Source organism: Herpetosiphon sp. (assembly GCF_003512625.1).
GTDB classification, from domain to species: Bacteria; Chloroflexota; Chloroflexia; order Chloroflexales; family Herpetosiphonaceae; genus Herpetosiphon; species Herpetosiphon aurantiacus.
This window is the reverse complement of record NZ_DOPT01000034.1, coordinates 1-57,259: the sequence shown is the minus strand read 5'-3', so window position 1 is coordinate 57,259 and position 57,259 is coordinate 1. Positions and strand designations below refer to the sequence as shown.

Genomic DNA, 57,259 nt, shown 5'->3' with positions numbered 1-57,259 from the left:
TCGAATTGAGCTTGGCGAGATCGAAACCATTCTACTGGCTCACCCCAGCGTGGCCCAAGCCTTGGTTGTGGTGCAAACAACCGCGACCGATGCTCAATTGATTGCCTATCTGATTGGCGCAACCCCTGAGGTTGCAATTGAGCCGTTGCGCCAGCACTTGGCCTTGCAACTCCCACGCTATATGCTGCCAAGCGCAATTGTAGTATTGAATGAATGGCCATTAACCCCCAATGGCAAAATTGATCGTCAGGCCTTGCCCAAGCCATGGAGCGAGCAGCCCAACCAGCAAATTGCCCGTGATCCGCTGGAATTGCAGCTGCAACAACTTTGGACAAGCGTGCTTGGCCATCAATTGGGTATTCACGATCACTTTTTGGAGCATGGCGGCCACTCGCTGATCGCTATTCGATTTATGGCCTTGCTCAACCCAACGCTTGAGCAGCCGCTGCCCTTAACCAGCTTATATCAAGCCCCAACGATCGCCGAAATGGCTCAATTGCTGCGGCATCAAAGCCGCCAATGGTCGCCATTAGTGCCCTTACGCCATGGCGCAGCCGAACAAACGCCGCTCTTTTTGCTCCCAGGGGCTGGTGGTAATGTGCTGTATTTACAACAGCTAGCCCAAGCAATTCCAACTGAGCGGGCGATTTATGCAGTGCAAGCCTATGGCCTAGAGCCAAACCAAACCCCATTGGAGACGGTCGAAGCCATGGCTCAACAAGCTTGGCAAGCAATTCGCCACGCCTATCCGCAAGGCCCATATACCTTGATTGGTCACTCGTTTGGCAGCGATGTGGCTTGGGCGATTGCTAGCCTGGCACTTGCCGAGGGCCAGCAAATTTGCCAATTCTTCAGCCTTGATAGCGCTGCACCCCAAACTCGCCAGCAACCACGCCAGCTTGAGCCATGGTCGGAATGGATGCGGCGTGGCAAGCAGGTATTGGAGCAGGCATTTGCAGTTAATTTGGTGCTGACTGAGGCCGATTTAGCCGAATTAAGCCCACTTGAGCAATCTGGCCTGCTAACTGACCAACTGATTACGCTTGGTATTTTGCCAGCCCAAACCGAACCCAGCCTGATCGAACGCTTTTTGAAGGTCTTTCAGGCCAATCATCAAGCAAGTTTTCAGCCAGCTCAAGGCTTAGCAGTGCCTGTCGTGCTGATCAAGGCTCGCGACGAAGCTCCCGAGCCAAGCCTTGATCAACAGCCAGATTGGGGCTGGAGCAACTTAACCAGCCTAGCGCTGGAGATTGTGAGTTTGCCAGGCGATCACCACACGATGTTGCACGAGCCATATGTTCAAGCCTTAGGTCGTTTGATTGGGGTTGGCTTGGAGGTCGCCGTATGATTTCGCTGCGGCGCTGGCAACAACACCCAATGCTGCGCTTTGTGTTGCTTTGGTTTGGCCAAACTGGCTCGATGATTGGCTCAAGCCTGACTGGCTTTGCCTTAGGCATTTGGGTCTATCAGCAGCATGGCGTAGTAAGTGATTACGCTTGGGTGCTGCTGACCAACACCTTGCCCGCCACCTTAATCGCGCCATGGGCCGGAGCCTTGAGCGATCGTTTTAATCGGCGCACGGTGATGCTGATAAGCGATAGCATCGCCGGCCTTAGCACGATTGGGCTGATCATCTTATTTAGCACTGGGCAACTGGTGATTTGGCAAATTTATCTTGCCAATAGCATCAATGCGCTTGCCCGTGCCTGTCAATGGCCAGCCTATGTTGCCAGCGTCCCACAATTAGTCGATTCGACTCAACATAATCGAGCGAATGGCTTGATGCAACTCAGCCATGCCTTGGCCCAATTGCTGGCTCCGCTGATTGGTAGTAGTTTGTTGGCATGGGTTGGCATGCCCTTTATCTTTACCCTCGATCTTCTGACCTTTGGGCTGGCGTTGGTGATTACGGCGAGCACCCGTTTTGCGCCCCAACCACAGGTGACCGAGCATGCCAACGTGCCGTTATTGCAAACGGCCTTGCTGGCATGGCGCGAGTTTTTGCGCTACCCCAGCCTCGTCGCTCTAACCAGCCTCATTATTTTGAGCAATTTTAGCGCTGGCAGCATCGAGGTCTTGATCACGCCGTTGGTGCTGGAACTACATTCAGTGCCGACGCTGGGCATGCTGCTGACGTTTGGTGGTTTAGGTATGGTGGCGGGGAGTTTGTTGGCAAGTATGCTGCGCCCGCCGCGTCGTTTAGCCCGCGCGGTTTTACTGGCTGAACTGATTGGTGCATTAGCCATGCTGTTGGCTGGTTGGCAACCAAGCATTATTGGCTTGGCAATCGCGGCAATCATCTACTTTGGCATGTTGCCATGGGGCAGTGCCAACCACACGAGCTTAATTCAACAACAGCTGCCAAATGCGCTGCATGGGCGGATTTTTGCCTTGATTAGTGCCCTCGCGTCGTTAGCACTCACGCTTGGCTTCGTTAGTGCGGGCTTGTTGGCCGATCGCTTTTTCACCCCAGCCATGCAACCCCATGGCTGGCTCAACCCGCTATTCGCTTGGCTGGTGGGGACGCAGCCGAGCAGTGGCATTCAACTGCAATTTATAAGTTTGGGATTACTAACCTTGCTGTGGACTATCGGGGTTGCTGGATGGCATGCTCGTCAAACACCGCCATCTGAGCAACTATAGGAGATGTTGGGATGTTAACCCACGGATTCACCAAATTAGCCCGTTCACACGACGGGATTGTTCAACTGATTGGTAATACGCCCTTAATTCCGTTACGTCGGATTTTTGCTGAGCATCCGATTCAGCTTTTTGCCAAGCTAGAAATGTTCAATCCAGGTGGCAGCGTCAAAGATCGGGTGGCCCGCTCGATTATTACCAAAGCACTGGCTGAGGGCCGAATCGATCAAGCCACCACAATCATCGAATCAAGTTCGGGTAATTTAGGCATTGGCCTCGCTCAGGTCTGTCGTTATTTTGGCTTACGCTTTATTTGTATTGTTGATTCACGCACGACCAACCAAAATATTCAAATTCTACGGGCTTATGGGGCTGAGGTTGAAATTATTACCCAGCCCGACCCTGATTTGTTGACGGCTCGGATCAAGCGCGTGCATGCGCTCCAAGCCAGTATTCCTAATAGCTTTTGGTGTAATCAATACGCAAATTTGCATAATCCAATGGCCCATTACGCCACCATGAGCGAGATTCTGGCAAGTTTGCCGAATGTTCCCGACTATCTGTTTTGTGCGACCAGTAGCTGTGGCACGCTGCGCGGTTGTGCTGAATATATTCGCGAACAAGGTTTAGCGACCAAGGTGATCGCGGTTGATGCCTTGGGCAGTGTGATTTTTGGCGGCCAACCCGGCCAGCGCTTGATTCCAGGCCATGGCGCATCACGAATTCCCGAATTGTTCCAACCCGATTTAGCGGCTGGTGTAGTCTATGTTTCCGATGCCGATTGTGTAGCTGGCTGCCATAGCTTGCTCGACCAAGAGGCGATTTTTGCTGGCGGCTCGTCGGGTGGCGTGATTCGCGCTATCGCCCAGATGTTGCCAAGTATGCCCGCTAATGCAACGTGTGTGGCGATTTTGTGTGATCGTGGCGAGCGCTATCTTGATACCGTTTTCAACCACGCTTGGATCGATCAACATCTCCCAAGTGTCCTGATTAATCAATCGCAACCACTGATCGAACGCGAAAATGTTGTCGGCTAAACTGCCGCTGTGAGGAATACGAGGAATACAATGCAACAATCATTAACCCTACTCAAAGGCCATGAAGTTGGGCGCATTCTCGATGGAGCCGAATTAACCTTGATCGATTTGGTGCGAGTGGCTTACGAGGCGCATCAGGCTGGATTAAGCTCCCTGCCGCATTCCAGCTTTTTGCGCTTCCCAAATGATCCATTAAATCGGATTATTGCCTTGCCAGCCTACTTAGGTGGTGCGCAGCCGAGTGCTGGAATTAAGTGGATCGCCTCGTTTCCTGGCAACCTGAGCCATGGTATCCAACGCGCCAACGCCACAATTACCCTCAACGATCCGCAAACCGGCTTGCCCATTGCCTTTATGGAAGGTGCGCAAATTAGTGCCAAACGCACGGCGGCCAGTGCAGCCTTAGCGGCCAAATATTTGCATTCCAACCCACAGGAGACGCGGGTTGGCTTGGTTGGCTGTGGCGTGATCAACCATGAAACCCTGCGCTTTTTGCTGGCAGTCTTTCCGAGCATTCGTGAGGTGCTGGTGTTTGATACCCAACCAGCCCATGCCGAGCATTTTCAGGCAGCATGTAGCGATCAGTTTGGGATGAATGTGCAAGTTGTGGCTTCAATCGAGGCCTTGCTTCAGCGCACCAGCTTGATCGCTTTGGCAACGACGGCAATTACGCCCCATATTGATGATTTGAGCATGTGCGCTGCTGGCACAACCATTTTGCATACATCGCTGCGCGATCTCAACCCTCGCTTAATTGAGTTTTGCGATAACGTCGTTGATGATCGTGAGCATGTCTTGCGAGCGAATACCTCGCTTGATTTGGCTCAACAAGCCTTGGGGCATCACCATTTTGTGCGTTGCAATCTCGCCGAAATTACCAGCGGCCAAGTTCCTGCTCGCCCCAACCCTGAGCAAACCACGATCTTTAGCCCATTTGGCTTGGGCGTGCTCGATTTAGCCTTGGCCCAGTGGGTTTTGGGCCAAGCCCGCGAATATACGATTGGCCTAACCCTCAACGATTTCTGCTAAGCAACCCACCTCGTAAGATCGCCAAGCCACTCATTGATTAAGTGGCTTGGCGAATGTTGATTCATGCTTCAAGCACAACCCCTAGTGCCAGCAATGTATTGGCATCCACCAACGCGCTACGCTAGCGAGTCCGCAACCATCGCAATTAGCTGAACAATTTAGTATAGGCTGCGCCGAATTGTTGGCCATAAGGCCCGAACCAGCTATCGATTTGAGGCGATCACAGGGCAATATTGGCCAACCATGCAACGAAATAGCCATACCATCGTATGGGCAACATCTACTCACGCTGAGAAGTCGATCGACGGCTCAGTGGACTGGATGATGTACCCCTTCGGTCAGTGTTGTGTTGAGGTATCCCCTACAGTGATTGGAGGAAGTATGGATCGGTCAGGATTCGCACCGCGTTGGTTTCGACGGATCGTTTGGATGGTTTTGCTCGTGCAAGTAGTCGTGATCGCTGCAACCATCAGCAGTTCACCAACTTCTGTCATGGCAACAGCCCCTTTGTCCTCGGCAGACTGGGCCGCAATCCGTACCCTATTGCCATTGGAGCAACAAGCCTACTTTAAACCGTCGCAGGTCTCAGAAACAGATTATTTTGGCCTGAGTGTGGCCATGTCGGGCGACACCGTGGTCGTCGGTGCGCCATATGAGAATAGCAGCACGGCAGGAGTCCAGAATAGTGCCACCCCAACCGTCGATGAATTAGCACCTGAATCGGGGGCTGCCTATGTCTTTGTACGCAATGGGCCAACTTGGAGTCAACAGGCCTATCTCAAAGCCTCACAAGTTTCGATAGCAGACCTTTTTGGCTCGAGTGTGGCAGTGTCGGGCGATACGATTGTGGTAAATGCGCTCTATGAAGATAGCAGCACAACAGGAGTTCAAAATAGTGCCACTCCGACCGTTGATGAAGCTGCGGATAGTGCTGGTGCAGCCTATGTCTTTGTGCGCAACGGGACAACTTGGAGTCAACAGGCTTATCTCAAGGCCTCGCAAGTCTCAGAAACAGACTTTTTTGGCGGGACTGTGGCAGTATCGGGTGACACCATTGTAGTGGGTGCACACTTTGAGGATAGCAGCACGGCGGGAGTTCAAAATAGTGCTACTCCAACCGTTAATGAAGCAGCAGACAATGCTGGTGCAGCCTATGTCTTTGTGCGCAATGGGGCAACCTGGAGTCAACAGGCCTATCTCAAAGCTTCACAGGTCACTGGATTATCCCCCTTTGAAGAAGGCCGCTTTGGCTGGAGCGTGGCGGTGTCGGGCGATACGATTGTGGTTGGTGCGACCTATGAGGATAGTACTACGGCAGGAGTCCAGAATAGTGCCACCCCAACCGTCGATGAATTAGCACCTGAATCGGGGGCTGCCTATGTTTTTGTGCGCAACGGGACAACCTGGACGCAACAGGCTTATCTCAAGGCCTCAAATGTCTCAATGTATAATTACTTTGGCAGGAGCGTGGCGGTGTCGGGCGATACGATTGTGGTTGGTGCGCCCTATGAGCGTAGCAACATAGCAGGAGTGCAAAACAGTGCCACACCGACCGTGGATGAAAGCGCATTTACATTTATGGCGGGAGCGGCGTATGTGTTTGTGCGCAATGGAACTCAGTGGAGCCAACAGGCTTACCTAAAGGCTTCCCAAGTGTCGAGTTCTGACGGCTTTGGCTGGAGCGTGGCGGTATCGGGCGACACTGTGGTTGTCGGGATACCCAATGAGGATAGTGATACGGCAGGTGTTCAGCAGAGCGACACCCCCGTGGTGAATGAAGATGCGAGCGATTCTGGGGCAGTAGTGGTGATGGTACGCAACGGGACAACATGGAGCCAGCAGGCCTATCTCAAAGCCTCAAATGTCTCGTCATTTGATGTGTTTGGGAACGCCGTTGCGGTTGCTGGTGATACCGTGATCGTGGGTGCACCTTTCGAGAATGGTAGTATCGCGGGCATTCAGTATGGTTCCAGCCTCGTAGTGGATGACGATGTGATCGATGCTGGAGCCATCTATAGTTTCAGGCTCCCTGTCGTTGATCCATATTTGATGTATCTGCCGTTTGTGGCAACCAGTGATCGTGCCGCAGCGCAGACCGCCGCGCAATAGGCATCAGTAACTTGGTGCATCCTATCCCAAACTTGGTCGAAGATAGCGTGCTGCCGCAGATAATGCTAACGGAATTCTACGGCAGCACGATCAATCTGTGGTCACAGATGCTGAAGCTAGGCCCACAAAGGTGTGGCAGTTTATGGCACTAAACCAACGTGTTGATAAATTGCTGCATAAGCTTGCCAATGTTGCTCGGCTTGACTCGGATTGGCCAACTGCTGATAGACTTGGGCCAGCACGTGGTGGGCCTTGGCAATCCCAGTCTGATGTTCAAGCATGGTCGCTAGGCGCAACCCTTCATAGCCATGATAACTGGCCTGATGATAGTGTGCCTGCACCAAAGCCAGTTTAGCCTGTTCGAGGTGGATTTTGGCTAAATAGGCGGTTGATTGCTGTTCTTCAGCGATCTCCTCGGCTTCTTCGAAGCAGGTTTGGGCATGGCTAAAATCGTGGCGTTGCATCGCACATTTACCTTCGAGCAAGGCTATACGTGAACTTGTGATTGTATAATTGCTGGCCTCAACAATCGTTTTAATCTGGGCTAATATTTGCTCAGCCTCATGCGGATTGGCTTGTAGTAAGGCTAACTCGGCCAAATCACTTAACACCATCACTTGTCCATGAGTTGATTCAAGCGTTTGCCAAATTGCCAAGCTTTGTTGCAGGTAGGTTAACCCATGAGTATAGAGGCCTTGGTCGAGGGCTAAACTGCCCAACCCCCAGAGCGAATAGGCTTCGCCTGGCTGTAAACCAAGGGTGCGCCAACTTGCTAAACTGGCTTGTAAATCGGCCTCGGCCTGAAGAAATTCGCCTTTGTTCTTTTTAACTAAACCTAAATTATACAAAATTCGTGCATGTTTAAACGATGTGTGGCCGCCAATAAGCTCCAATACGCGCTCAAAAAAGTGTTGGGCTTGGTTAATATTGCCCTGATGGTAGTATAAAAAGCCTAAGGCGTTATAGGCATCGGCCAGAATCGCTGGGCTAAGCGTGACTGTTTGTTGTTCAATCAGGCCCAAAATGTGTTGTAACCAACTAATCCCCTCGCGTTGATAGCCATAGAGATGTAGAAAATCGATTAACGTCGCAATTAGCTTAATCGCATTTTCCAGATCATATGGTGGTTCAAGGCACCATGTGATAACGGTGTGAAAATTATAATACTCAGCGGCAATCTCTTGAAAAAGGCTATTGGTACGCGAGTTGAGCATCTTTTGATAAATGGTTTCGGCAATATTCAGGTAGTAGCTGGCAAAACTTTGGCGTAATTGCTGAATGGTTGTTGGCTCAGCAAGCTGCTCAAGCACATATTCACGCAAAACCCGCAACATCCCAAAGCGTGGCTCATCAGTTTGCTGCTGCTGAATCCAAATTAGGCTTTTATCGAACAAGTTGGTTAGGCCATCGAAAATCGACCACGGCCACGGGCTATAGCAATCAGCAAGCGCTTCTAGGCTCAGGAGGGTACAACTTTCGGGAGCTAATGCCAGCGCTACCAGCAGAAATTGCTCGGCACTATCGAGCAAATCGATACTCCATTGGATGGCATTGCGCAAGGTTTGTTGGCGATGAGGCAAATCGCGCGAGCCTTGGGTCAGTACATTCAATTGATTATTCAGCCGATGCACCAGCATTTGAGGGCTGAGCATGGCGCTACGCGCAGCAATTAACTCAATACTTAGCGGCAAGCCTTCAAGCTGCATACAAATCGTGCTAATTGCTCGGGCATTCGATGCATTCAACTCGGCCTGAGGATTGATCGCCCGACTGCGCTCTAAAAATAGCGCAATCGCTGGAATTTGGGCCAGTTGCGCGAGATCAAGCTGCATACCGCGTACTGGAACCGTCAGCGGGCGCAATGGAAAGCGCTGTTCCCAGCGCAAATGCAACACTTCGCGGCTGGTCGCAAGAATCGAGAGGGTTGGACAATAACTTAACAGTTGGTTTACAAACTGGCGCAACTCAATAATATGCTCACAATTATCGAGAATGAGGAGCAAATGGCGATTTTTGAGCCAGTTGAAAATTGTTTCTTCGATCGATTGATTGGGGTTTTCGTGAATGCCGAGTACCCGCGTAATTAACGATGGGACAAGGCTAGCATTGACGATTGGATCGAGGCTAATCCAAAAAACGCCATCGCTAAAATGTGTGAGTAACTGTTGGCCAATGGCTTGGGCCAGGCGGGTTTTGCCAACGCCAGGTGAGCCGACAATCGTAACTAAACGGGCTTTTTGGGCTTGAAATTGGACACAAATTGATTCAATCGCCGAATCGCGGCCAATGATTGAACTAAATGGGGGCAGTAAGTTCGAAGGAGCTGGCTCAGGTGGCGAGCCACCATCAGATGGGCTAGGCGATTGCCCAGCCCATGCTGCATCAACAAAGGCCCGATTGGCTTCTACTTGACAAAATTTAGCGATCCGAGCCGCAATCTGGCGCGAAGGTCGCCGTTCATTCGACTCGATTTTGCGAATAGTAATGGTTGAACAGCTTACCAACTCGGCTAAATATTCTTGGGTAAAATTAAGCTCTTTACGCCGCTGTTTAAGCCAGTAACCGAAGCTTTCACTCATATAGCGTGCCTAGTCGTGATGGGTTATCTGCTAGCTATTTGGTATCGAGCTGGATCTCACAACATTCTCCACCTACCATGGTGACGCAGCCTGGTGAACGTTTGCCTGCATAGGCGGTTCCACCAATACAGAGTTCGAGATCGTCGTCACTTAGTTCGGCGGTTCCAACTGGGTTATGCTCTAACAGATGCGCGAGGAGGGCTGATTGCTCGTCATGGTTTGATAGCACTGTCATGGGTTACTCCAAATTAACAGAATGTTGCTAGCTATCCATACAAGTGGTGCAATGTAGGCTGAAATGTGGAATATCACCAACTGTACGGCACAGGCTTGGTTTTGTCAAAATCTTGACATCGCTTGGACAAAGGTTGATTCAATCGGTTGTGGAGGCTAATATTTTGCTTGCCCCCCAGGTTGAACGTAAGGAAACCAGATAGTCGCTGAAGTGGCGATCAAGGAAATTGCGCATCATGGCGCTATCATGGCGAATCGCGGCCATGCCCCATTGTTCGGCTTGGGCGGCTTGGTGGCGCAGGGCAGTTGTCAGCAAGGCTAAGGCAATGCCCGTTTGGCGCAGATCAGGGTGAACATAGAATTGGGTATAGACGCGGGTTTGGGGATCGATCAAATGCGTCATCACCCAGCCCAAGATCTGCTGATCTTGGCAAAAGACCAGGCTATGGCTGGGATCGAATGGTTGCTCTAGCTCAAATGGCGATAAGCCTGGGGGAAACCAACGCGCCGTTTGTTGGGTTGTGAGCCACGTTAACGCGACCGGATCAGCATCCTGCCAGGCGACAATGCTGCTGTTTTTGGGCAAACGATACTGGCGTTGGACCCAAGCAGCCTGTGCCATGCGCAAGACATCAAGTTTGAAGATGAGCATCCGTGCTTCGGGTGTGGGCCATTGCTCTTGGTTGAGCAAACCGAGCATCGGCGAGGGCTGATCAGTTTGGCTATAAACGAGGTGTAGTTGATCGCAAGCTTGTTGCCGAAGGTTGGTTTCCAAGGCATTCAATAACTGTCGCCCAATGCCTTGGCGACGATAAGCAGGCGCAACAAATAACGAAAGCACTTCGGCTGAGCGCTGCTGTTGGCTGGCGACGGCAAGGCCGATCGCTTGCTGTTGCTGATCGTAAGCACCAATCGCCACAACCTGCGGCTCAGCTTCGGCCAACAAGGCTCGATAGCGCGGATAGGTCAGCGGCAAAAAGGCGGCTAAATCGTTTTGAGGAATTGGGCAAATATTAACCACGACTGATCACCTCCAGCAATGGTTCGTTGGTTGGGAAGATGGCAGGGCTTTCGAGAAATGTGACTAATGGCACGACATTTGGGGCGGCTTGTTGGAGCAAGCCATAGCCAATGCCGGCAATGCCGGTCATCAGGCCTGGTGGTTGTGCTCCATATTGCACCCCACAGCGGTAGCCATCTCGTTGAATGCTGGCAAATAGTTCGCTGGCAATCGTTTGGGCTTGGTCGGCTAACTGCTGGTCGGCGTAGTGCTTGGCTGCTGCTTGAATCAAGGCCAAGTTGCCAAAATCGCCATGGCATAATGAGTGATTCATGCCAAAACCTTGGGTGAGGGTGGTGGCCAAGGCCTGTTGTAGGTCGTGATTGATCGTTGGATCATCGAGGCAGCGCAGCATTGCCAAGCGCGAAATCCCAATCCCGCTCGCTCCATGACACCATGCCGCCATACAAATCACCAGATCATCGGATTGCTGGTTGCCCTTGGTTTTGGCGGTGCGAATATCGCGCCAATTCTGCTGATCGGCCACAAATAGGCTATTGTCGTAGGCCAAGGCTTGCAAGCCAGATTCACGGTAGCGCTGATCATTGGTTAATTGGGCAAGCTCGATCAAGGCCCAGGCGATGCCCGCAGTACCGTGCGCTAAACCACCCAACGCTGGTTGCTCAGCATCGGTGATGGTTTGCCACGAGCGCCCAAGCTCCTCGGCTTGGCTATTGGCAAGCAAGTGCTCACCACAGGCCACTAAACTTGTATATAACTCAGCACTAGGTTGCTGGGCATAAAGCCGCAAGCCTACCAAGAGGCTACCTGCCGCCCCTGCCATGAGATCAAAGGTGCTATCGTTGGCCAGCAGTGAGGGTATTTGGGCTAGCCATGTTTTAGCTTTCTCCAATAAGGCCGGTTGTTGCCACAAGCTCGATAAATGCCAGTAGAGATAACTCAGGCCGCCCCAACCTACAAATGCCCCAACATCCGTTAATGTGGCTTGATGTTGTTCGAGTAGCAGTTCGAGGGTTTGCAGTGCTCGCTCAGCCGCTTGGGTGTAGCGTTCAACCCCGCTAATTGCCCCGAGATAGGCCAAGAAATAGATGATGCCGGGCAACCCGTCGTAGAAATCCAACCCGACCATTTGCAATTCTAGCTGTTGGGTCAGGCCGATCCACGTAATTGAATGGTCATTTTGCAAGGCGGTTGCCAGCAATTCATCGCCAACACCGCAGGCGGCCAACAGCCAATCGGCATGGCTCGGTTGGATGCTGGTTGGCAACAGATAACGCTCATCTGAACGATAGCTGTTGTGGAGTGAGGCGCTCATGGTGGCAAACGAGAAACTAATCAGGCGTACTTGGTTGGCCAAATCGTTGGAGCTGAGTTGGTGTAGGCGCTCAAGCACCATTGTTTTGCCTGAACGTGGCAAGTAGTCGGCAATGCGTTGACCATCGCTGCTCCACAGGTCGCATGAATCAACGACGGTGGTAAACAACGGAATATCGCCCTGCCATAAATCGCGATGTTCATACGGAATCAATTCGACCAAACGCTGATTGTATTTTACCTCAAACCATAAACGATCAAACAACCAATCGCGATCAAGCGCATCGCGCAATACATCGGGGTGAAAGCTCTCTTGATAAATTTTGGTGTAATAGGCTGTGTGCCGTGCAATCACGCGGATCTTGCAACGGTAGAGGTTGGCTAGGGGGCTGCTATCAGCCAGTAATTCGCTGCGATGGGCTAGCAAAAAATCATACATGGCCTCAAAGCCGCTGACCACACAATTGAGGTAGCTGCCAATTTGCTCGGCGCTAACGGTGGCGATCGGGCTATGTTGGCTGCCAGAAAGGCTGACGGTTTGCTTGGTCATACGTATGCTATCAGTGCCAGCTTCGACCCACAGCGGCATGGTATCCATACTCGTTTGACCATCGCGTGTGCCCAAGCCGCTAATATCGATGCCGGTTTTGCCCGCCCGGGCTTGAAAACGCTCCGGCAACAAACTAACCCTCAAGACCGAGTTGGTGAGTACTTGGTTGGCCATAAATTCGTTTTCAAGCTGATTATCGCTATGCACTTGGGGGCCACACAACGATTCCAAATCGATAAACATTGGATCTTCGCCAGCGGCAATAATATTTTCGTGGTGAAAATCCGAGGCATTGAGCACATACAACAAGGCCAAATAAATGCCTTGGCGTTGATAAAAACGTTCAATTGCTGCCGAGTCGCTGAGCATCGCATGATCAACCCATTCCGACCAGCCATAGTCATGGCGATCGAGAATTTTGAGTAGACGCAAAGGGAGCATCGACGAATGTTGGTTGATCCAGTGTAGGAGTTCTTGAAATGCTTGGTCAATCGCCAATGAGCGTGGTTTATAGACGAGCTTGGCATTGCTGAAGCTCAAAATGACCACACTTTGGCCGCCAGCATGCACATCGCCAGCGCCCGTTTGGATGCCAATTAATCCATCTGTTTGTTGGAGCACCGGAAAAAGCTGCTGTAAGGCTGGCCAATCGTGGTTCAAGCGTTCAAAGATTGTCATGCTATTGGTTTGCCAGCGCTGAATGGTTAAGCACAATTGCTGAATTAAGACTGGATAGGCTTGTAACAACTGCTGTGCCCGTTGACGATCTTGCAATTGTTGCACAAAATCTTGATAGCGCTCTTCGGGGGTTGTGCCATTTAATTGGGCTTGAACTCGCGCAATATGTAACTCAAGCACAGTTACTCGGCTAATCATCCACAGACAGCGTTGGGCTAACGCCTCAAACCAGAGCGTGACCCATTGCGCTGGTTGTAAAAAGGCTTGGCGAGGTTGGACTGCGCTGAGTTGTTGCTGTAGGTGTTGCACCGCGTAGGCCAATAATGGCTCAACCAGATAGAGCAAGCCATGCATGGGGTGTTGTAACAATTTGGCCGAATAAGGCAGCCGCTCCGATAACGGGGTGCGATAGGCCATTTCGAAGAGCGCAACCCAGTCGGGTGCTGCTTGGTCGGCTTCAAATTGTTGGGCAGGCGTTTGTAAAAACTGTTGTAATTGCTCAGGGGTAAGCTGATTCTGGGCGAGGCGTTGGGAAAACCAATCGCTATCTTGGAAGGGCGTTTGCGCCCGCCAGCGGTCAAAACGTCGCTGATTGGCAGCATTCAACGGTTGATCACAGCATTGCTGCACATGCATGCTGCGCATTGCCAAGGGGAGCGTCGCACCCCAACCAAGCTGCTTGTGTGTTGTCATTAAAGATTCTCCCCCGGCTTTGGGCGATACCATCCGGCAACAACGGCTCATTGCAGCATAATTGCGAACATGAGCCGTTGTTCGGTATAATGCTAGTGATCCGGCCAATGCGAAGCAGATTCAAGCCGCTGCAGGGTTGTTGGATTGGGAAGCCCGCGCAAGTGCTGGTTGGAGCAATGGATGTCGGAGTTCATCGCTCCAGCCATTCCCGTGGCTGAACCACTGAGAGATTTCCCAAAACGCTGCATGGTTGGTTGCTCCTAGTTTTCCCGTGGTGGGCAGGTGCATTCACATTCTTTTGTCGAGCGTGAGATGGTGCACGAGTAGCTTTTGGCCGTAGCACCAGCACTGACCACTTCGAGTTCTTCATCGCTTAGTTCAACACTGCCAATAATTAATTCATAATTAATGGTATGCATCATTAAGCACTCACCGCACTACTAGCTTGACAGGTGCATTGACAAGCGCCATCGCCACGTGAAACGGTGCACGAGTAGCTCTTCTTTTCCTTGCTGCCAGCGCTGACAATTTCCAATTCTTCGTCGTTCAGTTCCACGCTGCCGATAATTGTGTTCAGATCAAACTGTTGCATGCGAAGTCCTTCCTTCCATCACAAAAGCGTATCTAACTAGCGCTGGTGCAGCTACAGGTACAAGCACCATCGCCGCGAGAAACGGTGCATGAGTAGCTCTTCTTTTCCTTGCTGCCAGCGCTGACAATTTCCAATTCTTCGTCACTCAGCTCAATGTCACCAACAACGGCATTCAAATCGATGTTTAGATTGTCCATGAAATGCTCCTGATTTGCTTACAAAATCAACCAATTAGTGTGGGGTTGCTGGTGGAGTTGGAGATGAACCACAGGTGCAGGTACAAGCGCCATCGCCGCGTGACACGGTACATGAGTAGCTTTTCTTTTCTGCGCCAGCACTGACAATTTCCAATTCTTCGTCGCTCAGTTCGAGGCTGCCAACAACGGTGTTCAAATCGATATTCAACATGGGATCGGCTCCTTATAAAATATGCTTAATTGGTGCAGGATTAGGCGTTTTGGCTGGGGGCAGCGCTCGCGCTACAGGTACAGGTACAAGCGCCGTCGCCACGTGAAACGGTGCATGAGTAGCTCTTCTTTTCCTTGCCAGCGCTGACAACTTCCAATTCTTCGTCGCTCAGTTCGAGGCTGCCAACAACGGTGTTCAAATCGATATTCAACATGGGATCGCTCCTTATAAAATATGCTTGATTGGTGCAGGATTAGGCGTTTTGGCTGGGGGTAGCACTGGAGCTACAGGTGCAGTTGCAGCCACCATCGCCGCGTGAAACGGTGCATGAGTAGCTCTTCTTTTCCTTGCCAGCGCTGACAACTTCCAATTCTTCGTCGCTCAGTTCGAGGCTGCCGATAATCGTGTTCTGTTCGATCATGGGTGGTTCCTTTGTACTAGGATGAATCTATCTGGCACTGGCAGAATTGCCAGGAATGCCCAAATTTAGGCTTGTTGCTGAATAAGTTGGGCATAATAGCCCGCTTGCGCTAGCAATTCTTCGTGGCGGCCTTGCTCAATAATTTGGCCATCACGCAGCACCACAATTAAGTCGGCATTGACGATGGTGCTTAGGCGATGGGCAATCACGATTCGCGTACAAGCCAAGTGATTAAGATTGCGATCAACTTCGGCTTCGGTGGCAACATCAAGGTGGCTGGTGGCTTCATCGAGCAACAGCACGCTTGGCTGATGAACTAACGCTCGCGCTAAGGCTAAGCGTTGGCGTTGCCCACCCGAAAGGCTGCTCCCACCTTCGGCCAAAATCGTCTCCAAACCCATCGGCATGGCCTCAATATCACTGGCAATCGCTGCTTGTTGACAAGCCTCAATAACTTGGGCAAGCTTAAGATCATGGCGTTGGAGCGTAATATTTTGGCGAATTGAGCCGCTGAAAAGAAATGTATCTTGGAGCACAACCCCAAATTGCTGGCGTAATGTCGCCAGATCAAAGGCTTCGGTCGGCTGCTTATCGTAGTAGATTGCCCCGCTGCTTGGCTGATACATTCCCAAAAGCAGTTTGGCGAGGGTGCTTTTGCCCGAGCCAGTTTTGCCAACCAAGGCAACTTTCTGGCCTGGCTTGATGGTTAGTTGGATATTCTTCAAGACAATTGGGCTATGGGTGCTATAGCGAAACGACACATCACGGAGTTCGATCTGGCCAGCGCTCATTAAGGCACTTGGGGTTGGCTTGTTTGGTTGTTCGACGTTACTATGCAAGACATCGGCAATTCGCTGGAAGTAGAGATTCGCCAATTGAATATTTTGAACGGTGCGAATCAGCATTGCTAGCGGCGCGAAGAATGCGCCTGCAATACCTAAAAGTGCGAGCAGTGAACCGGTGCTGAGTTGCTGATTGAGCACCAATTGGGTGCCAAACCACAAAAGTCCTAACACTGCACTCATATGAATACAATTGATCGCGGTATCGATCACCGCACTGGCACGTGAGCGCCGCAGCGACCACACTAATTGGTTGGTATAGCGCGGCGACCATTGCTCGTAGACTTGTTGCTCGATGCCGCTGGCTTTGATGGTCGTCATACCATTCAATGCTTCAACCAAAAAACCTTGGGCTTTGGCTTGAGCATCAAGATCTTGATTGATAATTTCGCGTAGGCGCGATTGGGCTAGCAGCACCAACCCAATTTCGAGCAAGGCAAAGCCAAGCACAATCGCCGCCAACACGTTACTTTGCCACCAAATGAGCAGGAAATAGCCAAGCACCAAGCTACCATCGAGAATCAAGGTCAACACTTGACTGGTAATCAGTTCGCGCATGATCGTATTACTGTTCAGGCGCATCAATAAATCACCACTACTGCGTTGCTCGAAAAAGACAAACGGTAAAGCCAAGAGATGGCGAAAAAAGCGTTGCATTATCTGCAAATCAAGCTTGGTTTGCAGATAAATAGTTAATTGTTGGCGCAATAATTGAATCACACCTTGCATAGCGATAAATACCATAATCGCCAATGCAATTAATGTCATTCCATGGATCAGTGCTTGGGGAATAACCGTATCAATGACTATTTTGGTGAATAGCGGCACAACTAAGCCGCCAAGTTGCAATAAAATTGAGGTAAAAATCAATTGAAAAAAGAGCGTTTTATGCTGGGTCAGGAGTTGTATATAATTTTGTAAGATTGTTTCGCGGCGAATTTTACGGCGTTGAAAGCTCGCACTTGGCTGCATAACCAAGCTAACCCCAGTAAATGCAGTTAGAAACTCGGCTTTATCAATCCGTCGGCGGCCAAAGTTCGGGTCAATGATTTCAGCATAGGTTTCCGTCGTGCGTTCAAGTACCACAAAATGATTGAAATTCCAGTGAATAATAATTGGTTGACGCAAGGCTAATAAGGATTCGTAGGTAAATGAAAACGCTTTAACCTCAAGTTGATAACTGCGAGCTGCCTGAGCCAATGTTTTTGCGCTAATACCATCACGGCCAACGCCACAGCGCTCACGACATTCAGCAACACTCATTTCATAGCCATAATAGGTTAAGATCATTGCTAAACATGCAGCACCACACTCGATTTGGCTCATTTGCAATAAAACTGGTACTTTGCGCCGTTGAGTGTAGCGTTTTAGAAGCTGATTTGTGTTTGGCTTGGTAAAAATCATATGCGCTACCAACTATTCATTAATAGACTGCCCAAGGTTTGGCTATCTTCAAAAATAACCAACTGATCGGCTGGGTATACCAGCGTGGGAAGGGTTAATACAACTGTTGTTGCATCCTGATGGGGGTTAACTTGCGCCACTGTTGCTGAAATAGCTACTTGATTGACATAAACATTGACTATTTGATTAAGCATGACTGATTGTTTGGTTTGATAGCGAATTTGTCGCTGATTGATCACAGATGCACTGGAATTGGGCTGTTGTGGTTGTGGTTGGAGCAACAACCAGCTTAATCCAAGCCCTAACCCACAAATGATCAGCCATAGCCAATAGCGTGGGCGACTTTCATCAATCGAGAGTGGATTGATTGTCGTTTGTTGTTTGAGATAGACTTCAAGGGCTTCTTGGCGATAAAATGTTGGTTTCATCACAACTCCATTTCGCTAGCTCAAGCATAACGAAATTGGGTTGCGAGCAACAGCTACTGGAGCGATACAACAGTGATCCAAGCAGCGATACTGATGGGCTCATGCTTTAATGATTAACCTGCTGATGAGCGTAGCGTATTGCCATATGCCAACTACTTGATCACGACCCATGCGAAATAACCCGCCCGTCATTTAAATAAACGGGCGGCGATGAGTCGTGTTCAACGAACTTAATCTGTCAGGGGATTGATTTGGTATCGGAGGAATTGAGGCTTAGGAGCTAATATAATGTCGATTTAATTGATGACTGTGGGGACAGCCGATTAATCCTAAGGCTAAGCTATATTCAGATCTGAGTAATTCCAACACATGGTGTGCGCCTTGCTGCCCATCAACCGCCAAACCCCATAACAAGGGTCGTCCCACAAAAACCATCTTTGCGCCCAAGGCGAGCGCCTTGAGCACATCGGTTCCCCGGCGAATACCGCCATCAAGATACACTTCGCAGGTCGAGCCGACGGCATCAACAATTGCAGGTAGGCATTCAATAGTTGCCGCAACCGTATCCAATTGCCGTCCACCATGGTTTGACACAATCAGCCCATCAACGCCGTGTTGCACTGCCAATTGGGCATCTTCAGCACTTAAAATGCCTTTCAACACAATTGGCAACCGCGTAAGTGAGCGTAACCAGTCAATCGCTTCCCAGGTTAATGCTGCGTCAAAGCGTCCAGCCGCATGCGTTGCAATCCCTGAAGCTCCAAGCGTTTGTTGATGTTGGCCTGCGGCATCAGTTGGTGCAAAATTCGCAAAATGCAAGTGTTGCGGTAAGGCAAAGCCATTGCGTAAATCACGCTCGCGACGGCCCAAAAATGGGACATCAACAGTGAGCACTAAAGCCTGATAGCCAGCAGCCTCGACCCGTCGTACTAACGCTTCAGTAATCTGGCGTTCGCGGTACACATACAGTTGAAACCACAGGGGGCCGTTCGCGGCTTGGGCAATCGCTTCAAGCGAGTAGTTGGCCATGGCACTAGCAATCATCACGGTCTGAGCTGCTTCGGCTGCTCGCGCCATAGCACACTCGCCTTCAGCATGAACTAAGCCTTGGCAACCCATTGGGGCGATGCCAATCGGCATTGCGATTGTTTGGCCAAGCACGCTTGTTTCTAATGTGCACTGACTAACATCAACCAAGACTCGCGGGCGTAGCTTCAACTTGGTATAAGCGGCTTGGTTGGCCTGCAACGTGATTTCATCATCGCTGCCACCCTGAATATAATCCCAAGCTGATCGATCAATCAGTTGCTTGGCCAATGGCTGGTAATCCATGAGGTTAATTGGTGGCATAAGACGTTAATTCCCGTTGATAGAATTGATCTACTTAAATGCAAATTGAGTCGAGCAGTTGATTTAGTGTTGTTTGGGTGTGGCGCTAGTATAGCAGATTTTTGCCATGCTTCCCTATGGAGTTGAATAGTTTTGGTGTTCGAATTAGGTCTTGAAGAGGATTTTTGGGCTATTGATTTATGCCAAAATTGAAATTGACAAATTGTTAAATATCTGGCAGTCTATACGCGAACCAAATTCTGTAAACTGATAAATACACCGACGCTTATTTCGCCCATTCCATTAGCGCCAATTATTTAAGCTAGTGTAGCGTGTTGGACAACCAAGCCCTTGGATGCCCTTTCTGCTATTGCTTACCCAAAAACACGGGTAGGCAATGCCTTATGGCTGCCGAACAGCCTTATTGGTTACTCAGCAAGTGTCCCAACCTGCTGATAGTTAATCCTCAATCAACATCAAAATTTTGCGATCAATCCAAATTCCGTGTGTGTGAAGGGGTTCATAATGAGTCAACTTAAAGCCGGTAGTCGGGCAACTATGCCTATGATGGTCGTCGGTGGCTTCCTTGTGTTGGTTGGTCTTTTGGTTTTTTATGCACCTTTTGAAGTCAGCCCTGTGGTGCAAGCGCTGATTCCACTCGTTATGGGGATTGTGATGTTGGTGATGGCCGTGATCAGTTCCACGGTTTTTTTATTTACTGGCGGGAGTTTATTGACCGGTATTGGCTTAGGCTTTTTGTTGAATGCAACTGCATTTAGTGATGCCAGCTCGCCAAGCCGCTTTGGGATTTTGTGTGTCACCTTTGGCATAGGTTGGTTGTTTTCGGCGGTTGGGAGCAAATTGGTTTTGAAAAAAAGTGATTGGCTTTCGTTTATTCCGGGGGTGGTTTTTGCTGGTTTTGGTGGCGCTTTATTAGCCAATTTGGTCTCAAGTGATCAAATGACCAATCTGAATCGCTTTTTTGGGCTTTTTCGGTTTTGGCCTTTGATTTTGATTATTGCCGGCTTTACCTTTATGTTTAAACGCTCTAAATCATAAATTTGGCTCACACAACTTCTCACTGCCGCTTAATTGATTTACAACATATTACCCAGAAGAGGCGCTCGTTCTATGACTCAAACGACAACTTCTATCCAGGATTGGTTGGTCTCATATTTGGCGTTACATCTTGGCATTGAGTCCCACGAAATCGATACCCGTGAGTCGTTTATCAAATATGGGCTATCTTCGATCGAAGGTTTAAGTCTAATTAAGCAGCTTGAGGAGTGGCTTGACCAGCCCTTATCGCCAACTCTGGCGTGGGATTACCCTTCAATTGACAGTTTAGCCCGCCATTTAGGTTCAACTTCTCCAATCAGCGAACCAACTCAGCCCAATCTGCCGTTTGCCGCTAATCATACCGATGCAATTGCAATTATTGGGCTGGGCTGTCGTTTTCCCCAGGCCGAGAATCCCCAGGCCTTCTGGGAGTTGTTATGTGCTGGAACCGACGCAATTACCGAAGTGCCACAAAATCGCTGGGATATTAATGCAGTTTACGATCCCGATTCGACTCGGCCAGGCAAAATGTCGAGCCGTTGGGGTGGTTTTGTCGATGATATCGATTATTTCGATGCTCAGTTTTTTGGTATTTCGCCCCGTGAGGCGGCGCATCTCGACCCACGCCAACGCTTGGTTGCTGAAGTTGCTTGGGAAGCACTCGAAGATGCTGGTGTTCCACCATTGAGCTTGGCAGGCAGCAAAACCGGAGTGTTTGTTGGTACGCTCAGCGCCAATTATGGCACAATTCTGTTTGGCTATTATCCAGAACTGATCGAAGCCTACTCGGGCACGGGCAATGGCGATAGTGTGGTTGCCAATCGACTTTCCTATTTCTTAGATTTGCGTGGGCCAAGTTTGGCCTTGAATACAGCCTGTTCTGGGGCGCTGGTTTCAATTCACTTAGCCTGCCAAAGCCTGCGCAATGGTGAATCGGACTTGGCGTTGGCGGGTGGGGTTAACGTTATTCTCAAGCCTGATGATACGGTCTTTTTTACCAAAACCGGGGCTTTAGCCCCCGATGGTCGTTGTAAAGTTTTTGATAGCCGCGCTAATGGGATTGTGCGTAGCGAAGGCGCAGGCATTATTATTTTGAAACGCTTGGCTGATGCGTTGGCTGATGGCGACCCGATTCAGGCAGTGATTTTGGGGAGTGTGATCAACCAAGATGGGGCCAGTAATGGCATTATGGCTCCTAGCGGCCAAGCGCAAGAGCAGATGTTGCGTCAAGCCTATCAAAATGCTGGCATCGCCCCGGCCCAAGTGCAATATATCGAGGCTCATGGCACAGGAACCGCCGTTGGCGACCCGATTGAGGTTAATGCCTTGGCCAATGTTTTGGCCCATGATCGGGCTGAGAATCAGCGCTGTGCCTTAGGATCAGTCAAGACCAATATTGGTCATACTGAATCGGCTTCGGGGGTTGCAGGATTAATCAAAACGGTCTTGGCAATTAAGCATCGCCAATTGCCGGGGAACTTGCATTATCAAGCGCCAAACCCATTAATTCCCTTTGATTCGATTCCCTTGTTTGTGCAGTCTGCGCTTGGCCCATGGCCATCAACCGATCAAGCGCTGATTGCCGGGATCAGTGGCTTTGGCTTTTCGGGCACAAATGCCCATGTGGTGGTTGCCGAAGCCCCTCACCATGCGCATAGCAATAGTCTCAATCAGTATGAGCAGTATCTTTTGCCGATCTCAGCCCGTAATCCTGAGGCGCTGCGTGCTTTAGCCCAACGCTATTTGCAATTATGGGCTGATCCTACGGCTGCGCCAGCGTTCAACGATCTGGTGTATACGGCAGCAGTGCGACGTAGCCATTTAGAGTATCGGCTGGGTGTGGTCGCTCAATCACAGGCCGAAGCTGCTGGTTTGCTTGAAGCCTATCTGCAAGGTGAAATCCGCCATGGAGTTGTTCAGAGCAGCCGCCGCCTTGATCGCGAACCGCGAATCGTTTTTGTCTTTTCGGGTCAAGGCTCGCATTGGTTCCAAATGGGCCGCGAATTGTTTGAGCAACACCATGTTTTTCGCTCAATTATGCAAGAATGTGATCAGCTGCTACGCCAACATGTCGATTGGTCGCTGATTGAAGAAATTGCTGCGCCAGAAGCAAGCTCGCGGCTTGACCAAACCATGATTGCCCAACCTGCGATTTTTGCAATCCAAGTGGCGTTGGCTGGGTTATGGCGCTCATGGGGAATTCAGCCCGATTTGGTGATTGGTCAGAGTGTTGGCGAAGTTGCGGCGGCTCATGTAGCGGGTGCACTCAGCCTGATCGATGCGATTGCTGTTATTTACCATCGCAGCCGATTAATGCAACAAGTTGCTGGCCAAGGTAAAACGGCTATGGTTGGCTTGCCACTCGATCAAGCTCGCTTGGTCTTGGCAGGCTGGGATGATCTCTTAGCGGTTGCCGGGAGCAGTAGCCCTGCATCAAGTGTGCTTTCAGGCGACCCACAAGCCTTAGAACGGGTGCTGAAATCGCTGGAAAAACAAGGTATTTTCTGTCGATTTCTCAAGGGTGTTGATATTGCCTTTCATAGCCCGCAGATGGACGTGCTCAAGCCTGAATTGATTGCTGCGTTGGCGCAGATCCAGTCCCAACCAACCACAGTTCCGTTATTTTCAACCGTAACGGGAGCAATTATTGAGGGTATGGCGCTTGATGCAACCTATTGGGGCCAAAATTTACGTGAGCCATTTCTCTTTACCCAAGGCTTCAACTATGCGCTTGAACAAGGCTATACAACCTTTTTAGAGCTTAGCCCGCATCCCGTTTTATCGCCGTCAATGCTGGAAGCACTGGCCCATGCCAAGAAAAAAGGTGATGTTCTTGGTTCGTTGCGTCGCAATGAACCTGAATTTGTGGCTTTGCTCAATACTTTAGCCGCATTCTATAGCCTTGGGTCAACGATCAATTGGCCAACGCTCTATCAACAAACTGGGCAGCATGTAGCTTTACCACTCTATCCATGGCAACGCGAACGTTATTGGTTTGATCAATTGCTCGATGATCAATCGGTTTCATGGCTCAGCCGCCAGTATGGTGCGGCGCTGCAGCAGCCAAACTATAAGGCTGCCTATGAGCATCCTTTATTAGGCAGCCATGTGGCTTTGGCACATCCAGTAGGCCAACATCTTTGGGAACTTGATCTGAATGCCAATAATCCCAGCTATCTGCGCGATCATCAAGTGCAGGGCGTGGTGGTTTTGCCGGGGGCAGCTTATCTTGAAATGGCGCTGGCAGCGGCCCAAAGTGCTTTCGGTAAGGGTAGTTATTGCCTTGATCAAGTGGTGTTTAAACAGGCGATGGTTTTAGCACCCAACGCTTTGCGTCGCATTGAAGTGATTATTGCACCTGAATCGGCTAGTAGCAAATTTCAAATTTTTAGTGCGTTGACGAAACCAGGTCAGACAGATCAAGCGTGGACGTTGCATGCAACTGGTCAGCTAATTAAACAACCAGATGGGCAATTGCCGCTCGAATCAGTATCCTTGCAGCATCTTCAAGCTCGTTGTCAAGAGCCATTTTCAAGCCAAGCCCATTACCAAGCGATGGCGCAACGTGGCCTCAATTATGGGCCTGCATTCCAAGCGGTCAAGCAAATTTGGCGCAACGATGGTGAGGCTTTAGCCCAACTGCAACTTCCTCCTGGTTTAGAGCACGATCTCCAGAGCTATCAAGCCCACCCAATTTTGCTTGATGCCAGCCTGCAGGTAGTGGCTGCGGCTGTGCCACGCGATGAAAGCGATGCAACCGATACCCGTTTGCCAGTAGGAATTGGTCAGCTCAAACTGTATCGACCACTTAGCCCAAATTTGTGGTGCCATGCCCAATTGCGAGCTGATTCAGCTGCCAATGATGATATTCGCGAGGCTGATATTTATCTCTACGATAAAGCTGGACAGTTGGTGTTAGAGCTATTAGGACTACGCTTACAACGGCTTGAAAGTGCTCAGGCTGCCCAAACCGCAATTGGTGATGATTTATTCTATTCGGTTAAGTGGTTGCCTGATCAAGCTAGCCAGCCAGCGGTTGCTAGCCATTTGCCGACCACGACCGATTTGCTCAAAGCGCTTGACCCAGTGCTTGAACGTGTGACCACTACTGTCGATTTTGAGCAGCATGAGGCTTCATTAATGGCGGCGAATCATTTGGCTGCCTACCAGATGCTAGCTGCATTACGCCAACTTAATTGGCAGCCTGCGGTCGATCAGGTCGTTAATCATACCACTTTGACCCAGCAATTGGCGATAACTCCCCAATATGATCGCTTCATCCAGCGAGCCTTGGAAATTTTCCATGAGCAACATTGGCTAAGCCGCCATGGCTCTGAATGGATGATTAGTGCGCAACTACCAGCTACAACACCATCAGGATTAACTGAAAGCTTGCTTGAACAGTATCCTGCCAATGCTGCAATCTATCAGCTTGTGCAGCGTTGTGGCGATAATTTGGCTGCCATTCTTAGCGGAAAACTTGATCCATTACAGGTTTTATTCAAAGATAGTTTGATCGATGACCTTTACAGCAAATCACAAATTAAGCTTTTTTATGAATTGTTTATTGAATTGATTACCTGTGCTTTAGCTGAATTGCCGCCACACCGAACTATTCGGATCTTAGAGGTTGGAGCCGGAACTGGTAGCCTAACTGGTGGATTATTGCCAAAACTTCCAGCTCAGCAGACGCTCTATACGTTTACTGATATTGCGCAAGGCTTCTTAACGCGGGCTACCCAACAATTCCAAGCGTATGATTTTGTGCAATATCAGCTCTTGGATGTTGAACGTGATCCGGTGAGTCAAGGGTTTGTTGCTGAGCACTATGACTTAATTGTGGTCTCAAATGTGTTGCATGCAACCGCTGATGTGCGCCAAGTGTTGACGCATCTCAAAACCTTGTTGGCTCCGAATGGGATGTTAGCATTTCTTGAGGGTGCTGTGCCAACCGCTTGGATGGATGTAACGTTTGGCTTAACCAGTGGCTGGTGGCGTTTTACCGATACCGATCTACGCCCCACTTATCCTTTGTTGGCTAAAGATCGTTGGACTGAATTGCTCGATGAACTAGGGTTTGTTGATAGTGTTGGGGTAACCTATCCTAATACAAAGGCCCAGTTTATTGGACTGGCACGTGCGCCGCAACATCGTGCACAGCCAATAAATCCAGTCCAGCCACATCAAGCGCTTGGGAGCTGGTTGATTTTGGGCGATCAGCAAGGGCTGGGGCAGGAGTTAGCCCAACTCTTCCAAGCCAGGGGTGAGTCGAGTGTTCTAGTTACACCTGCCGATAATTATGAACAGCTGGACGAACATCACTTTCAGCTGAACCCACGCGAGTTGAGCCAATTTCAACAAGTGCTCCAAGCAGGCAATCTTCCTTATCGTGGGGTGATTCATCTTTGGGGTTTAGATGCAGTTGATACCGAAGAGCTAACCTTAACGACGCTTAGTGAAGCTCAAGGCTTAGGCTGTGATGCTGCCGTGCAGCTGATTCAGGCGGTGGTTGAATTAGATCAGCCCGAATTACCACGGATTTGGCTGGTGACACGTGGAGCGCAATCCGTTACGCCAGAGCAAGCCACCATTGCAGTGGCTCAAGCACCCTTGTGGGGCTTAGGTCGGGTCTTAGCAACCGAACATCCCGAACTAATGGGCGCTCTGATCGATCTTGACCCAACCAAATCGTCAAATGAGGCTTTTGAGCTATTTCAAGCAATCACAACTGGAATCGATGGCGAACAACTGGCTTTGCGTCAAAATCAGCGCTATCTTGCCCGATTAATGCGCGATTCGTTCGATGATCCACCAAAACAAGGCTTAGGTTTACGCCCCGATGCTAGCTATCTGATTACTGGTGGTTTAAGCGGGATTGGCCTCGAAGTTGCCCGTTGGATGCTTCAACAGGGTGCTCGGCGCTTGATCCTACTGGGCCGCACCACCATCCCTGATCGCTCGCTCTGGAACCAACTGGATCTTGATGTTGATAATTTGTTGGCCTCGCGGATTGCCGCAATCAAGGAACTGGAAAATCTTGGCGCAAGTATTCATGTCGCGTCAATTGATGTCAGTGATGAAGAGCAATTGGCCATGTTCTTGGCTGAATACCAACAACAAGGTTGGCCGCCCATTCGTGGGGTCATTCACTCAGCAGGATTAATTAAAGATCAATTGTTGATGCGGATGGATCAAGAAACATTTGATGTGGTCAATCGACCTAAGATTTTTGGTTCATGGTTGCTGCATCGCTTATTACGCAAATCGCCACTCGATTTCATGATTATGTTCTCGTCGGCTACTTCAATTATGGGGATGTTTGGTCAGGCCAACTATGCCGCTGGAAATGCCTTTGTTGATGCTTTAGCCCATTTCCGTCGCTCGCAAGGTCTGCCAGCAATGAGCATTAATTGGGGGCTATGGGCCGAAACAGGAATTGTTGCCCGACTCAAGATGAACGATCAGCTTAATCAAAGTGGGGTGATTGGCATGACCTCGGAGCAAGGCCTTGAGGTGATGGCCCAGCTATTCCAGCGTAATCCGATTCAGATTGCCCCAATGCTCACCGATTGGCAACGTTGGCAACAAGCCTACCCGCAAACCTGTAAAGTACCATTCTTTAAGTCGCACTTTGAATTGGTTAATGCGCAAATTGCACGCCAAACCGATCAAGTTGCCGTACCAAGCCAATCTGGCATTGTGCAAGAATTGCTCTTGCTTGAGCCGGAGCAACGCCAAACGCGCTTAGAAATGCATTTACGCGACGTGATTGCGACTGTATTACGCCTTGATCGTAGCCGAATTGATCTTGACCAACCATTAAATAGGCTTGGGCTTGATTCGATTATGGCGGTTGAATTGAAAAATCGGATTGAGGTTGATCTCGGAGTGAGTCTTTCAATTGTTGAATTGTTGCAAGGGGCGAGTATTGCCCAATTAACCCAACGGATTTTGCCAAGTATTGCCGAACAAGATGCTGAGTTGGCAGCTTTATTGGCTGAGATTGAGCAAACCCCGCTTGATCAGGTGCAAGCCTTGTTGAATGAAACTGCGAGTGAAGGAGGCAGTGAATGAGCGATTTTGCCAAACGCCTAGCTGCTCTTTCGCCAGAGCAACGAGCCTTGCTTGAAAAACGGCTCAACCAGAAAAAAGCCGAACCAAACAAACAGCAGATTCCCCACGTCGAACGGCAAGGTGCAGCCTATGCCTTATCGTTTGCCCAAGAACGTTTGTGGTTGATGTACCAACTTGATCCGCAGAGTGCGCTGTATAACGTGCCGGTCGTGATTCGCTTTGGGCCAAACTTTGACGTGGCCTTAGAGCAACGGGTTTTTCAGGCGATTATTGAGCGCCATGAAATTCTGCGTACCACGTTTAAAACCGTCGATCAACAACCAGTCCAAATGCTTGAGCCTGTGCCAGATTTTAGGCTCCCAGTGATCGATTTGCGGTCTTTTCCCGAGGAGCAGCAAGCGTCCGAGGCCCAAAAACACACCCTTGCTGAAGCTCAAAAGCCCTTTGATTTGAGCAATGGGCCATTGTTGCGCGTGGTTTTGCTGCGCTTAACTCATGAACATCACTTAATTATTAATTTGCACCATATTGTTTCTGACGATTGGTCGCCTGGGGTTTTGGTCCAAGAGATTGGGGCTTTGCATCAGGCATTCAGTCAAGGCCAGCCTTCACCATTGGCTCCGTTGGCAATACAGTATCTTGATTTTGCCGTATGGCAGCGCCAACGCCTAAACCAGGCCAGTGTCTCCCAGCAATTGGAATATTGGCAAAACCAACTCTCGGGTTCATTACCCTTGTTGGCCTTGCCAACCGATCGCCCACGCCCACGGATTCAAACCTTCAACGGGGCAAAAATCAGTCGGCGAATGCCTGCCAGCCTACTTAAATCGCTCAAACAGTTGACTGCCCAAACTGGCGCAACCTTGTTTATGAGCGTTTTGGCGGCCTATAAGATCTTGTTGCAGCACTATACAGGCCAAACAGATTTGCTGATTGGTACGCCAATTACCAGTCGAACCCGCCCTGAATTAGAGCCATTGATCGGCTGTTTTATTAATATGTTGGTCTTGCGTAGCCAACTTAATCTTGAGCAAACCTCCCGCGAGTTTATTCAGCAGGTGCGCCAAATGGCCTTGGATGCTTATGCCAATGCTGAAGTGCCGTTTGAGCGCTTGGTGCAGGTGTTGCGGCCTGAGCGTAATCCGAGCTATACCCCAATTTTTCAGGCAGCCTATATTCTGCAAGATCCCCAAGAAGCTCGTCAGAAGATGCCTGAAAATGTACTTGGTTATGCCGAGGTTGATACTGGGACTTCTAAGTTTGATTTGACCTTGGAGATCGATGAAGTTGATGGTGAATTAGCTACAGCTTTTGTGTATAGTACTGATCTCTTCGATCAAGCAACCGTCGAACGCATGCTTGGGCATCTGCAACAGATTCTTGAAACCATGGTTGCTCAGCCGGATTTGCCGATTGCTGCGATTGAATTGGTTACCAGTGCCGAACGCCAGCAATTGTTGATCGAGTGGAATGCTACTGAAACAGCCTTTGAAACAGATTTTGTTCAGCATGCAATTGCCCGTCACGCTCAAACCCAACCAGATCAACTGGCCTTGCGCTATGGTGATCAGCAGTATTCCTATGCTGAATTGAACCAGCATGCTGAGCGCTTGGCGACCTATTTACAGCAATTAGGCGTAAAACCAGAATGTGTTGTTGGTTTGTGCGTTGAGCGCACTCCTGCAATGGTGATTGCGATTCTAGCGATTTTTAAAGCTGGCGGCCTGTTTTTGCCACTTGACCCCAGCTTTCCTGCTGATCGTTTGGCTTATATTGTTGCCGATGCCAAGCCTTTGGTCGTGCTAACAACTGCTGCCTTAGCTGCTGAATTGCCCTTAGAAGCTCCCCATATTGTTGCACTTGATCAAGCTTGGCATGCCCATATTCAGCAGGTTGATGCGCCAAATCATCAACTGCAACCCAGCAATTTGGCCTATATGATTTATACCTCGGGCACGACTGGCACGCCTAAAGCGGTTTTGGTTACCCATCAAAATCTGTTGAATGTGTTGTTGGCAAGTCAGCAAGCGTTTGGCTTCAATCCTCGTGATGTGATGCCGTGTATTGCCCCATTCTCATTTGATATTTTTCTGTTTGAATTGCTCAACCCATTGCTTGCTGGCGGCACATCGTGGATGCTTACCCGCGAAGAAATTTTGGATATTGCTGGCTTGATCGAGTCGCTGGCTTCGATGAGTGTGATTCACACTGTCCCAAGTTTGATGCGTCAATTGGTCAATGCCTTGGAAACTGAAGGCTATACTGCCGCTGCTTGTCAAAGCATTCGGATGATTTTTATTGGTGGCGATTTAGTGCCGCCTGAATTGTTAAATGCGATGCGGCTCGCCTTTCCGCAAGCCGCAATTCATGTGTTGTATGGCCCAACCGAAGCCACGATTATTTGTACCAGCTATCGTGTGCCCCAACAGGGCTTGCTTGAGCGCCATTTGATTGGGCGACCACTACCAAATATGGCGATTCGCTTGTATGACCCACAGCAAAACCTCGTACCAATTGGTATGCCAGGCGAACTGTACATCGGCGGGGCTGGGGTTAGTCGGGGCTATTTGAATCGCTCGGAATTGACTGACGAGAAATTTGTCGAGCTTGATCAGCAGCGTTGGTATCGTACTGGCGATTTGGCGCGTTATCAGGTTGATGGAAATCTCGAATTTTTAGGCCGCATCGATCAACAAGTTAAAATTCGTGGCTTTCGGATTGAGCTTGGCGAAATTGAAGCAGTACTGGCGCAACATCCTAGCATTCGGGAAGCGGTGGTGGTTGCCCGTGAAGATCTGCCTGGCGATAAGCGACTCGTAGCTTATTTGATTGCGGAATCAGAACAAATGCCGCATATTGGTGAATTACGGGCATTTTTGCAAACCAAACTGCCTGAATATATGCTGCCTGCAGCGTTTATGGTGTTGGAGAGCCTGCCGCTGACCCGCAATGGGAAGGTTGATCGTCAAGCGTTGCCTGTGCCGCCCACCACCCGTGAGCATTTGGCCAATCAATTTGCTGCACCAACCAATCAACTCGAAACGCTGCTGAGCACGATTTGGGCCGAGGTGTTGGGGCGCGAACAGGTTGGCATTCACGACAATTTCTTTGAACTCGGCGGCGATTCGATTCTGAGTTTGCAAATTGTAGCGCGACTCAATCAGGCTGGCTATCATGTGCTAACCAAAGATATATTTCAGTATCAAACGATTGCTGAATTGGCACAGGTGGTTTCGAGCACCACGCTGGTTGTGGCCGATCAAGGCTTGATCGAAGGTGCCGTGCCGCTTACGCCCATTCAACAGTGGTTCTTTTGCCAAAATCTACCTAATCCACACTATTTTAATAGTATGCCAGTGTTGCTTGAAGCGCCTGCCGAGCTTACTCAGGCTGATTTGCACTCGATCGTTGCCCAACTTTTGCAGCATCACGATGGCCTGCGCTTGCGCTTCGAGTTGGTTGCTGACCAATGGCAACAAACCCACGGCTCGCTTGAGGCTGATTTACCACTAGCGATAATTGATCTCAGGGGCTTGAATCAAGGAACCCAAACCCAAACGATTGAAGCAACCGCGATTGAATACCAAACCAAACTCGATTTGAGCACTGGCCCGCTGATTTGGTTTGTGCTATTCGAAGCAGAGTTGAGCAAGCGCCTATTAATTGTGGCGCATCACCTTGTATTTGATGGAATTTCGCTGCGGATTCTGTTGGAAGATTTACAAACGGCCTATGCTCAACTACAGGCAGGGCAATCGATTAATTTACCGCTCAAAACCAGTTCGTTCAAAACTTGGGCTTTGGCGCTTCAGGAGTATGCCCAATCACCAGAAGTCGCCCAACAAGCCAGCTATTGGCAGACGATTCAGCATACTCAATCACCTTTGCCGCTTGATCATAGCGGTCAGGCCAATACTGAAGCCTCAAGCAGTATTGTCTTGGCCCGACTTGAGGTCGCAGAAACCGACGTATTGCTGAACCAATTGCCAACGCTCTATCATGCCAGCCTTGAAGAAGTATTGCTAACCGCTTTAGCCCAAACGATTGGCGAATGGACGTATAGCCAAAGCCTTGTGGTTGATTTAGAAAGCCATGGCCGCGCCGAATCGATTGCTGAAAATCTCAATCTTTCGCGCACGATTGGCTGGTTTACCAGTCTTTATCCAGTAATTTTGGATTGGACTGGCTTTGATGGGCCGCTTGAAATGCTGAAAGTGATTAAAGAAACCCTGCGCCAAGTGCCTGAATATGGGCTTAGTTATGGCTTATGGCAGTTCAATCAACCTAATCCTAGCGCCAATTCACACGCTGAACTACGCTTTAATTATCTTGGTCAATTAGGGGGTGCGGCTCAAAAAGCAGCCTTTGAGTTATTGCCCCAACTTGAAGTGCCACTGCGTGACCCTGCTAGCACGCGATCGCATGTTTTAGACGTTGATGTGGTGGTGGTGCAACAGCAATTGTGGGTGCGCTGGACGTATAGCAATCACTTACATGAGCCAGCCACGATTACCCAGCTTGCCGAGCGCTTTATGGCGGCATTACGCGATTTATTGCAAGGCGATAGCGCAACTAGCGCCGCGTATGTTCCATCCGATTTCCCGATGGCAAACCTTGATCAGCAGACATTGAACTCACTTATGAAGAAACTTCGCTAGCTGAAGGAACTGGGATGAATGCAGATATTGAGGACATCTACCCACTTTCGCCGTTACAACAAGGGTTACTCTTTCATAGCCTGTATGACCCAGATTCGGGAGCCTATTTTGAGCAATTTACCTGTCAATTAAGGGGAATCCTTCAGCTTGACGCGTTTCGACGGGCTTGGCAACACGTGCTTGAGCGCCATGCTGCTTTGCGCACAGTCTTCGTATGGGAAGATTTGGCAGAACCGTTACAAGTGGTCTATCGGGCGGTGCAGTTGCCCTTGGATTACCACGATTGGCGCGAATTAGATCCGCAGACCCATACGGCCCAGCTTGAAGCCTATTTCCAAACTGAGCGCCAACGTGGGTTTGATCTTAGCCAAGCGCCGTTATTACGGGCTAGTTTAATTCAGTTGAGCGATGATTGCTATCAATTTGTTTGGTGTAATCATCACTTATTGCTCGATGGCTGGAGCATGGCGCTGTTATTAAAGGAAGCATTTAGTTACTACAGCGCTTTCTGCGAGGGTCGGGCATTGCGTTTAGCCCAAACGCGACCGTATCGCGATTATATTGCATGGCTACAAAAGCAAGATCAAGCCAAGGCCGAGCAATTTTGGCGAGCCAACTTAAGCCCTATTTCAGCCCCAACGCCGTTGGTGATCGAGCGCCCGAATTATGCCTTGCTTGGGCCAGAACAACCATGCGAACAGCGGATTGTGCTCGATCTTGCGGCAACGGAAACGCTACAGATCATGGCCCGCCAGCATAAACTCACGATCAATACCATCTTGCAAGGAGCTTGGGCCTTATTGCTTGGGCGGTATAGTGGCGAACGCACGATCGTTTTTGGGAGTCCAGTTTCCAGTCGTCCTGCCCAACTGGCTGGTAGCAATGCGATGGTTGGTTTATTTATCAATACCATCCCTGTGTGCATAACCATCAAACCTCAGGCAGCGGTCAGTGAATGGCTCCAAGCATTACAACAACAGCAGGTCGAGGCCCAACAATACCACTATACCGGCTTGAATCAGCTTCAAACGTGGAGCGCAGTGCCACGTGGTATACCACTGTTTGAGAGTATTTTGGTGTTTGAAAATTACCCCTTGGCCGCATGGCAACAATCGGGCAATGCAACCTTGCAACTGCAAGATGTGCGCTTTATTGAGCAAACCAATTATCCACTTTCAATTGAGGCAGTGCTCGCACCAAATCTGGTGATTCAAGTGTTTTATGATCAACGGCGCTTTGAGCCAGCGACGATCACACGCTTGTTGGAGCATCTTCAAAATCTATTGCTAAGCTTTGCCACCGCGCCACAAGCTCGTTTAGCCTCAATTGATCTATTGACCGCTGCTGAACGACAGGTGATGCTGCGGGACTGGAATACGACGAATGTGCCGTTACCTAGCTCAATCTATTTACATAAGATTGTTGCGGCCCATGCCCAAGCTACTCCAGATGCAGTTGCATTGCGATTTGGTCAACAACACCTGAGTTATGGCGAGTTGAATCGGCGGGCCAATCAATTGGCGGCCTATCTTCGGGCGCAGGGAGTTCCGCCTGGTAGCTTGGTTGGGCTGTGTGTTGAGCGTTCGCTTGAGTTGGTGCTTGGAATTTTGGCAATTCTTAAAGCCGGGGCCGCCTATGTACCGCTTGATCCGCGCTATCCGCTTGAGCGATTGCACTATATGCTCAACGATAGCCAAGCTCAGGTTTTGCTGACTCAGCATTCGCTTAGCCAACAAATTCGCACTGAGCAACAACGGGTAATCTATCTTGATCACGATTGGCCAACGATTGCTCAATATCCCTCGTTTGAGCTAGCCGTACCACTTTGGCCTGAGAGTTTGGTCTATCTGATTTACACTTCTGGCTCAACTGGGCGACCTAAGGCAGTGCCAATTACCCATCGGGGTTTGGCTAACTTGGCCTATGCCCAAATTCAAGCCTTTGAACTTGATGCACAGCAGCGGATTTTGCAATTTGCCTCGTTGAGTTTCGATGCCTCGATTTTTGAAATCGTTATGGCACTCTGGTCGGGGGCAACCTTAGTGCTGGCTGATCAAGAGACTTTGTTGCCTGGCCCAAGTTTGATTGAATTATTGCAACAGCAAGCGATTACTCATATTACTGTGCCGCCGTCGGCATTAAAAGTGCTGCCCGAGGCAGAATTACCAGCATTATCTACGGTCATCGTGGCGGGCGAGGCTTGTCCGGCTGAGTTGGTGGCGCGTTGGGGTTTGGATCGACGCTTTTTCAATGCCTATGGCCCAACCGAAGCGACAGTTTGGTCGAGCCTCGCCTTGTGCGACGATCCAAACCAAAAACCCTCAATTGGCCGACCAATTGCCAATACTCAACTATATATTCTTGATCAATACCTGCAACCTGTGCCAGTTGGGATTGCTGGCGAGTTGTATATTGCTGGGCCTGGTTTGGCATGGGGCTATCTCAATCGGCCTGAATTAACTGCCCAGATGTTTGTGCCAAATCCCTTTAGTGCTGAGCCTGGCCAACGGCTGTATCGTTCGGGTGATTTGGCTTGTTTCTTACCCGATGGCTCGATTAACCACCTTGGGCGGGTTGATCATCAGGTTAAAATTCGGGGCTTTCGGATTGAAACAGGCGAGATTGAGCAATGCTTGTGTGAGCATCCTTTGGTTCATGAAGCGGTGGCGATTGCCCGCGATGAGCCAAATGGCCAGAAACGACTGGTGGCCTATGTGGTTGCCACGCCTGATAATCAACCAAGCAGCGCCGAATTGCGCACGTTTTTGCAAACGCGCTTACCAGAACATATGCTACCAGCGGTATTTGTGCTGCTGGCTAGCTTACCGCTAACTCCCAATGGCAAACTTGATCGCCATGCCTTGCCTGCACCGAAAACGACGCGCCATGCTGAACAAGCCTTGTTTGATGCACCCCAAACCGCCAATCAACAAATCTTGGCTGAGATTTGGGCCGATGTTTTGGGGCTAGCACAGGTTGGGATTCACGATAATTTCTTCGAGTTGGGCGGCGATTCAATTATTTGTATTCAAATTGTGGCCCGCGCCAACCAAGCTGGTTTGCGGCTAACCCCCAAGCAGGTTTTTGAACAACGCACGATTGCCAATTTGGCGACCGTGGTTGGCACTGGCCCCCAAATTCAGGCTGAACAAGGTTTAGTTAGCGGAGCCGTACCATTAACCCCGATTCAACAGTGGTTTTTTGCGCAAAACTTGCCAAATTTTCACCATTGGAATCAATCGGCCTTGCTCGAAGTCCGCCAGCCGCTTGATCTAACCTTGCTTAGCCAAGTGTTGTATCAATTGCACATTCAGCACGATGCACTGCGCTTACGCTTTCAGTTCGGTACAGATGGGTGGCAGCAAATAAACCTCGACCATGCTGCCACGCCCAGCATTAGCTTGATTGATTTAGCTGATTTGCCGCTTGAACAACAAAGCGTTGCAATTACTGAGCATGCTAATCAGCTGCAAGCGTGTTTGAATCTTAGCACTGGACCAGTGTTACAGGTTGCTTTATTCAATTTGGGAGCCGATCGGTCTGGACGCTTGTTGGTGGTGGCTCATCACTTAATTTTCGATGGGGTTTCGTGGCGGATCTTTTTTGAAGATTTAGCGACGGCCTACCAACAAATTGCTCAGGCCAAGCCGATTCAGCTGCCTGCGAAAACCAGCTCATACAAGGCTTGGGCCGAGCGATTGGTTGAGTATAGTCAATCAACAACCCTACAAGCCGAATTAACCTATTGGAATCAGCAAATTGGCGAGTTGCCAAGCTTGCCGATTGATTTCCCCGAGGCATTGGCTGACAATAGCGAAGCCTCGCAGGCCTTGGTGACGGTCGCCCTTGATGCGCCAACGACTGCCTTATTGCTCCACGAGGTGCCCAAAGCCTATCATACCCAGATCAACGATATATTGTTAACAGCCTTAGCCCGCTGTTTGAGTCAATGGAGCGGCCAAGCTGCCCTGCTGATCGATTTGGAAAGCCATGGCCGCGAAGATCTGTTTGACGATCTTGATCTATCGCGGACGATTGGCTGGTTTACAGCAATTGCGCCCTTGCGCTTAACCCTCGCAGAAAGCGGTGAACTTGGTGCTGATCTTCAATCAATCAAAGAGCAGCTTCGTCAAGTTCCACAGCATGGTGTTGGTTATGGTATTTTGCGCTATCTTGGGCAACAACCGATTCAGGCTCAGCCACAGGTTGGCTTTAATTATCTTGGTCAATTTGGCTATGGCTTGAGTGCTGATTCGCCGTTGGCATGGGCCTACGAATCGAGCGGAGCCGACCACGACCCAGCTGGGCTGCGACCACACCTGCTCGAAGTGGGCGGCAGTATTGTTGATGCCCAATTAACGATCCAATGGATGTATAGTACCAATCTGTATCGCTCCACGACGATTGAGCAATTGGCGCATAGCTTGATGCACGAACTACGGGCAATCATTGCGCATTGTTTGCAACCAGATGTTGGTGGCTATACGCCTTCAGATTTTCCTTTGGCCACATTGCCAGCAGCAGATTTGGCTCAGTTGAATGCGCAATATCGCCAAATCGACGATCTGTATCCGTTGACTCCAACCCAACAAGGTATGCTCTTTCATGCCTTATATGAGCCTGAATCGACTGTCTACTTTATGCAGATTAGTTGGCTCTTTGAGGGCAAACTTGATCTTGCGGCGTTTCAAGCTGCTTGGAATCACACCCTCAATCAGCATACAATTTTGCGCAGTTGCTTTGTCTGGCAAGGCTTAAGCCAAGCCTATCAGTTGGTGCATCCAACCGTGGAGATGCCGTGGGAGTATCTGGATTGGCGCGAGCTTGAACCTGAGCAACAAGCGATTAATCTGGCAGGGTTACTTGAGGCCGATAAAACTAAGGTTTTTGATCTCTCCCAAGCGCCGTTGATGCGGGTTACGTTGGTGCACTTAGCTGAGCATAGCTACCATTTTATTTGGAGCCAACACCATATTTTGCTTGATGGCTGGTGTACCAACATTCTGCTCAAAGAGGTGTTTCGCGCCTACGAGGCCTTGGTGCAGGGTTTGCCAATTCCGCTCAGTCAGCCAGCAATTCGGCCTTATCGTGAGTATATTGCTTGGCTGCAACGCCAAGATTTAGCCCAAGCCGAGGCCTATTGGCGTAAACGATTGCAGGGCTTTGCTAAAACTACACCACTGCCACCAGCCAGCGGAGCCCAACAAGCTGGCGTTGATTACGCTGTCCAGAAGTTGCCGCTTGATCCAGCGCTCACAACCGCGATCTATACGCTGCTGCGTCAACATCAACTGACGATGAACACGCTGTTGCAAGGGCTTTGGGCCTGTGTTTTGGCGCATTACAGTGGCCAGCATGATCTTGTTTTTGGCAGCACGGTTTCTGGCCGTCCAGTCGATTTGGCTGGAGCTGAGAATATGTTGGGATTATTTATCAACACCCTGCCGGTACGAGTTCGCATCCAACCAACCTTGTCAATCATTGAATGGTTACAGGATGTGCAAGCTCAGCAGGTTGAAATGCGTCAATATGAATATACACCAGTGGCGCAGGTTCAGCGCTGGAGCGAATTGCCGCCCCGTCAACCATTATTTGAAAGCGCTGTGGTGTTTGAAAATCTGCCGATGGATAGTAGCAATCAGGGTCAGTTTAATGACCTAACGATGAGCAATATTCAATCGTTTATTCAAAATAACTTCCCATTGACGATTCGCGGTGCGCCGAGTGCCACAACCTTCGAGTTGCATGTGCTCTACGATCGCCAGCGTTTTGCCACAACCACCGTTTTAGCGTTGCTAGGCCAACTTGAAGCCTTGTTCAAGGCCGTGCAACACCAACCAAGCGCCTCATTGGCCGATTTGGCCCAGCGATTAGAGGATTTTGATCACCATAACCAAAAAGCGCAAGCTCAACAGAGCGAAACCAGCAGTCTGCAAAAACTAAAACACGTCAAACGTAAGGCTATCCGTGGGCAACAATCTGAATAATGAAGGAGCATCAACCCATGACGACATCAGACGATAAAAAGCCAAGCCTCAAAGGCCAATTAGGTGCAGGTCGCCGTTCTGTGAGCGTTTCCCAAGAAAGTCTGATCAAATCGCAGCCTTTGTTGAGCGATAGTGCCTTGCCACTGCTGGTCACTCCCGCTGTCGAAGGCCTGAATTTGATCACCTGGGCTAATAGCCATCGCCCATTTATCGAAACCAATTTGGCCCAGCATGGCGGCATTTTATTCCGCAACTTCAACATTAAAACCCTCGAAGAATTCCAACGTTTTGTTAGCGAAATGTCGAATGAGCTTTTAGAATATACCTATCGTTCAACGCCGCGCAGCAAAGTCAGCGGCAATATTTATACCTCAACTGAATACCCCGCCGATCAATCGATTCCATTGCATAACGAAATGTCGTATACCACCAGCTGGCCGATGAAAATTTGGTTTTGCTGTTTGATTGCTCCCCAACAACAAGGCGAAACCCCGATTGCCGATAGCCGCCGCATCTATCAACGGCTTGATCCAGCGATTCGCGATCGTTTTGCTGAGAAAAAAGTGATGTATGTGCGCAACTATGGCGAGGGCATCGATCTTTCATGGGAGAACGTGTTCCAAACCGATAATAAAGCTGACGTTGAAGAATTTTGCCGACTTAACCAGATTGATTTTGAGTGGAAGAGCGGCAATCGTTTGCGCACGCGCCAAGTCTGCCAAGCTGTTGCCAAGCATCCCAAAACCAACGAAATGGTTTGGTTCAATCAGGCCCATCTCTTCCATGTGACCAGTCTGCCGGCGGCTGTGCGCGATATGTTGCTGGCAGAATTTAACGATGAAGATTTGCCACGTAACACCTACTATGGCGATGGTTCGCCGATCGAACCAGAGGTTTTAGCCGAAATTCGCCATGTGCTGGATCAAGAAACTGTGATGTTTCCATGGCAAGAAGGCGATGTGCTGATGCTCGACAATATGTTGGTGGCTCATGCTCGCTCGCCTTTTGTTGGCCCACGCAAAATTGTGGTGGGTATGGCCGAATCGGTTGATGCAGCGGCGATCTAAGTGAGGAAGGGATTACTATGTCGGATGCGATGATCGAGGGATTTCGGCTTTCCCCACAGCAACAGCATGTTTGGGCGCTCCAGCAATTGGATTCAGCCCAGCCTTATCGTACTCAGGGAACTATCGTGATTGAAGGCTCCCTCGATATTGCTCGCTTGCAGGCTAGTTTGTTGCAGGTTGTACAGCGCTACGAAATTTTGCGCACAACCTTTCACTATCTCCAAGGGATGGCCTTGCCGTTGCAGGTGGTTACCGAATTAAGCGAACTAGCATTGCCAAGCTATGATCTGAGCGAACATAGTTTGACTGATTTGCAAAGCCAATTGGCTCAGCAAGCCTTTGATTTTGCTGCTGGCCCATTGCTGCATGCCTGGCTTGGGCGTGAACATGCGCTAAAACATTATTTGCTGTTGAGTGTGCCAACGCTCTGTGCTGATAACCTGAGTTTGGTCAACTTAACCAGCGAGCTGGCGGCGATTTATGCTGCCGAGCCAACTACCGATGAGCCAATGCAATATATCGATATTGCTGAGTGGCAGCACGAACTATTGGAAGCTGAAGAAACCGCTGCTGGCCGCAGTTACTGGCAACAACAAACCTGGCACGATGCGATTACCGTGCGGCCAGCGTTTGTTGCCAATCAAGCAGCGGCCCAAACGTTTCAACCGCAGCAATTGCCAATTCCGCTGACTGAACAACTAATTGAGCTGCTTAATCAGGCAAGTCAAACTTTAGCTGTGCCTGCTTCAGCGCTTGCCTTGGCTGCTTGGCGAACCTTGTTGTGGCGCTTGAGTGATCAAACCAATGGTGTGGTTGGCGTGGTTTGTGATGGGCGCAAATATGCCGAGCTTGAAACCACGCTTGGTTTATTTGCCAAAGCCGTACCGCTGGCTAGCCCGTTGGCAGCAGACCAGCAGTTTGGTCAATTGGTCAAACAAGTGCAGCAAGAATATGTGGAGGCCTATGCTTGGCAAGAAAGTTTTCATTGGCCTGCAGAAGTGTCCAGTCAATTGGCCTTTTTCCCCTTTGGCTTTGAAGCGCTGACCACACCCAAACCGCTGGTGATGGCTAATCTCAGCTTTCAAGTCGTGCAGCAACGGGCTACGCTCAATCCATATGCAGCCCACTTAACTTGGTTCAACCAACCCCAAGGATTTGCCGCTAGCCTGAATTTTGATGCTGGGTTGATTGCGTCATCGAGTGCTGAACGGTTGATTGAGCAATATCAAACCCTTTTGACTGCTGCACTGAGCAACTTGAACACAAGCTTGGCTCAACTGCCAATTGTGGGTACAAACGAACGTCAACAGCTATTAATTGAATTTAATCAAACAGCCGAGCCATTTGACGCTGCACGTTGCTTTCATGAGTTGTTTAGCGCTCAAGCAGCGATTACACCTGATCACCCAGCGGTTGTGGTTGAAGACCAACAACTGAGCTATGCAGAACTTGAGGCACGTTCCAATCAACTGGCGCGAGAGTTGCTGGCCCGGGGAGTTCGCCCTGATCAACCAGTTGCTTTAGCCTTGGATCGCTCGCTCAACCTGCTGGTGGGTATTTTGGGTATTCTCAAGGCTGGCGGAGCTTATGTACCGCTGGATTTGGGATTGCCCAAAGAGCGTTTGGGCTTTATGCTGGGCGATATTCAAGCCTCAATTGTGGTGAGTGAAACCAGCCTGCAAGCCCAATTGCCTGAGCATGCTGCCGACTATCTTTGGCTGGATCAAGCTTGGCCGACGATTGCCGAGCATTCAAGCGAACCTGTTGCTGCTTCGGCGGTTCCTTCTAACTTGATGTATATCATTTATACCTCTGGTTCGACTGGCCAACCCAAAGGCGTTGGGGTCAGCCATCAAAGTCTTTATAACTATATTTCAAGTATTAGCCAACGGCTTAATCTGCCGCCACAGGCTAGTTTTGCCAGTGTCTCGACCTTTGCCGCTGATCTTGGACATACGGCGATTTTTCCAACCCTAACAAATGGTGGCACGCTGCACCTTATTACTGCTGAGCGAGCGAGCAATGCTAGCCAATTGGCCGATTATATGCAGCAGCATGCCGTTGATTGTCTTAAAATTGTGCCATCGCATTTGGCGGCGCTCTTGGCTGTGGCTGAACCTGCGCGAGTCTTGCCACGTCAGCGCTTGATTCTGGGCGGCGAGGCGGTTAGTTGGAAGTTGCTACAAACCTTGGCGCTACTTGCACCTGATTGCCAAGTATTCAACCACTACGGACCGACCGAAACAACGGTGGGTGTGCTAACCAATCCACTGAGTGCGAATTTGCCAAGTGCTCAATCGGCAATACCAGCCTTGGGTCGTCCCATCGCTAACACCCAAATCTATCTGCTCGATGTTCACGGTCAGCCTGTGCCATTGGGTATGACTGGCGAGCTGTATGTGGGGGGCGCGGCGCTGGCACGTGGTTATTGGCAGCGACCTGCGATTACGGCTGAGCGGTTTGTGCCCGATGGCTTAAGTGGCCAAACTGGCAGTCGCTTGTATCGTACTGGCGATGTAGCTCGCTATTTGCCTGATGGCAAACTTGAGTTTTTAGGCCGCGCTGATGATCAGGTGAAAATTCGCGGCTTCCGGATTGAATTGGGTGAAATTGAAGCAGCGTTGCGTAACCACACGGCGATTGAACAAGCAGCGGTGATAGTGCGTGATGATCCTGCTGGCGATAAGCGTTTGGTAGCTTATTTGGTTGCAGGCCAACAACGCCCACTTTCGTTACGCGAGTTGCGTAACTTTTTGAAACAGAGCCTGCCCGATTACATGGTTCCGGCGGCATTTGTGATGTTGGAACGACTGCCATTGAACGCTAACGGCAAACTTGATCGTCAAGCCTTACCAGCGCCTGAACAGCAACAAACCAAGGCTAGCACTCAGATTGTGGCTCCACGAACCCCCGTTGAGACAACATTGGTTGACATTTGGAGCCAAGTGTTGGGTGGCAAGTCGGTGGGCATTAACAATAACTTTTTTGAGCTGGGCGGCGATTCAATTCTGAGTATTCAAATTATTGCCCGCGCCAGCCAAGCAGGCCTTAAGTTGACACCCAAGCAATTATTTGATCATCCGACAATTGCCGATTTGGCGCAAGTGGTGGCCACCACAACAGCAGATCAACAAGCTCAGCAGCAATTGATAACTGGCCCTGTGCCGTTGACTCCGATTCAACATTGGTTTTTTGAGCAAGCCCTCGCCGAGCCGCAGCATTATAATCAAGCAGTCTTTTTCGAAGTGCGCTTTGATCTCGATCCGGCGATTTTGGCTCAGGTGTTGCCTGAACTTGTGCGCCATCACGATGCCTTGCGCCTACGATTTAGCCCGAGCGAACAAGGCTGGCAACAAGTTAATAGTGCCGATGTAGCGGTCGAGTTGCTGCACATTAATCTGGCCGCTGCGCCAGCCGAGCAGCAGCGCCAGTTGATGGAGCAAAAAGCCACTGAACTGCAAACTAGCCTTGATCTGATCAATGGCCCGTTGTTGCGTATGGCCTTGTTTGAGCTTGGATCCAATCAACCAAGTCGCTTGTTGGTGATTGTGCATCACTTGGCGATTGATACTGTCTCGTGGCAGATTTTGTTTGCCGATTTACCGCTGGTATACGAGCAAATTCGTCAGCAACAACCAATTAATTTACCAGCCAAAACCAACTCATTCAAAGATTGGGCTGAGCGCTTGCAACGCTATGCAGGTTCGGCTGAACTTGAGCGCGAAGTTGCCTATTGGCTTGATCCTACCCGCCAACAGGTTCGCCCACTACCAGTCGATTATGCTGCTGAAGCCCATGCCAATACGGTTGCAAGCACCCAAAATCTGAGCCTACATTTGAGTGTTGAGGAAACGAAGGCCTTATTGGAAGTGGTTCCTCCGGTCTATAACACCCAAATTAACGATGCGCTATTGGCAGCCTTAACCCAAAGCATCAGTCAATGGCAGGGCAATCCAAGCGTGTTAGTCGAGCTCGAAGGCCATGGTCGTGAAGATATCTTGGATGATTTGGATATTTCGCGCACGGTTGGATGGTTTACTAGTCGCTTTCCGGTGTTGTTGCAAGCGAGCAAATCAGCCAATGCTGGCGATAGCCTACGCGCAACTAAAGAACAGTTGCGCCAAATTCCACAGCGCGGGATTGGCTATGGTTTATTGCGCTATTTGCGTGGCGATGCCCAGCTGAGCCAGCAATTAGCCAATCTGCCCCAACCGCAACTGAGCTTTAATTATTTGGGCACGGTCGCCCACGATGTTTCGCAAACTGGTCCATTGGCTTGGACGAGCGAATCGAGTGGGCCAACCCGTAGCCCCGCAGCCTTACGCCGCCATTACCTTGATCTGACGATCTTGGTAACCGATCACATGTTACAGATGAATTGGACATATAGCCAAGCATTGCATAGTGCAGCGACGATTCAGCGCTTGGCTGAACGTTTTGTGTCCGCCTTACAAGCGATTATTCAGCATTGCCAACAACCCAATGCTGGTGGTTATACCCCTTCGGATTTTCCATCGGCCAACTTAAACCAAAAGAATTTGGATAGCTTTATCGCCAAATTACGCAACAGCGAGAACAGCACTCATGAAAGTTGAGAATTTAGAAGATATCTATGGTTTGTCGCCTATGCAAAAGGGGATGCTTTTTCATACCCTGCTTGTACCCAATTCGAGTGCCTACCAAAATCAATCAGTTTGGCAACTTGAGGGCCAGCTGAATCTGGCAGCCTTTGAATGGGCTTGGCAACAGGTTATCCAGCGCCATTCAGTGCTGCGGACTGCCTTCTTTTGGGAAGATCTTGAGGAGCCGCTGCAAGTGGTGTTGCGCCAAGTTACGCTACCATTGCAGATCATGGATTGGCGGGAATACTCGGCTGAGCAGCAAGCCCAACAATTGGAGCCTTGGCTAGCGGCAGATTTAGCCCAAGGCTTTCAATTAACTGCCGCACCCTTGCTACGCTTGAGCTTGATTCAAATCGGCCCGACCAGCTATTGGTTTTGTTGGAGCCGCCATCATCTCTTGCTTGATGGTTGGTCGCAGGCGATTGTGCTGAAGGATTTGTTTACCTTCTATGAGGTCTATTGCTATGGCGAGCAAGCCAGCTTTAATCAGCAGGCAGTTTTAGGCCCACGCCGCCCGTATGGCGAATACATTGCTTGGCTTCAACAGCAGGATCAGGCCAAGGCGGAGGCTTTTTGGCAACAACTGTTGAATAATTGGGCGGGGCCAGCGCGACTTAGTTTTGCTCGTCAAGGTCGTTCGCAGCACAGTTATGCTACCCAGCTGCTCCAGCTGGCAAGCGAATTAACTAGCCAAGTTCAAATGGTGATGCAGCAGGCCGAATTAACCATCAATAGCTTAATTCAGGGTGTGTGGGTTTGTCTCTTAGGTCAATATAGCAATCAACATGATGTACTGTTTGGGGTGACGGTTTCAGGCCGTCCGCCGAGCCTGCCAGCAATTGAAAGCATGGTTGGTTTGTTTATCAATACGCTGCCGTTGCGAGCTCAAATTCAGCCTGAGCAGCTGTTTCTCGATTTGCTCAAACAGGTGCAAAGCCAGCAGTTGGCCATGAGCCAATATGAGTATAGCTCGTTGGTTGATATTCAAGGCTGGGCCAAATTGCCGCGTGAACAAGCCATGTTCGAGACAGTCGTCGTGTTTGAAAATTACCCGATGGATACGGCGGCTTTTACCCAGCACTCAAGCCTTAAGCTCGATTTGCAGCGCACCTTTGTGCAAAATAGCATGCCATTGACCTTACGGGCAATCCCAGGCGATCAGCTAACCCTCGATGTGCTCTACGATACTGAGCGTTTTACCGTAACCCAGATCGAACGAGTATTGCACGATTGTCAGTTGGTGTTGCAAGCCATTGCTGCCACGCCAATGATTGCCGTTGCTGAGATTATGCACCATTTACAACAAGCTGAAGACCAATTTCAACAATTGGAAGAGCAACGATTAAGAGATGCTAATGCTCAGAAACTCAAAACGATCAAGCGCCGTTCGGTCGTTTCATAACTGGGGTTGTACCTCGCTGTTGGTCTCTATCTCGATATCGATCACGAAAGGGCTGGATCATGCAAACAGGCTCCATTGAAGGATTTCGCCTCTCTCCCCAGCAAAAACAGCTATGGTCGCTTAAATATTCAGCGGAGATCAATCCCTACCTTGCTCAATGTAGCGTTGATATTCAGGGGGCGCTTGATGTTCAGCGGTTGCAAGCTGCCCTTGAAGCCTTAGTGCAACGCTATGAGATTCTGCGTACCCAATTTGCCCAACTTGAAGGCATGAGTATGCCCTTGCAGGTGGTAGGCGAGGGCCAATTGAATTGGCAAACGCTTCAGGCTGATGATCGCCAAGCTGCGTGGGATGAAGCCTTGGGCAGCCCGATTGACGTGGCACAAGGCCCAGTGCTTTGGGCGCGATTAATGTCGTTGAGCAACGAACAGCACCAATTAATTTTGACTTTGCCTGCTTTGACCGCCGATTTAACCACGTTGAATTTACTGGTTTATGAACTAGAACTGTTGTACAGTCAAGAAGGTCAGCCTGATCAAGAAGTAGCTCAGTATATTGATTTGGCTGAATGGCTGAACGATACGCTTGCTACCGATGCCAGCGAGCCAGGCCCAGCCTTTTGGCAGAGCCACGATCTGCAAACTGTTGCAAACCCCGTTTTGGCGACCTTGGCTGACCCAAGCCCAAGTTTCACTCCAGCAATACACGAGCTGACCATTGCTACGCCCAATTTGCCGAGCCAGGAGCTGGCAAGTTGGTTGTTGGCGGCGTGGCAAGTGGTGCTTTGGCGCAATAGCAATCAAACCGAATTCCAACTTGGTTTGGGGCTCGATGGCCGCAACTATGCCGAATTAGAGCCAGCACTTGGCCTATTCGCCAAACACGTGCCATTCTTCGCCCAGATTAAGCCCGAATTGCGGTTTAGCGATTTGGTCAGTCAAACCCGAACCGCCTACCAACAAGCAACCACTTGGCAAGAATATTGGGCCTGGGAGCAATTTTCCGATGCTGCCGCGCACCATTTAGACTATTGTTTCAGTTATGCCAGCCTTCCGCAACCACCATTTGAACATGCTCCCCGCTTTAGGCTGAGTCAGCAGGTCTGCTATTTTGAGCGCTTTGTGGCCAAACTCGAATTACTCGAGATCGGCAATATGCTGCAAAGCCGCTTGGTCTATGATGCACAGCTACTCTCGGTGGAGTTTGTGCAACGTTTGGCGGAACAAGTAGCTACGGTTTGTCAGCAGGTTCAACAATCCGACCAGCTTTTGCTTGGCGAATTAGCAGTTGTTGGAGCCAGCGAACGCCAGTTTTTGCTTGAACTTAATCGTCGCTACCAAACCTTTGATCTCCAAGTAACTATTCCTAGCTTATTTGCGGCTCAAGCCCAACAACACCCAACCGCCCAAGCAGTGGTGTTTGAAGATCAATCGTTGACCTATCAGGAGCTTGAGGGTTACTCCAATCAGCTTGCATTGCAATTACGAGAGCACGGCGCGGCGAGTGAGCAGATTGTGGCGATCTATCTTGAGCGTAGCATCGCCAGCATTGTGGCAATTTTGGGGGTGCTCAAGGCTGGGGCTGCCTATCTGCCGATCGATCCGAGCGTACCAAACGAGCGGCTTGAACTCATGCTGGCCGATAGTCGGGCTGTGGTTGTGGTTACTGATCAGGGTTTGCAAACCCGCTTAGGCCATATGCAAAGCCCAATTGTATTAATTGATCAGCTGCTGAGCAACCCGCCCCAAGCTGATTTGGGCCTCAACGTAGCGATTCAGCCCGAGCAACTGGCCTATATCATTTATACCTCTGGTTCAACTGGTAAGCCCAAAGGTGTGGCAATTGAGCATCGTCAACTGGCTAATTATGTCCAGAGCATTATCCAAGAGGTCGATCTCCGACCTGGAATGCAATATGCCATGGTTTCGACGCTTGCTGCCGATTTAGGCCACACTGTGCTGTTTCCAGCCTTGTGTCATGGCGGTACGCTGCATTTGATTGCCCAAGATCGGGCGATTAACGCCGATGCCATGGCCGAATATATGCATGCCAAGGCCATTGATGTACTGAAGATTGTGCCATCGCATCTCACCGCACTTTTGGCTGCTAGCCAACCTGCCCATGTTTTGCCCAAACAACGTTTGGTGCTGGGTGGCGAAGCCAGCAGTTGGGATCTGATTGAGCGCCTTGAACAACTTGCACCAACTTGTACGATTGTTAATCACTATGGCCCAACCGAAACTACCGTGGGCGTGCTCACAACCAAACTAAGTGGTTGCTCACCTGCGGCGCGTGGCTCAATTGTTCCGCTTGGTCGGCCAATTGCTAATAGCTATGTTTATGTATTGGATGCTGCTCGGCAGCTTGTGCCATTTGGGGCAATTGGCGAGCTGTATATTGGCGGGGCTGGTGTAGCCCGTGGCTATCTCAATCGGCCAGAATTGACCAACGAACGCTTTGTGACTGATCGCTTGAGCACCAATCCAAGCGATCGTTTGTATCGCAGCGGCGACGTGGTACGCTATCGGCCTGATGGCTTGCTGGAGTTTTTGGGTCGCAGCGACGATCAAGTTAAAATTCGTGGCTATCGGGTTGAGCTTGGCGAAATTAGCCATACACTTGAACGGCATCCACTAGTCCAACAAAGCACGGTCCAACTGCGCGAGCACGCGAGCGGCGAGCAACAGCTGGTTGGTTATATTGTGCCAAATCCGGCCTTAGCCCTACCAGTTAGCAATTTCCTGCGATTCAAGCAACAAGGGATATTTGCTGAGCATGAACATTTTGAATTGCCCAACGGCATGTTGGTAGTGCACCAAAATCGCCATATGACGGTGCCGCTGTATAACGAGATTTTTGAAGATCAAGTCTATGTGACCCAAGGTATTCAGCTTAACGATGGCGATTGTGTTTTTGATGTTGGGGCAAATATTGGCTTGTTTAGTCTGTTTATTGGCCAAAACTATCGCAATATTCGGCTCTTTTCATTTGAGCCAATTCCGGCTACCTGCCAAGTGTTGCGTTTGAATGCTGAACTCTATGGCTTAAATGCCCAAGTTTTTGAATGTGGCATCGCCGATGCCGTGAAGCAAGAAACCTTCACTCACTATCCCCATTTTTCAGGAGCCTCAGGGCGTTTTGCTGATGTGCTCAAAGATAAAGCTGCCGTGCAAACCTTCGACTTGAACATTCGTAAGGAATATTTTTCAAGCACGGTTGGCGCGTTGGCAGGCGATCAAGAGCAAGCTTTTATGGAAGACTTTACTGAAGAATGGATGCAAGGGCGTTGGGATAGTGAACAGATTGTCTGTCAGTTACGCACAATTTCTGATGTGATTAGTGAACATAACGTGCAGCAGATCGATTTACTCAAGATCGATGCTGAACGCAGCGAAATCGATGTGCTGAAGGGAATTGCGCCCAGCGATTGGCCCAAGATTCGCCAAATTGCCATGGAAGTGCATAGTGCTGAATTGCGCGACGAGATTAAACAATTACTCGAAGCCCAAGGCTACCATGTGATTGCCGATCAAGCTGAGCAATTTGCTGATACAGCGTTGTTCAATATTTATGCCTTGCAACCAGCAGTCTATCAAGCCAACCAACAAGCAAGTGCTCGCCCAACGACCCCAACCTGGGCTTGGTGCAACCCGACGAGCATCATAAATGCGCTGCAACACTATAGCCACGAGACCCTGCCTGAGCCAATGCAGCCAGCAGCCTTGTTATTATTGCCAGCGATTCCACTGACCGCTAATGGCAAAATTGATCGTCAAGCCTTGCCTGTGCCAGAACAAACTATAGCGAATACGCTAACCACTAGTTATGTGGCTCCGCGCAACACCGTTGAAGATGTTTTAGCGGGTATTTGGGCCAAGGCTTTCAATCAGCCCCGCATCGGGATTCACGATAAATTCTTTGATCTGGGTGGGCACTCGTTGATGGCAACCCAGTTGATTGCTCGGATTCAACAGGCGTTTCAGGTGCAAGTGCCGTTGCGTAGTCTCTTCGATACCCCAACGATTGCGGGCTTAGCTGAGCAGATCGATGCCTCGTTACGGGCAGGCTCAGTTTTGCAGATGCCACCAATTACCGCAGTCGCCCATGATCGAGCCTTGCCGTTGTCGTTTACCCAAGAACGCTATTGGATTCTCGATCAATTTGAGCCTGGTAATCCAGCCTATAACGTGCCAACTTATGCCCGACTTAAAGGGCCACTTAGCCATGAATTATTGGAGCGAGCGTTAACCGAGATTGTGCAGCGGCACGCGATTTTACGCACAACCTTCATCGTGCTCGACGATCAACCGATGCAAATTATTCATCCTGAAGTGGCGGTTAGCTTACCTTTGGTGGATTTGAGCGACTTGCCAGTTCAAGATCGTGAACAACAGGCACGGCAGATTGTGGCCACTGAAGCCCGAACCTCGTTCGATCTGGCTCAAGGCCCATTGTTCCGTGGTCAATTGATTCGGCTTGATGAGACTGACCATATTTTGTTGATTATGATGCACCACATCATCACTGACGATTGGTCGAAGAATTTGCTGATTCAAGAGTTGACCGCCTTGAGTTGGGCCTACTTTCGCGGTGAACCTTCGCCATTGCCACCACTTGCGATTCAATATGCCGATTTTGCCCACTGGCAACGTCAATGGTTCCAAGGAGAAGTTTTGGAATCGCAGTTGGAGTATTGGGTCAAACAGCTTGAAGATGCGCCAATGGTGCTGAATTTGCCCTTGGATCGTCCACGTCCAGCCTTGCAGAACTTCCAAGGGCTAAGCCTGCCAGTCTATTTGCCGCGACGCTTAACCGATCAGCTGGCGGCGCTCAGCTTGCGTGAAGGCGTGACCATGGCCATGACCTTGTTGGCAGGCTTTCAAACCTTGTTGCATCGCTATAGCGGTCAATCGGATATCGTGATTGGCTCGTATATGAGTGGGCGCGGCCAGGTTGGTACTGAACATTTGATTGGCTTTTTCCTCAATACCTTGCCATTACGGGTTAGCCTAGCTGGTGACCCCAGCTTTGAAGTATTGCTCAAACGCGTGCAAGAAGTCTCGCTGGGAGCCTACTCGCATCAAGATTTGCCATTTGAAAAGCTACTGCAACGCTTGCAGCCTGAACATAATTTGAGCCATACTCCAATCTTCCAAGTTGGCATTCAACTAGTCAATGCCTTGAAATCTGAGGCTGAGTTGGGGGCGCTGACGATCAGCGACGTTGAAAGTAGCCAAACCAGCGTGATGGGCACGGCCCAGCTTGACCTCACCCTGACAATTCGTGGTTTGGGTTCCGATGAAGGTCTGAATGCCTCGTTTATCTACGATTCAACCATTTTTGAGCAGGCCACGATTGCCCGTATGGCTGGCCATTTGCGGCAATTGCTCGAAAGCATTGTGGCCCAACCTGAACTGCCAATTTCCCAATTGAGTTTGCTCGGCGAGAACGAAACTGAGCAGTTGTTGGATTCGTGGGCTGGTGATCACGCCCAATACCCGAGTGATGGCTCGATTCAGGCTTGGTTTGCCAACCAAGTTGCCCAGAAGCCAACCGCGACGGCGCTCGTATTTGGCGAGCAACAACTGAGTTATGCCGAGCTTGATCAGCGTTCGAGCCAACTGGCGGGCTATTTGCAAAGCCTTGGTGTGCAAGCATTTGCGACAGTTGGGATTTGTATGCAGCGCTCGCCTGAATTGGTAGTGGCGATGCTGGGCGTGCTCAAAGCTGGGGCAGGCTATGTACCGCTTGATCCAGCAACTCCAACCGAGCGGATTCGTTTTATTCTGCGCGATACGGCTGCTCCGGTGTTGCTGACCCAGGCCGCGCTCAAGCTCGATCTGGCTGATGCCGATTGGCAGATAGTGGCGCTTGATCAGCTTGATCTGACGGCTGATCACCCAGTACTCAACCCATTGCCAAGTAGTTTGCTCAACGATCTGCCTGTTTATACGATTTATACCTCGGGTTCGACCGGAACACCCAAAGGTGTGCCGATTTCGCAGCGCAATTTGTTGCCAATGTTGCGTTGGGGCCAAGCCTACTTTGGGCTAGGCCAGCATTCACGGGTGTTGCAAACCCTCTCGTATGCCTTTGATTTTGGGGCATTTGAGCTGCTAACGACCATGCTTTCTGGCGGAACCTTATTTATTGCCCCAGCTGGCCAACTTGAAGATTTGGCGAGCTATCGCAGCTTAATTGAACGCTGGCAGATTAATACGATTCATGCAACTCCAGCTTTCTTTGCTGAGGTTGTGGCCTTGGCTCAGCCGATGCCAACCCTAGAAATTGTGCACCTTGGCGGTGATGCTTTGCAACCAGCCTTGGTTAAGCAAATTCAGGCTTTGGTTGCGCCAACCTGTCGCATCTACAATGGCTATGGCCCAACTGAAGCCTCGGTGAATTGTGCAATTTATCAGGTTGAACCAGAACGCTTAGCCGACGTTGTAAATGTGCCGATTGGCCGAGTGACCGCCAACCATCAACTGTATATTCTCGATGCCCAACTCCGGCCAGTGCCAATTGGCGTAGTTGGTGAGCTTTGTGTGGCGGGGCCAAGCCTCAGCCAAGGCTATCTGAATCAACCAGCACTGAGTGCTGAAAAATTCGTGCCCAATCCATTTGCTGCCCAGCCAGGCCAACGCTTATATCGCACTGGCGACGTAGCCCGCTACTTGCCCGATGGCCTGATCGAACATTTGGGGCGCATTGATCATCAAGTCAAAGTGCGCGGCTACCGAATTGAGCTAGGCGAGATTGAAGCAGCCTTATTGAACCATCCTGCGGTGCAAGAGGCGGTAGTTTTGCCGACGAGTGAGGCCAGCTTAATTGGCTATGTTGTGCTGAAACAAGCAGGTAGCACGCCAACTAGCGAGCTGCGTGAATTTCTGCAACAGCGCTTACCCGGTTATATGCTCCCAGCGATACTTGTGCCACTTGAAAGTTTGCCGCGCACCGCCAATGGCAAAATCAATCGTCAAGCCTTGTTGGCTACCAGCGCACTACCAGAGCGTGAAACGCCGTTTGTTGCTCCCCAAGGTGAAATTGAAGAAGCCGTGGTGCAAATTTGGATGGAAGTGCTCAAACGCGACCAAATTAGCGTTCACGATAATTTCTTCCACATTGGTGGTCACTCGCTGTTGGGAACCCAAGTGATTTATAAGCTTGCCAAAGCCTTACAAATTAATATTTCGCTCCAAACCTTATTCAAGCATCCTACTCCTGCAACACTGGCGTTAGCAGTAGAAGATATCTTGTTGGAAGAGATCGAGCATTTATCAGATGAGGAACTTGCTTTACTCTCACAAGATCAACCATAGCCGCCGCGTCCGCAACGATAGCTTTCTTTTTAACTAATGAAGGGCGACAGCATGATTCACAATCAAGAATTTATCATTCGTAAATCTGATATTGCTAATCCACAAAGTCTGCCTGAATTGATCGAAACGCTGGTGAGTGGCGATGTATTACGTTGGTATGTTTCTAAAGTAACGGCTGATGAGCTGGTGGTCGAGGCCACGCTTTATAGCGAACATCTGGCCGACCCGCCCGAGAGTGTGCTTGGGCAGTTTTACCCTGGCAAGAGCGCTGTGTTGAACATTGTGCCAACCGGAGTTGGTTGTGATATTGGCGGGTATGCTGGCGATGCTGGCCCCGCCACAGCCCTGTTGGCCAGTTGCTGCGATTATTTAGTGACAAATCCCAATGCAGTTAATGCTTCAAATTTTATCTTGATGGATAAAAATTTAGTGTATACCGAAGGCTACTGCATTGATCTCTTCTCGCGTGGTTTGATTAACCTGCACCTGCCATATAGCAATAAAATTGGCTTGATTATCGAAAAAACCGATGCTGAGCACTTGGATGTGGTGTTTAATATTCTCAATACCGTTCGCGCAGTTTATGGGGTGAATATTGAAGAGTTTGTGATCACCGATGAGGCGATCGGTGGGCGTTGTATTCAGCATAGTTCTGGCAGCTATGTTGGCAGTATCGACAATCCGGCGACCTTATTCCGTGCTTGCGAGCAATTGATCGCCAAGGGTGTAACCGCAATTGCAGTCACCAGCAACATCCAAGATTTGCCTGCTGATAGCTATGCCGAGCACTTTTCGGGCCGACATCCCAATCCAGTTGGTGGAGCCGAGGCGATTATCTCGCACCTGATCGCCAAGAAATATCGCTTGCCCGCCGCCCATGCCCCGATGATTAACCTCAAGCAAATTGACCTTGAAGATCCGATTGTCGATGCCCGTGGCGCAGGCGAAATTACCTCGCACAGTGGGATGGCGAGCGTGCTAATTGGCTTAGCTCAGGCTCCGCAAATTACCGCTCGGCCAACTTGCCGCATCGCCGACACGATTAATATTAATAATGTTGTGGCAGTTGTGACACCTGCTAGTGCCTTGGGTGGCATTCCGGTGTTGTATGCCCAAAAATTTAATATTCCCGTGATTGCAGTGCACAATAATGCCACAATTTTGGAGATTACGCCCGATCGCTTCCCGCTTAATACCGTGATTGAAGTGCAAAATTATGCTGAAGCCGCCGGAATTATTATGGCGCTCAAGCGTGGCCTAAACTTGAAGAGTATCCTACGACCGTTGGAAACCTTGCGCTATCAGCGTCAGGCAGTCGCTACGACTGTCGTAAACGATGCAATGATAGCTGAACTAGCCTAACATCTTTGGTTGGCAACGATGGATCTGGGTCGTAGCAATACGGCCCAGCTTGGAGTACCCGACTGTGACAGACCAACTTCCTTCAGCACTCCCGCTAGTTGCACCAACTAACCAACCTGATCAATTCGATATGCTCCAGCGCTTGACTGGTTATACGCAGCATCAGCCTGAATTGCTCGCAATTGCAACCGAACATAAACGGTCACTCCTAGAGAAGCGTTTGAAACAATTACGAGGTGAATAATGTCTGAGCATTCAGATGATTCGTTGCGCAACCAGACTGATCCTGCATCTCGGCGAGTTCCGCTTTCGGCGGCCAAAAAAGCGCGGCTCGAAAAACGCCTGCGCGGTGATAGCGACAATCAGCAGGCTGAATCAAGCATTCCTCGCCTCGCGACCTATGATCAGGTGCCATTATCGTTTGCGCAAGAACGGCTGTGGTTTCTCAGCCAATACGAACCAACGAGCAGCAACGCCTATATTATTCCCTTGGCCGTGCGGATCGATGGCCCCATTGATCCATCGCTGTTGGAGCAGGCTTTGCAATTGGTGGTGGATCGCCATGCCAGCTTCCGCACCACGTTTCATGCGCAGAATGGGGTGCCGTTTCAACGGGTTGCCCCACAGCTGCCGCTCAGGTTGCCCGTGCTTGGGCTGGACGTGGCTGATGCGAGCGATGAGGCGGCGGTGTTGCAGGTCGTGCTGGATCAGCTTGTACCGCTGTTGCAGCTACCGTTTGATCTTGAGCATGGGCCGTTGTTGCGAGCGACCTTACTGCGTTTAGCTGCCGAATCGCATGTGCTGCTGCTGATTTGCCATCATATTATTAGTGATGGCTGGTCGATGGGGGTGCTGCTGCGCGATTTTGCCAGCTTTTTAGGCGCGTTACGCACCAATACTGCGCCGGATGTACCGCCGTTGGTGGTGCAAGCCCCGGATGTCGCGGTGTGGCAACGGCAACGCTTGCAAGGCCACTATCTGACGACACTCCAAGATTTTTGGAAGCAGCAGTTGGCGGATCTCGAACCATTGAATGTGCCTACCGATTTTGTCCGACCGGCCCAGCAATCCTATCGTGGGGCGACATTGAGTTTTCAGCTCCCCGCTGCGCTCAGCACCCAGCTTCAGCGTATGGCGCAACAGCATGATGTGACCCCATTTATGCTGCTGCTTGCCGCATTTCAGGCTTTTTTGGCGCGACTGAGTGGGCAACAGGATCTGGCGATTGGTTCCGTGCTAGCGAGTCGGGCCGATGCTGACCTTGATCCGGTGATTGGTTTTTTGGTGAATACCTGGACGTTGCGGAACAACATAGATGTAGCGCAGCCATTGGCGCAGCTCTTGCCCACGGTGCGACGTACCGTCCTGGCAGCGTTTGAGCACCGCGATTTACCGTTTGAGCAGGTGGTGCAACTGGTGCAACCGGAGCGTGATCTGAGCCGTTCGCCCGTGTTTCAGGTGATGATGACCTATCAAAACGTGCCGCAACGGCAGATGGAATGGGGGGATGTTCGGTTGACCCCGATTAGCCTGCCCAGCACGGTGGCGAAATTCGACCTAACTCTGGCGCTGAGCGAAACCCCCGAGGGTTTTCGTGGGGTGATGGAATATCGGAGCGATTTATTTCGGCGCAGCACGATTGCCACGATGGTTGCGCGTTGGGAAATGTTTTTACACGGGATTGTGGCAGACTTTACCACGTCCATTGCCCGATTGCCGTTGGTCTTGCCTGCGGAACGCAGCTTATTGCTTGATACGTTGAATGCGACCACAACCGCCTACCCACACGATCAAAGCGTAGCAAGTTTGTTTGCCGAACAAGCCCGCCTGTGGCCGGAGCGGATTGCGCTTCGTTTTGGTGAGCACAGCCTCAGCTATCACGCGCTTGAGCAACGGGCCAACCAGCTAGCGCACCATCTGCAACTGCTGGGTGTTGGGCCAGAGCATGTGGTTGGTTTGTGTGTTGAGCGCTCGTTGGACTTAGTGGTGGCGATTCTGGCGATTCTCAAGGCTGGCGCAGCCTATGCCCCGGTCGATCCGAGTTATCCCGTTGAGCGTTTGGCCTGGATGCTGAGTGATTTACAGCCAACGGTGGTGATTGCACAGCACGGCGTGCTCGACCGCTTACCGTCGGTTGCGTGTTCCGTGGTTGTGCTTGAAACCATAGCCGCGCACCTCGCAGCGTATCCCACGACTGCGCCAACCGTGGACATCAGCCCCGAAAATTTGGCCTATGTGATGTATACCTCTGGTTCAACAGGCCGACCCAAAGGGATTATGATCAATCAGCGGAACATTGTGCGATTGGTCCGCAACACCACGTATGCGGCATTTGGGCCAGACCAGGTTGGGTTATTGCTGGCAACAGTGGCATTTGATGCTTCGACGTTCGAACTTTGGGGGTGTTTGCTGAATGGTGGACGCTTAGTGATCGCCCCACCGCAGCAACTCAGCCTTGCCGAATTGGGCCACTTGGTGGAGCGCGAACAGATTACGACGCTCTGGTTGACCGCCGGATTGTTCCATCAAATGGTGGATCATGCGCTGGATCGATTGGGTTCGTTGCGTCAATTACTGGCCGGTGGCGATCGACTGTCGCCCGTGCATGTACACAAAGTGCTGGAACGCTGGCCGCAGTGTCGCCTGATTAATGGGTATGGCCCAACGGAAAACACCACATTTAGCTGTTGTCAGCAGCTTAGTGCAACCACTGACCTGGCGCAGGGCGTGCCGATTGGGCAGCCGATTGCGAACAGCACGGCCTATATTCTTGACCGGTTGTTGCAACTGGTTCCCATAGGGGTTGTAGGCGAACTGTATTTGGGTGGCGCAGGCTTAGCGCGAGGGTATTTAGCGCGTCCAGACCAGACGGCGGCGGCATTTATCCCGAACCCCATGAGCCAAACGGCGGGCGAACGCCTGTATCGCTCGGGGGATCTGGCGCGGTATCGCGATGATGGGACGATCGAATTTATTGGACGACGGGATCAGCAAGTCAAGGTACGCGGGTATCGGATTGAGCTGGAAGAAATCGTTGGCGTGTTGCTGGCACAACCACAGGTGGATGATGCGGTGGTGGTGGTGCGGGAGGATCGGGTTGGTGATCAGCGCTTGGTGGCCTATCTGGTGGGTGACAATCCGGCGATTGAGCTGATTGAACAAGCGGTGCAAGGCCAGGTCCCGAGCTATATGCTCCCGAGTGCCTATGTTGTGCTTGATGCCTTGCCGTTGACGGCGAATGGCAAGGTTGATCGGCGGCGGTTGCCAGCGCCGAGCTATGCCGCCATCGCGAACGATGATCCGCCACAAACCGATTTAGAGCAGGCGATAGCGGCGATTTGGGCCGAGGTCTTGGCGGTGCCGAGCATTCAACGCCAGACCAACTTTTTCCAAGTAGGTGG

At 50.3% G+C, this 57,259-nt stretch carries 29 protein-coding genes; 16 read left to right on the top strand and 13 right to left on the bottom strand.

From position 1 onward, the window contains the following. The 5 genes from DEF47_RS08395 to DEF47_RS08375 all read left to right on the top strand — a co-directional run. A partial coding sequence (locus tag DEF47_RS08395) for a thioesterase domain-containing protein (protein WP_287045076.1) occupies positions 1 to 1,348 on the top strand: 1,348 nt, incomplete at its 5' end. Next, positions 1,345 to 2,643 (top strand): MFS transporter, encoded by a 1,299-nt coding sequence (locus DEF47_RS08390; protein WP_012189410.1) that lies wholly within the window; start codon positions 1,345 to 1,347, stop codon positions 2,641 to 2,643. The genes DEF47_RS08395 and DEF47_RS08390, both read left to right, overlap by 4 nt. A gap of 11 nt (positions 2,644 to 2,654) precedes the next feature. Beyond that, positions 2,655 to 3,677, top strand: coding sequence for a 2,3-diaminopropionate biosynthesis protein SbnA (sbnA, locus tag DEF47_RS08385; RefSeq protein ID WP_012189411.1), 1,023 nt, complete (start codon positions 2,655 to 2,657; stop codon positions 3,675 to 3,677). Positions 3,678 to 3,707: 30 nt separating this feature from the next. Continuing rightward, positions 3,708 to 4,706 carry a 2,3-diaminopropionate biosynthesis protein SbnB gene (gene sbnB / locus DEF47_RS08380; protein WP_012189412.1) on the top strand — a complete coding sequence of 333 codons (999 nt, stop codon included), beginning with the start codon at positions 3,708 to 3,710 and terminating at the stop codon, positions 4,704 to 4,706. Between the two features lie 381 nt (positions 4,707 to 5,087). Then, positions 5,088 to 6,815, top strand: coding sequence for an FG-GAP repeat protein (locus DEF47_RS08375; protein ID WP_012189413.1), 1,728 nt, complete (start codon positions 5,088 to 5,090; stop codon positions 6,813 to 6,815). Between the two features lie 140 nt (positions 6,816 to 6,955). Here DEF47_RS08375 and DEF47_RS08370 read toward each other — a convergent pair whose 3' ends face one another. The 13 genes from DEF47_RS08370 to DEF47_RS08310 all read right to left on the bottom strand — a co-directional run bounded on the left by DEF47_RS08370 (position 6,956) and on the right by DEF47_RS08310 (position 19,329). Further along, a complete protein-coding gene (locus tag DEF47_RS08370; RefSeq protein ID WP_012189414.1) occupies positions 6,956 to 9,394 on the bottom strand; it encodes a tetratricopeptide repeat protein in 2,439 nt (812 codons plus the stop codon). 34 nt (positions 9,395 to 9,428) lie between these two features. After that, positions 9,429 to 9,629, bottom strand: a complete 201-nt coding sequence (locus DEF47_RS08365; protein ID WP_041304349.1) for a hypothetical protein — start codon at positions 9,627 to 9,629, stop codon at positions 9,429 to 9,431. A gap of 138 nt (positions 9,630 to 9,767) precedes the next feature. Continuing rightward, a complete protein-coding gene (locus DEF47_RS08360) occupies positions 9,768 to 10,649 on the bottom strand; it encodes a GNAT family N-acetyltransferase (protein ID WP_012189415.1) in 882 nt (293 codons plus the stop codon). Beyond that, a complete protein-coding gene (locus DEF47_RS08355) occupies positions 10,642 to 13,884 on the bottom strand; it encodes a type 2 lanthipeptide synthetase LanM family protein (protein WP_012189416.1) in 3,243 nt (1,080 codons plus the stop codon). Before DEF47_RS08355 ends, DEF47_RS08360 begins: the two co-directional genes overlap by 8 nt. A 260-nt stretch (positions 13,885 to 14,144) precedes the next feature. Beyond that, on the bottom strand, positions 14,145 to 14,306 hold the full coding sequence (locus tag DEF47_RS08350; RefSeq protein ID WP_287045075.1) for a hypothetical protein: 162 nt from the start codon (positions 14,304 to 14,306) through the stop codon (positions 14,145 to 14,147). Beyond that, a complete protein-coding gene (locus tag DEF47_RS08345; protein WP_287045074.1) occupies positions 14,306 to 14,476 on the bottom strand; it encodes a hypothetical protein in 171 nt (56 codons plus the stop codon). The genes DEF47_RS08350 and DEF47_RS08345 overlap by 1 nt, the downstream gene beginning before the upstream one ends. Positions 14,477 to 14,508: 32 nt before the next feature. Next, positions 14,509 to 14,673: a hypothetical protein gene (locus DEF47_RS08340; RefSeq protein WP_287045073.1), complete on the bottom strand. Its 165-nt coding sequence runs from the start codon at positions 14,671 to 14,673 to the stop codon at positions 14,509 to 14,511. Between the two features lie 34 nt (positions 14,674 to 14,707). Then, positions 14,708 to 14,884 carry a hypothetical protein gene (locus DEF47_RS08335; protein ID WP_287045071.1) on the bottom strand — a complete coding sequence of 59 codons (177 nt, stop codon included), beginning with the start codon at positions 14,882 to 14,884 and terminating at the stop codon, positions 14,708 to 14,710. A 40-nt stretch (positions 14,885 to 14,924) separates the two neighbouring features. Beyond that, complete coding sequence (locus DEF47_RS08330; protein ID WP_287045070.1) at positions 14,925 to 15,098, bottom strand: hypothetical protein; 174 nt, start codon at positions 15,096 to 15,098, stop codon at positions 14,925 to 14,927. 39 nt (positions 15,099 to 15,137) lie between these two features. Further along, positions 15,138 to 15,305: a hypothetical protein gene (locus tag DEF47_RS08325; RefSeq protein WP_287045069.1), complete on the bottom strand. Its 168-nt coding sequence runs from the start codon at positions 15,303 to 15,305 to the stop codon at positions 15,138 to 15,140. Positions 15,306 to 15,370: 65 nt separating this feature from the next. Beyond that, on the bottom strand, positions 15,371 to 17,551 hold the full coding sequence (locus DEF47_RS08320; RefSeq protein ID WP_012189417.1) for a peptidase domain-containing ABC transporter: 2,181 nt from the start codon (positions 17,549 to 17,551) through the stop codon (positions 15,371 to 15,373). A gap of 5 nt (positions 17,552 to 17,556) precedes the next feature. Beyond that, positions 17,557 to 17,979 carry a hypothetical protein gene (locus DEF47_RS08315; protein WP_012189418.1) on the bottom strand — a complete coding sequence of 141 codons (423 nt, stop codon included), beginning with the start codon at positions 17,977 to 17,979 and terminating at the stop codon, positions 17,557 to 17,559. Between the two features lie 273 nt (positions 17,980 to 18,252). Continuing rightward, positions 18,253 to 19,329, bottom strand: coding sequence for an alpha-hydroxy acid oxidase (locus tag DEF47_RS08310; protein ID WP_012189419.1), 1,077 nt, complete (start codon positions 19,327 to 19,329; stop codon positions 18,253 to 18,255). Positions 19,330 to 19,833: 504 nt separating this feature from the next. Here DEF47_RS08310 and DEF47_RS08305 point away from each other — a divergent pair. From DEF47_RS08305 to DEF47_RS08255, 11 genes are all read left to right on the top strand, one after another. After that, on the top strand, positions 19,834 to 20,367 hold the full coding sequence (locus DEF47_RS08305; RefSeq protein ID WP_012189420.1) for a hypothetical protein: 534 nt from the start codon (positions 19,834 to 19,836) through the stop codon (positions 20,365 to 20,367). 72 nt (positions 20,368 to 20,439) lie between these two features. Continuing rightward, positions 20,440 to 27,441 (top strand): type I polyketide synthase, encoded by a 7,002-nt coding sequence (locus DEF47_RS08300; protein ID WP_012189421.1) that lies wholly within the window; start codon positions 20,440 to 20,442, stop codon positions 27,439 to 27,441. Continuing rightward, positions 27,438 to 32,099, top strand: a complete 4,662-nt coding sequence (locus DEF47_RS08295; protein ID WP_012189422.1) for a non-ribosomal peptide synthetase — start codon at positions 27,438 to 27,440, stop codon at positions 32,097 to 32,099. Before DEF47_RS08300 ends, DEF47_RS08295 begins: the two co-directional genes overlap by 4 nt. Positions 32,100 to 32,113: 14 nt before the next feature. Continuing rightward, on the top strand, positions 32,114 to 38,086 hold the full coding sequence (locus DEF47_RS08290; RefSeq protein ID WP_012189423.1) for a non-ribosomal peptide synthetase: 5,973 nt from the start codon (positions 32,114 to 32,116) through the stop codon (positions 38,084 to 38,086). Positions 38,087 to 38,103: 17 nt separating this feature from the next. Beyond that, positions 38,104 to 39,153, top strand: a complete 1,050-nt coding sequence (locus DEF47_RS08285; RefSeq protein ID WP_012189424.1) for a TauD/TfdA family dioxygenase — start codon at positions 38,104 to 38,106, stop codon at positions 39,151 to 39,153. 17 nt (positions 39,154 to 39,170) lie between these two features. After that, complete coding sequence (locus tag DEF47_RS08280) at positions 39,171 to 43,748, top strand: non-ribosomal peptide synthetase (RefSeq protein WP_012189425.1); 4,578 nt, start codon at positions 39,171 to 39,173, stop codon at positions 43,746 to 43,748. Next, the gene (locus tag DEF47_RS08275) at positions 43,738 to 45,177 is read left to right on the top strand and encodes a condensation domain-containing protein (protein ID WP_012189426.1); all 1,440 of its coding nucleotides are present in this window, start codon (positions 43,738 to 43,740) and stop codon (positions 45,175 to 45,177) included. The genes DEF47_RS08280 and DEF47_RS08275 overlap by 11 nt, the downstream gene beginning before the upstream one ends. A 59-nt stretch (positions 45,178 to 45,236) precedes the next feature. Next, a complete protein-coding gene (locus tag DEF47_RS08270) occupies positions 45,237 to 52,496 on the top strand; it encodes a non-ribosomal peptide synthetase (protein ID WP_012189427.1) in 7,260 nt (2,419 codons plus the stop codon). Positions 52,497 to 52,547: 51 nt separating this feature from the next. Then, positions 52,548 to 53,858 carry a DUF3326 domain-containing protein gene (locus DEF47_RS08265; RefSeq protein ID WP_012189428.1) on the top strand — a complete coding sequence of 437 codons (1,311 nt, stop codon included), beginning with the start codon at positions 52,548 to 52,550 and terminating at the stop codon, positions 53,856 to 53,858. Positions 53,859 to 53,922: 64 nt separating this feature from the next. Beyond that, positions 53,923 to 54,102, top strand: coding sequence for a hypothetical protein (locus tag DEF47_RS08260; RefSeq protein ID WP_041304352.1), 180 nt, complete (start codon positions 53,923 to 53,925; stop codon positions 54,100 to 54,102). After that, positions 54,102 to 57,259, top strand: a 3,158-nt coding sequence (locus DEF47_RS08255) for a non-ribosomal peptide synthetase (RefSeq protein WP_287045066.1), incomplete at its 3' end; no start/stop codon positions are given. The genes DEF47_RS08260 and DEF47_RS08255, both read left to right, overlap by 1 nt.

Coding starts and splice junctions, on each gene's coding strand:
- DEF47_RS08390 (WP_012189410.1), top strand. CDS start 1,345: ATGATTTCGCTGCGGCGCTGGCAACAACACCCAATGCTGCGCTTTGTG.
- sbnA (WP_012189411.1), top strand. CDS start 2,655: ATGTTAACCCACGGATTCACCAAATTAGCCCGTTCACACGACGGGATT.
- sbnB (WP_012189412.1), top strand. CDS start 3,708: ATGCAACAATCATTAACCCTACTCAAAGGCCATGAAGTTGGGCGCATT.
- DEF47_RS08375 (WP_012189413.1), top strand. CDS start 5,088: ATGGATCGGTCAGGATTCGCACCGCGTTGGTTTCGACGGATCGTTTGG.
- DEF47_RS08370 (WP_012189414.1), bottom strand. CDS start 9,394: ATGAGTGAAAGCTTCGGTTACTGGCTTAAACAGCGGCGTAAAGAGCTT.
- DEF47_RS08365 (WP_041304349.1), bottom strand. CDS start 9,629: ATGACAGTGCTATCAAACCATGACGAGCAATCAGCCCTCCTCGCGCAT.
- DEF47_RS08355 (WP_012189416.1), bottom strand. CDS start 13,884: ATGACAACACACAAGCAGCTTGGTTGGGGTGCGACGCTCCCCTTGGCA.
- DEF47_RS08350 (WP_287045075.1), bottom strand. CDS start 14,306: ATGATGCATACCATTAATTATGAATTAATTATTGGCAGTGTTGAACTA.
- DEF47_RS08345 (WP_287045074.1), bottom strand. CDS start 14,476: ATGCAACAGTTTGATCTGAACACAATTATCGGCAGCGTGGAACTGAAC.
- DEF47_RS08340 (WP_287045073.1), bottom strand. CDS start 14,673: ATGGACAATCTAAACATCGATTTGAATGCCGTTGTTGGTGACATTGAG.
- DEF47_RS08335 (WP_287045071.1), bottom strand. CDS start 14,884: ATGTTGAATATCGATTTGAACACCGTTGTTGGCAGCCTCGAACTGAGC.
- DEF47_RS08330 (WP_287045070.1), bottom strand. CDS start 15,098: ATGTTGAATATCGATTTGAACACCGTTGTTGGCAGCCTCGAACTGAGC.
- DEF47_RS08325 (WP_287045069.1), bottom strand. CDS start 15,305: ATGATCGAACAGAACACGATTATCGGCAGCCTCGAACTGAGCGACGAA.
- DEF47_RS08320 (WP_012189417.1), bottom strand. CDS start 17,551: ATGATTTTTACCAAGCCAAACACAAATCAGCTTCTAAAACGCTACACT.
- DEF47_RS08315 (WP_012189418.1), bottom strand. CDS start 17,979: ATGAAACCAACATTTTATCGCCAAGAAGCCCTTGAAGTCTATCTCAAA.
- DEF47_RS08310 (WP_012189419.1), bottom strand. CDS start 19,329: ATGCCACCAATTAACCTCATGGATTACCAGCCATTGGCCAAGCAACTG.
- DEF47_RS08305 (WP_012189420.1), top strand. CDS start 19,834: ATGAGTCAACTTAAAGCCGGTAGTCGGGCAACTATGCCTATGATGGTC.
- DEF47_RS08300 (WP_012189421.1), top strand. CDS start 20,440: ATGACTCAAACGACAACTTCTATCCAGGATTGGTTGGTCTCATATTTG.
- DEF47_RS08295 (WP_012189422.1), top strand. CDS start 27,438: ATGAGCGATTTTGCCAAACGCCTAGCTGCTCTTTCGCCAGAGCAACGA.
- DEF47_RS08290 (WP_012189423.1), top strand. CDS start 32,114: ATGAATGCAGATATTGAGGACATCTACCCACTTTCGCCGTTACAACAA.
- DEF47_RS08285 (WP_012189424.1), top strand. CDS start 38,104: ATGACGACATCAGACGATAAAAAGCCAAGCCTCAAAGGCCAATTAGGT.
- DEF47_RS08280 (WP_012189425.1), top strand. CDS start 39,171: ATGTCGGATGCGATGATCGAGGGATTTCGGCTTTCCCCACAGCAACAG.
- DEF47_RS08275 (WP_012189426.1), top strand. CDS start 43,738: ATGAAAGTTGAGAATTTAGAAGATATCTATGGTTTGTCGCCTATGCAA.
- DEF47_RS08270 (WP_012189427.1), top strand. CDS start 45,237: ATGCAAACAGGCTCCATTGAAGGATTTCGCCTCTCTCCCCAGCAAAAA.
- DEF47_RS08265 (WP_012189428.1), top strand. CDS start 52,548: ATGATTCACAATCAAGAATTTATCATTCGTAAATCTGATATTGCTAAT.